At 70.1% G+C, this 54,838-nt stretch carries 57 protein-coding genes (1 of these 57 cut by a window edge); 32 read left to right on the top strand and 25 right to left on the bottom strand.

What is annotated here, in order from left to right; translation table 11 throughout:
- Together miaB and AWB92_RS10855 are read left to right on the top strand one after the other, a co-directional pair.
- Window positions 1-266, top strand: partial view of a tRNA (N6-isopentenyl adenosine(37)-C2)-methylthiotransferase MiaB gene (gene miaB, locus AWB92_RS10860; RefSeq protein ID WP_085185693.1) — the end only. It extends 1,240 nt beyond the left edge of the window; the window shows 266 of its 1,506 coding nt (coding positions 1,241-1,506); the start codon falls outside the window, past its left edge; it ends in the stop codon at window positions 264-266.
- The gene (locus AWB92_RS10855) at window positions 254-856 is read left to right on the top strand and encodes a hypothetical protein (RefSeq protein ID WP_085185451.1); all 603 of its coding nucleotides are present in this window, start codon (window positions 254-256) and stop codon (window positions 854-856) included. Before miaB ends, AWB92_RS10855 begins: the two co-directional genes overlap by 13 nt.
- On the opposite strand, the gene AWB92_RS10850 is transcribed toward AWB92_RS10855, so the two are convergent.
- The gene (locus AWB92_RS10850) at window positions 853-2,184 is read right to left on the bottom strand and encodes a DUF349 domain-containing protein (protein WP_085185449.1); all 1,332 of its coding nucleotides are present in this window, start codon (window positions 2,182-2,184) and stop codon (window positions 853-855) included. The two genes, AWB92_RS10855 and AWB92_RS10850, sit on opposite strands and share 4 nt — an antisense overlap.
- A gap of 521 nt (window positions 2,185-2,705) precedes the next feature.
- Between AWB92_RS10850 and AWB92_RS10845 the strand changes: the two genes are divergently transcribed.
- The 7 genes from AWB92_RS10845 (at window position 2,706) to AWB92_RS10815 (ending at window position 11,488) form a co-directional block, all read left to right on the top strand.
- On the top strand, window positions 2,706-3,668 hold the full coding sequence (locus AWB92_RS10845) for a DMT family transporter (protein ID WP_085185448.1): 963 nt from the start codon (window positions 2,706-2,708) through the stop codon (window positions 3,666-3,668).
- Window positions 3,669-3,688: 20 nt separating this feature from the next.
- Window positions 3,689-4,372, top strand: coding sequence for a hypothetical protein (locus AWB92_RS10840; RefSeq protein ID WP_085185446.1), 684 nt, complete (start codon window positions 3,689-3,691; stop codon window positions 4,370-4,372).
- A complete protein-coding gene (miaA, locus tag AWB92_RS10835) occupies window positions 4,369-5,286 on the top strand; it encodes a tRNA (adenosine(37)-N6)-dimethylallyltransferase MiaA (RefSeq protein WP_085185444.1) in 918 nt (305 codons plus the stop codon). The genes AWB92_RS10840 and miaA overlap by 4 nt, the downstream gene beginning before the upstream one ends.
- A 4-nt stretch (window positions 5,287-5,290) precedes the next feature.
- Window positions 5,291-6,163: a diaminopimelate epimerase gene (dapF, locus tag AWB92_RS10830; protein WP_085185442.1), complete on the top strand. Its 873-nt coding sequence runs from the start codon at window positions 5,291-5,293 to the stop codon at window positions 6,161-6,163.
- A gap of 46 nt (window positions 6,164-6,209) precedes the next feature.
- Window positions 6,210-7,646, top strand: coding sequence for a GTPase HflX (gene hflX, locus AWB92_RS10825; RefSeq protein WP_085185440.1), 1,437 nt, complete (start codon window positions 6,210-6,212; stop codon window positions 7,644-7,646).
- A 103-nt stretch (window positions 7,647-7,749) separates the two neighbouring features.
- A complete protein-coding gene (locus tag AWB92_RS10820) occupies window positions 7,750-8,910 on the top strand; it encodes an acyl-CoA dehydrogenase family protein (RefSeq protein WP_085185438.1) in 1,161 nt (386 codons plus the stop codon).
- A gap of 403 nt (window positions 8,911-9,313) precedes the next feature.
- Window positions 9,314-11,488: an LGFP repeat-containing protein gene (locus AWB92_RS10815; protein ID WP_085185436.1), complete on the top strand. Its 2,175-nt coding sequence runs from the start codon at window positions 9,314-9,316 to the stop codon at window positions 11,486-11,488.
- Window positions 11,489-11,496: 8 nt separating this feature from the next.
- On the opposite strand, the gene lexA is transcribed toward AWB92_RS10815, so the two are convergent.
- Window positions 11,497-12,183: a transcriptional repressor LexA gene (gene lexA / locus AWB92_RS10810; protein WP_085185434.1), complete on the bottom strand. Its 687-nt coding sequence runs from the start codon at window positions 12,181-12,183 to the stop codon at window positions 11,497-11,499.
- A 301-nt stretch (window positions 12,184-12,484) separates the two neighbouring features.
- Here lexA and AWB92_RS10805 point away from each other — a divergent pair, with 301 nt between their 5' ends.
- The 3 genes from AWB92_RS10805 to AWB92_RS10795 all read left to right on the top strand — a co-directional run bounded on the left by AWB92_RS10805 (window position 12,485) and on the right by AWB92_RS10795 (window position 14,021).
- Window positions 12,485-12,979, top strand: coding sequence for a LysM peptidoglycan-binding domain-containing protein (locus AWB92_RS10805; protein WP_068187944.1), 495 nt, complete (start codon window positions 12,485-12,487; stop codon window positions 12,977-12,979).
- Window positions 12,980-13,045: 66 nt separating this feature from the next.
- Complete coding sequence (gene nrdR, locus AWB92_RS10800; protein ID WP_068107252.1) at window positions 13,046-13,525, top strand: transcriptional regulator NrdR; 480 nt, start codon at window positions 13,046-13,048, stop codon at window positions 13,523-13,525.
- Between the two features lie 10 nt (window positions 13,526-13,535).
- Complete coding sequence (locus AWB92_RS10795; RefSeq protein WP_085185432.1) at window positions 13,536-14,021, top strand: peroxynitrite isomerase; 486 nt, start codon at window positions 13,536-13,538, stop codon at window positions 14,019-14,021.
- A 2-nt stretch (window positions 14,022-14,023) separates the two neighbouring features.
- On the opposite strand, the gene AWB92_RS10790 is transcribed toward AWB92_RS10795, so the two are convergent.
- Genes AWB92_RS10790 through AWB92_RS10780 form a run of 3 tightly spaced genes read right to left on the bottom strand, consistent with a single transcriptional unit; the run spans window position 14,024 to window position 16,793 of the window.
- Entirely contained in the window at window positions 14,024-14,710 is a 687-nt protein-coding gene (locus AWB92_RS10790) for a PhzF family phenazine biosynthesis protein (RefSeq protein ID WP_085185430.1), read from the bottom strand.
- A gap of 33 nt (window positions 14,711-14,743) precedes the next feature.
- The gene (locus AWB92_RS10785) at window positions 14,744-15,775 is read right to left on the bottom strand and encodes an alpha/beta hydrolase (RefSeq protein WP_085185428.1); all 1,032 of its coding nucleotides are present in this window, start codon (window positions 15,773-15,775) and stop codon (window positions 14,744-14,746) included.
- Window positions 15,776-15,821: 46 nt separating this feature from the next.
- A complete protein-coding gene (locus AWB92_RS10780; protein WP_068129181.1) occupies window positions 15,822-16,793 on the bottom strand; it encodes a PAC2 family protein in 972 nt (323 codons plus the stop codon).
- A 217-nt stretch (window positions 16,794-17,010) separates the two neighbouring features.
- Here AWB92_RS10780 and AWB92_RS10775 point away from each other — a divergent pair, with 217 nt between their 5' ends.
- On the top strand, window positions 17,011-17,838 hold the full coding sequence (locus tag AWB92_RS10775; protein WP_085185426.1) for a trypsin-like peptidase domain-containing protein: 828 nt from the start codon (window positions 17,011-17,013) through the stop codon (window positions 17,836-17,838).
- Between the two features lies 1 nt (window position 17,839).
- Here the strand turns inward: AWB92_RS10775 and sthA are convergent, their stop codons facing one another.
- Window positions 17,840-19,246 carry a Si-specific NAD(P)(+) transhydrogenase gene (sthA, locus tag AWB92_RS10770; protein ID WP_142282052.1) on the bottom strand — a complete coding sequence of 469 codons (1,407 nt, stop codon included), beginning with the start codon at window positions 19,244-19,246 and terminating at the stop codon, window positions 17,840-17,842.
- A 113-nt stretch (window positions 19,247-19,359) separates the two neighbouring features.
- On the opposite strand from sthA, the gene AWB92_RS10765 reads away from it, so the two are divergent.
- Window positions 19,360-20,418: a DUF4192 domain-containing protein gene (locus AWB92_RS10765; RefSeq protein ID WP_085185424.1), complete on the top strand. Its 1,059-nt coding sequence runs from the start codon at window positions 19,360-19,362 to the stop codon at window positions 20,416-20,418.
- A 23-nt stretch (window positions 20,419-20,441) separates the two neighbouring features.
- Here the strand turns inward: AWB92_RS10765 and AWB92_RS10760 are convergent, their stop codons facing one another.
- The 3 genes from AWB92_RS10760 to AWB92_RS10750 form a co-directional block, all read right to left on the bottom strand.
- Window positions 20,442-21,137, bottom strand: a complete 696-nt coding sequence (locus tag AWB92_RS10760) for a metal-dependent transcriptional regulator (RefSeq protein ID WP_068107269.1) — start codon at window positions 21,135-21,137, stop codon at window positions 20,442-20,444.
- Window positions 21,138-21,275: 138 nt separating this feature from the next.
- Window positions 21,276-22,235 (bottom strand): sigma-70 family RNA polymerase sigma factor SigB, encoded by a 960-nt coding sequence (sigB, locus tag AWB92_RS10755; protein ID WP_067006623.1) that lies wholly within the window; start codon window positions 22,233-22,235, stop codon window positions 21,276-21,278.
- Between the two features lie 148 nt (window positions 22,236-22,383).
- Window positions 22,384-22,785 carry a DUF3099 domain-containing protein gene (locus AWB92_RS10750; protein WP_085185422.1) on the bottom strand — a complete coding sequence of 134 codons (402 nt, stop codon included), beginning with the start codon at window positions 22,783-22,785 and terminating at the stop codon, window positions 22,384-22,386.
- A gap of 45 nt (window positions 22,786-22,830) precedes the next feature.
- Here AWB92_RS10750 and AWB92_RS10745 point away from each other — a divergent pair, with 45 nt between their 5' ends.
- Complete coding sequence (locus tag AWB92_RS10745; RefSeq protein WP_068187956.1) at window positions 22,831-23,070, top strand: DUF3039 domain-containing protein; 240 nt, start codon at window positions 22,831-22,833, stop codon at window positions 23,068-23,070.
- Here the strand turns inward: AWB92_RS10745 and AWB92_RS10740 are convergent, their stop codons facing one another.
- Complete coding sequence (locus tag AWB92_RS10740; protein ID WP_085185420.1) at window positions 23,071-24,048, bottom strand: YihY/virulence factor BrkB family protein; 978 nt, start codon at window positions 24,046-24,048, stop codon at window positions 23,071-23,073.
- Between the two features lie 65 nt (window positions 24,049-24,113).
- On the bottom strand, window positions 24,114-24,299 hold the full coding sequence (locus tag AWB92_RS10735; protein WP_067156959.1) for a hypothetical protein: 186 nt from the start codon (window positions 24,297-24,299) through the stop codon (window positions 24,114-24,116).
- Between the two features lie 108 nt (window positions 24,300-24,407).
- Between AWB92_RS10735 and AWB92_RS10730 the strand changes: the two genes are divergently transcribed.
- Window positions 24,408-24,773 carry a DUF952 domain-containing protein gene (locus AWB92_RS10730; RefSeq protein WP_085185418.1) on the top strand — a complete coding sequence of 122 codons (366 nt, stop codon included), beginning with the start codon at window positions 24,408-24,410 and terminating at the stop codon, window positions 24,771-24,773.
- On the opposite strand, the gene AWB92_RS10725 is transcribed toward AWB92_RS10730, so the two are convergent.
- Entirely contained in the window at window positions 24,758-25,135 is a 378-nt protein-coding gene (locus AWB92_RS10725; protein WP_085185416.1) for a RidA family protein, read from the bottom strand. The two genes, AWB92_RS10730 and AWB92_RS10725, sit on opposite strands and share 16 nt — an antisense overlap.
- A 178-nt stretch (window positions 25,136-25,313) precedes the next feature.
- On the opposite strand from AWB92_RS10725, the gene AWB92_RS10720 reads away from it, so the two are divergent.
- Window positions 25,314-25,739, top strand: coding sequence for a nuclear transport factor 2 family protein (locus AWB92_RS10720; RefSeq protein WP_085185414.1), 426 nt, complete (start codon window positions 25,314-25,316; stop codon window positions 25,737-25,739).
- A gap of 28 nt (window positions 25,740-25,767) precedes the next feature.
- Window positions 25,768-28,413: an FAD/NAD(P)-binding protein gene (locus AWB92_RS10715; protein WP_085185412.1), complete on the top strand. Its 2,646-nt coding sequence runs from the start codon at window positions 25,768-25,770 to the stop codon at window positions 28,411-28,413.
- Here the strand turns inward: AWB92_RS10715 and AWB92_RS10710 are convergent.
- Together AWB92_RS10710 and ppgK are read right to left on the bottom strand one after the other, a co-directional pair.
- On the bottom strand, window positions 28,410-29,975 hold the full coding sequence (locus tag AWB92_RS10710) for an RNA polymerase sigma factor (RefSeq protein WP_085185410.1): 1,566 nt from the start codon (window positions 29,973-29,975) through the stop codon (window positions 28,410-28,412). The genes AWB92_RS10715 and AWB92_RS10710 overlap by 4 nt on opposite strands.
- Before the next feature lie 178 nt (window positions 29,976-30,153).
- Window positions 30,154-30,960, bottom strand: coding sequence for a polyphosphate--glucose phosphotransferase (gene ppgK / locus AWB92_RS10705; RefSeq protein WP_085185408.1), 807 nt, complete (start codon window positions 30,958-30,960; stop codon window positions 30,154-30,156).
- Window positions 30,961-31,061: 101 nt separating this feature from the next.
- Between ppgK and AWB92_RS10700 the strand changes: the two genes are divergently transcribed.
- Window positions 31,062-31,928 (top strand): inositol monophosphatase family protein, encoded by an 867-nt coding sequence (locus AWB92_RS10700; protein WP_085185405.1) that lies wholly within the window; start codon window positions 31,062-31,064, stop codon window positions 31,926-31,928.
- Between the two features lie 4 nt (window positions 31,929-31,932).
- On the opposite strand, the gene cei is transcribed toward AWB92_RS10700, so the two are convergent.
- Complete coding sequence (gene cei / locus AWB92_RS10695; RefSeq protein ID WP_085185403.1) at window positions 31,933-32,583, bottom strand: envelope integrity protein Cei; 651 nt, start codon at window positions 32,581-32,583, stop codon at window positions 31,933-31,935.
- 180 nt (window positions 32,584-32,763) lie between these two features.
- Here cei and AWB92_RS10690 point away from each other — a divergent pair, with 180 nt between their 5' ends.
- Window positions 32,764-33,066, top strand: a complete 303-nt coding sequence (locus tag AWB92_RS10690; RefSeq protein ID WP_036468275.1) for a DUF4193 domain-containing protein — start codon at window positions 32,764-32,766, stop codon at window positions 33,064-33,066.
- 4 nt (window positions 33,067-33,070) lie between these two features.
- Here AWB92_RS10690 and AWB92_RS10685 read toward each other — a convergent pair whose 3' ends face one another.
- Window positions 33,071-33,556 carry a DUF3093 domain-containing protein gene (locus AWB92_RS10685; RefSeq protein ID WP_068107288.1) on the bottom strand — a complete coding sequence of 162 codons (486 nt, stop codon included), beginning with the start codon at window positions 33,554-33,556 and terminating at the stop codon, window positions 33,071-33,073.
- A gap of 48 nt (window positions 33,557-33,604) precedes the next feature.
- Between AWB92_RS10685 and dut the strand changes: the two genes are divergently transcribed.
- Window positions 33,605-34,057 carry a dUTP diphosphatase gene (dut, locus tag AWB92_RS10680; protein WP_068107290.1) on the top strand — a complete coding sequence of 151 codons (453 nt, stop codon included), beginning with the start codon at window positions 33,605-33,607 and terminating at the stop codon, window positions 34,055-34,057.
- Entirely contained in the window at window positions 34,054-34,788 is a 735-nt protein-coding gene (locus AWB92_RS10675; RefSeq protein WP_068107293.1) for a DUF3710 domain-containing protein, read from the top strand. The genes dut and AWB92_RS10675 overlap by 4 nt, the downstream gene beginning before the upstream one ends.
- Before the next feature lie 55 nt (window positions 34,789-34,843).
- Here AWB92_RS10675 and AWB92_RS10670 read toward each other — a convergent pair whose 3' ends face one another.
- Complete coding sequence (locus AWB92_RS10670) at window positions 34,844-35,542, bottom strand: hypothetical protein (RefSeq protein ID WP_085185401.1); 699 nt, start codon at window positions 35,540-35,542, stop codon at window positions 34,844-34,846.
- Window positions 35,543-35,678: 136 nt separating this feature from the next.
- Between AWB92_RS10670 and AWB92_RS10665 the strand changes: the two genes are divergently transcribed.
- Together AWB92_RS10665 and AWB92_RS10660 are read left to right on the top strand one after the other, a co-directional pair.
- The gene (locus AWB92_RS10665) at window positions 35,679-36,047 is read left to right on the top strand and encodes an OB-fold nucleic acid binding domain-containing protein (RefSeq protein ID WP_068189609.1); all 369 of its coding nucleotides are present in this window, start codon (window positions 35,679-35,681) and stop codon (window positions 36,045-36,047) included.
- Window positions 36,044-36,715 (top strand): DUF3159 domain-containing protein, encoded by a 672-nt coding sequence (locus AWB92_RS10660; protein ID WP_085185399.1) that lies wholly within the window; start codon window positions 36,044-36,046, stop codon window positions 36,713-36,715. The genes AWB92_RS10665 and AWB92_RS10660 overlap by 4 nt, the downstream gene beginning before the upstream one ends.
- On the opposite strand, the gene AWB92_RS10655 is transcribed toward AWB92_RS10660, so the two are convergent.
- Together AWB92_RS10655 and AWB92_RS10650 are read right to left on the bottom strand one after the other, a co-directional pair.
- Window positions 36,712-37,386 (bottom strand): TrkA family potassium uptake protein, encoded by a 675-nt coding sequence (locus AWB92_RS10655; protein WP_085185397.1) that lies wholly within the window; start codon window positions 37,384-37,386, stop codon window positions 36,712-36,714. The genes AWB92_RS10660 and AWB92_RS10655 overlap by 4 nt on opposite strands.
- Window positions 37,383-38,066, bottom strand: coding sequence for a TrkA family potassium uptake protein (locus AWB92_RS10650; protein ID WP_142282042.1), 684 nt, complete (start codon window positions 38,064-38,066; stop codon window positions 37,383-37,385). The genes AWB92_RS10655 and AWB92_RS10650 overlap by 4 nt, the downstream gene beginning before the upstream one ends.
- A gap of 89 nt (window positions 38,067-38,155) precedes the next feature.
- Between AWB92_RS10650 and AWB92_RS10645 the strand changes: the two genes are divergently transcribed.
- Both AWB92_RS10645 and AWB92_RS10640 read left to right on the top strand, forming a co-directional pair.
- Entirely contained in the window at window positions 38,156-40,150 is a 1,995-nt protein-coding gene (locus AWB92_RS10645; RefSeq protein ID WP_068107296.1) for an APC family permease, read from the top strand.
- Between the two features lie 20 nt (window positions 40,151-40,170).
- Window positions 40,171-41,367: a TRAM domain-containing protein gene (locus AWB92_RS10640; RefSeq protein WP_085185395.1), complete on the top strand. Its 1,197-nt coding sequence runs from the start codon at window positions 40,171-40,173 to the stop codon at window positions 41,365-41,367.
- 70 nt (window positions 41,368-41,437) lie between these two features.
- Here the strand turns inward: AWB92_RS10640 and AWB92_RS10635 are convergent, their stop codons facing one another.
- Together AWB92_RS10635 and AWB92_RS10630 are read right to left on the bottom strand one after the other, a co-directional pair.
- The gene (locus AWB92_RS10635; RefSeq protein ID WP_085185393.1) at window positions 41,438-42,727 is read right to left on the bottom strand and encodes an ArsB/NhaD family transporter; all 1,290 of its coding nucleotides are present in this window, start codon (window positions 42,725-42,727) and stop codon (window positions 41,438-41,440) included.
- Window positions 42,728-42,752: 25 nt separating this feature from the next.
- Window positions 42,753-43,196 carry a CBS domain-containing protein gene (locus AWB92_RS10630; RefSeq protein ID WP_085185391.1) on the bottom strand — a complete coding sequence of 148 codons (444 nt, stop codon included), beginning with the start codon at window positions 43,194-43,196 and terminating at the stop codon, window positions 42,753-42,755.
- Window positions 43,197-43,249: 53 nt separating this feature from the next.
- Here AWB92_RS10630 and dxs point away from each other — a divergent pair, with 53 nt between their 5' ends.
- A complete protein-coding gene (gene dxs / locus AWB92_RS10625; RefSeq protein ID WP_085185389.1) occupies window positions 43,250-45,163 on the top strand; it encodes a 1-deoxy-D-xylulose-5-phosphate synthase in 1,914 nt (637 codons plus the stop codon).
- A 104-nt stretch (window positions 45,164-45,267) separates the two neighbouring features.
- On the opposite strand, the gene AWB92_RS10620 is transcribed toward dxs, so the two are convergent.
- From AWB92_RS10620 to AWB92_RS10610, 3 genes are all read right to left on the bottom strand, one after another.
- On the bottom strand, window positions 45,268-46,551 hold the full coding sequence (locus AWB92_RS10620; protein ID WP_085185387.1) for a ribonuclease D: 1,284 nt from the start codon (window positions 46,549-46,551) through the stop codon (window positions 45,268-45,270).
- 1 nt (window position 46,552) lies between these two features.
- The gene (locus AWB92_RS10615; RefSeq protein WP_142282041.1) at window positions 46,553-47,188 is read right to left on the bottom strand and encodes a DUF3000 domain-containing protein; all 636 of its coding nucleotides are present in this window, start codon (window positions 47,186-47,188) and stop codon (window positions 46,553-46,555) included.
- Between the two features lie 119 nt (window positions 47,189-47,307).
- Window positions 47,308-48,114 (bottom strand): enoyl-CoA hydratase/isomerase family protein, encoded by an 807-nt coding sequence (locus tag AWB92_RS10610; RefSeq protein WP_085185385.1) that lies wholly within the window; start codon window positions 48,112-48,114, stop codon window positions 47,308-47,310.
- 57 nt (window positions 48,115-48,171) lie between these two features.
- On the opposite strand from AWB92_RS10610, the gene hemE reads away from it, so the two are divergent.
- From hemE to AWB92_RS10590, 4 genes are all read left to right on the top strand, one after another.
- The gene (hemE, locus tag AWB92_RS10605; RefSeq protein ID WP_085185383.1) at window positions 48,172-49,257 is read left to right on the top strand and encodes a uroporphyrinogen decarboxylase; all 1,086 of its coding nucleotides are present in this window, start codon (window positions 48,172-48,174) and stop codon (window positions 49,255-49,257) included.
- Window positions 49,254-50,609 (top strand): protoporphyrinogen oxidase, encoded by a 1,356-nt coding sequence (locus AWB92_RS10600; protein ID WP_085185381.1) that lies wholly within the window; start codon window positions 49,254-49,256, stop codon window positions 50,607-50,609. The genes hemE and AWB92_RS10600 overlap by 4 nt, the downstream gene beginning before the upstream one ends.
- A 5-nt stretch (window positions 50,610-50,614) precedes the next feature.
- Entirely contained in the window at window positions 50,615-51,322 is a 708-nt protein-coding gene (gene hemQ / locus AWB92_RS10595) for a hydrogen peroxide-dependent heme synthase (RefSeq protein ID WP_085185379.1), read from the top strand.
- A gap of 73 nt (window positions 51,323-51,395) precedes the next feature.
- Entirely contained in the window at window positions 51,396-52,145 is a 750-nt protein-coding gene (locus AWB92_RS10590; protein WP_085185377.1) for a class I SAM-dependent methyltransferase, read from the top strand.
- On the opposite strand, the gene AWB92_RS10585 is transcribed toward AWB92_RS10590, so the two are convergent.
- The gene (locus AWB92_RS10585; RefSeq protein WP_085185689.1) at window positions 52,142-53,422 is read right to left on the bottom strand and encodes an amidohydrolase family protein; all 1,281 of its coding nucleotides are present in this window, start codon (window positions 53,420-53,422) and stop codon (window positions 52,142-52,144) included. The two genes, AWB92_RS10590 and AWB92_RS10585, sit on opposite strands and share 4 nt — an antisense overlap.
- A gap of 190 nt (window positions 53,423-53,612) precedes the next feature.
- Here AWB92_RS10585 and AWB92_RS10580 point away from each other — a divergent pair.
- A partial coding sequence (locus AWB92_RS10580) for a PE family protein (RefSeq protein WP_142282040.1) occupies window positions 53,613-54,838 on the top strand: 1,226 nt, incomplete at its 3' end.

Raw genomic sequence — 54,838 nt, 5'->3', positions numbered from 1 at the left:
CCGGACGCGCGCGCGACGGCCGGCTGGTGCACTTCTCCTGTTTCGAAGCCGCGAACGACCAGGTCCGGCCCGGCGACATCGTCACCGCGAAGGTCACTGGGGCCGCGCCGCACCACCTCATCGCCGACGCCGGCATCCTGCGCCACCGCCGCACCCGGGCCGGCGACGCCCACGCCCCCGGGCGCCGCCCGCGCGCGATCGGCCTGGGCATGCCGGCCGTCGGGCCGGCCACGGAACCGCTCGAAACCCTGGGATGTGCCCAATGAAGAAAGAACACACCGACATCGACGCGCTGCGGACCGAAATCGACGCCGCCGAACGCCGGGTGGCCGGCGAGATCGAGCCCGGCCCAAGGGCTTTGGTGGTCGCGATCCTGGTGTTCGTGCTGCTGGCCTCGTTCATCCTGCCGCACACCGGACACGTGCGCGGCTGGGACGTGCTGTTCTCCAGCCACGGCGCCGGCGCCGCCGCGGTGTCCCTCCCGTCGCGCGTGTTCGCCTGGCTGGCACTGGTGTTCGGCGTGGGCTTTTCGATGCTGGCACTGATGACACGGCGCTGGGCGCTGGCCTGGGTAGCGCTGGCGGGCTCGGCGATCGCGTGCGGCGCGGGGCTGTTGGCGATCTGGTCGCGCCAGACCGTGGCCGCCGGGCATCCCGGGCCGGGCGTGGGGCTGATCGTCGCCTGGATCACCGTGATGGTGCTGACGTTTCACTGGGCCCGCCTGGTCTGGGCGCGCACCGTCGTGCACTTGGCCGCCGAAGAGGAGCGGCGCCGGATCGCCGCAGCGCGGCAGTCGATGACCCTGCTGGACACCCTCGACAAACCGGACGACCCCGAGGCCCCGCCGAAAGGCTAGGACCGGCGCGTCAGCGCCGCAGCGGCCGCGTCGGCCCATTGCCGCCACTGTTCGGCGTTGGCCCTGGCCTCGTCGGCCTCCTTGGTCCGGCCGGCCGCCGCGGCCTTCTGCGCCTGCTGTTCGTACTGCTCGGCGCGCGTGCGGAACTGCTCGGCGCGGGCCTGCGCCTGCGGGTCGGACCAATCCGCGTCGCCGGCGTCGCGCACCTTCTTCTCGACCGCGCGCAGCCGGCGCTCCAGCTCGGCGGAGCGTTCCCGCGGCACCTTCCCAATGGCATCCCACCTGTCGGCGATGGACCGCAACGCCGCCCGCGCCGCGTCGAGGTTGCTGGTGTCGATCTTTTCCGCCTCGGCCAGCAGCGCCTCCTTGGCGGTGGCGTTGGCGCGAAACTCGGCGTCCTTTTCCGCCGCCGCCGCGTTGCGGGCGGTGAAGAAGCAATCCTGAGCCGCCTTGAAGCGCCGCCACAGGGCGTCGTCGACCTCCCTGGTCGCCCGCCCGGCCGCCTTCCACTCCGTCAGCAGCTTGCGGAACTCGGCGCTGGTAGCGGTCCAGTCCGTCGAATCGGACAGTTCCTCGGCGCGCTCGCAGAGCCGTTCCTTGGACTGCCGGACCCCCGACCGCTCCCGATCCAGCTCGGCGAAATGGGAACCCCGCCGCCGGTTGAAGGTGTCCCGCGCGGCCGAATAGCGCTTCCACAGCGCGTCGTCGACCTTGCGGTCCAGGCCGCTGATCGTCTTCCACTCGTCGAGGATCGCGCGCAACCGGTCGCCGGCGGCCTTCCACTGTGTCGCGTTGGCGGCCAGGTCTTCGGCCTCGGCGGCCAGGGCCTCCTTGCGGGCGGTCTGGGCGGCCCGATGCTCCTCGCGCTTCGAGCGGCCCTCGGCGATGGCCGCATCGGCGCGCTCGACCAGGCCGGCCAGCCGGGCCGCGAGCCCGTCGACGTCCCCCAGCACGCTCGCGGTCGGCAACGTCTCGGACAGCGCCGACGCGTGCGCCCTGATCTTGCGGGCGTCCCCGGTGCCCGACGCCAGCCGCTCCTCCATGAGCGTGACCTCGGTGCTCAGGTCGTCGAAGCGCCGGCCGAAGTGGGCGAAGGCGGCCTCGCGGTCGCCGGCCTGCCAGTAACCGACGATGCGTTCGCCGGCCGAGCTGATCAGCCAGACGGTGCCGTCGTCGTCGACGCGGCCGAACCGGTGCGGATCGCTGGACGGGTGGGCGGCCACCGAAGCGGGTCGCGGCCCCGGGCTCACGGGCCGGGGTCCGGGGCGCGGGCCCGGGCGCGGCACCGGCTTGGGTGAGGCGTTGCTAGTGGGCTCGTTGGACGTCATGCGCTCGTCACCAACCCTTCTGCAACTTTCGCGCGGTGGTGTTCCGCGCGCCTGCCGCGCGTGGCGGCTCCCTTAACGCTCTTTGACCGTTTCCAACAGTATTCAAGCAGCTTGGCGGGCGAAGCGCGCCTACTGTTTTGGCGCGCCCGGCCTTCGCCCGCGTCGGCTAGCTTCGCAAACGCCGGGCCGGGCCCACCCAGCGCCCCGGGCGGGAACCCGGCGCACCGGGGGTAACGGTTCGATTCCACAGTCGCTCCGACCATTTGGCGGCGGCGCCCGGCCCGGTACGGTGGCACAGGCCGATGGTCGTTTTCTCGCCGTGGCTTCCGAGGGGGTGATCGCGATGCCCGAATCGCGAAATTTCCCCAGGGTTTTTCGCAGGTACGGCCCGGTTCGTCGACGGATCGCCGGGGTTCGCTGGGGTCGAGACCCCGGCGCGCCCCACTACAGTGGTCGTTGAATTGTTAGGAAACGGCACGTGTACATACAGCTTTCGGGCGGAACGCTGGTGAGGGGTCCCCATGTCGAAAGTTGACATCGCCGCGCTGATCGCCTTATGCGCGGCGCTGGCCTCCGCGGTCGGCGACGTGATCCGGCAGCGGTCCGCGCACGAGATCACCGACAAGGAAGTCGGCCACCTCGAGCTGTTCCGCATGTCGTTGCGTGACAAGCGGTGGTGGATTGGCGGGCTGGCCGCGATCACCAACTACAGCCTGCAGGCCGGTGCGCTGGCGTGGGGGTCGGTGGTCCTCGTGACGTCGCTGCAGGTGACCGCGCTGCTGTTCGCGTTGCCGATCTACGCGCGCCTGACCAGCCAACGGGTGACCCGCTGGGAGTGGGTCTGGGCGGTGGTGCTGGCCGCGGCCTTGGCCGTGGTGATCATCGTCGGCGACCCCACGGCCGGCAACCAGCGGGCGCCGCTAGAGACGTGGCTCATCGTGGTCGCGGTGATGGGCCCCACGCTGGTGCTGTGCGTGGTGGGCGCCGGGATCTGGAAGGGTCGTCCGGTCGCGGCGGTGCTGCTGGCGCTGGTGGCGGGTTCGTCACTGGCGCTGTTCGCGGTGCTGACCAAGGGCGTCGTCGAGGTGGCCGAGGAGGGCGCGGGTGCGGTGTTGACCGCGCCCGAGTTCTACCCCTGGCTGGCGGTTGCGCTGTGCGGAATGGTCTTTCAGCAGTCCGCCTTCCGCGCGGGCGCGCTGACCGCGTCGTTGCCGACGATGACGGTGGCCAAGCCGGTGGTGGCGGGCGTGCTCGGGGTCACGGTGCTCGGCGAGACGCTCTACACCAAGGGCCCCGCCTCGTTCGTCCTGGTTTCGGCGGTGGCCCTGGTGATCATCGCGACGGTTGCGCTGGCGCGCGGCGAGGCCGCCTCGATCGCGGCGGAGGCGGGCCGAGACGTGGTGGAGGCGCGCGAGGCGTTGACCGCGCACGATGCGCCCCCGGTCCCGCCGCCGGCGGCGGAGAGCAGCCCGACGATCACCTAGCGCCTGGTTAGTGTGGTTGCGTGCTGAGCGCCATCGCGATCGTTCCCGCCGCGCCGGTGCTCGTTCCCGAGCTGGCTGGAGCGGCCGCCGCCGAGGTGGCCGACCTGACCGCGGCCGTGCTGGCCGCGGCCGCCCTGCTGCCGCCGCGCTGGGTGGCGATCGGGACGGGCCCGGCCGACGAGATCGTCGGGCCCGACTGCAGCGGCACGTTCGCCGGTTTCGGCGTCGACGTGCCGGTGCGGCTGTCGCCGCACGCCAAACGGGCCGTCGAACTACCGGTGTGTGCGCTGCTGGCCGGCTGGGCGCGCGGCCAGGCCCGCCCCGACGCCGAGGTGCAGGTTCGCGTCTACCGCGGCGACCACGACGCCGACACGGCGCTGGCCCACGGCCGGCGTCTGCGCGCGGAGATCGACCGGGTGCCTGATCCCGTCGGCGTGCTGGTGATGGCCGACGGCGCGAACACCCTGACACCGGCGGCCCCCGGCGGCCATCACCCGGAAGACGTCGAGGCGCAGCTGGCGTTGGACGACGCGCTGGCCGACGGCGACGCCGCCGCCCTGGCCCAGTTGCCGCCGCAGATCCTGGGGCGGGTCGCGTTCGGGGTGTTGGCCGGCCTCACCGAGCCGGGGCCGCGGTCAGCCAAGGAGCTCTACCGGGGTGCGCCCTACGGCGTGGGCTACTTCGCCGGCTTCTGGCAGCCATGAACCGACCGCTCGCGATCATCGGGCCCACCGGCACCGGCAAGTCGCAGCTGGCGCTGGATGGGTCCGAGCGGCTCGGCGCGGAGATCGTGAATGCCGACGCCATGCAGCTCTACCGCGGCATGGACATCGGCACCGCCAAGCTGCCCGTCGAGCAGCGCCGCGGCATCCCGCATCATCAGCTCGACGTCCTGCATGTCACCGAGACCGCCACCGTCGCCCGCTATCAGGCGGCCGCCGCCGCCGACATCGAAGCGATCGCCGCCCGAGGCGCCGTGCCGGTGATCGTGGGCGGCTCGATGCTCTACGTCCAGTCCTTGCTCGACGACTGGTCGTTCCCGGCGACCGACCCCGCGGTGCGGGCCCGCTGGGAACGGCGGCTCGCCGAGGTGGGGGTGGGGGAGCTGCACGCCGAGCTGGGCCGCCGGGACCCGGCGGCGGCCGCGGCGATCCTGCCCACTGACGGCCGGCGCACGGTGCGCGCTTTGGAGGTTGTCGAGCTCACCGGGCAGCCCTTCGCCGCCTCCGCGCCGCGCATCGGCGCCCCGCGCTGGGACACCGTCATCATCGGATTGGATTGCGACACAACGCTTCTCGACGAGAGATTGGCCCGCCGCACCGACGCCATGTTCCAGCAGGGCCTGGTCGACGAGGTCCGCGGCCTGCTGGACGACGGCCTGCGCGACGGGGTCACCGCGTCGCGCGCCCTGGGCTACGCGCAGGTGCTGGCGGCCCTCGACGCCGGCGGCTCGGAAGACCAGCTGCGCGACGCGCGCGAGCAGACCTACGTAGGCACCCGGCGCTACGTGCGACGGCAGCGGTCGTGGTTTCGCCGGGACCACCGGGTGCACTGGCTGGACGCCAATGCCACCGGGCTCGTCGACGCCGCGTTGCGGGCGTGGCGCGAAGTAGTCTGAACTGGTGATCTTCGCCAAGGGCCACGGCACGCAGAACGACTTCGTGCTGCTGCCCGACCTCGACGCCGCGCTGGCGCTGACCGCCGAGCGGGTGGCCGCGCTCTGCGACCGGCGCCGGGGGCTGGGTGCCGACGGGGTGCTGCGGATCACCACCGCCGGCGCCGCGGCGGCGGCCGGCGTGCTCGAGCGCCTGCCGGACGGCGTCGACGCCGGCGACTGGTACATGGACTACCGCAACGCCGACGGGTCGACCGCGCAGATGTGCGGCAACGGCGTGCGGGTGTTCGCGCACTACCTGCGGGCCGCCGGCCTGGAATCCCGCGACGAGTTCGTCGTCGGGTCGCTGGCCGGCGCGCGCGCGGTCACCCTGCACCACGCCGGCGACACCGACGCCGACGTCACCGTCGACATGGGCAAGGCGAACCGGCTCGGGGCGGGGGAGGCGATAGTGGGCGGCAGGCGGTTTGCCGGGCTGGCGGTGGACGTCGGCAACCCGCACCTGGCCTGCGTGGACCCGCGGCTCGACGCCGAAGGGCTGGCGGCCCTCGACGTCGGCGCGCCGGTGCAGTTCGACCATGACCAGTTCCCCGAGGGGGTCAACGTCGAGGTGCTCACGTCGCCGGTCGACGGGATGGTGCGGATGCGCGTGCACGAGCGCGGGGTGGGCGAGACCCGCTCGTGCGGCACCGGGACGGTCGCGGCCGCCGTCGCCGCGCTGGCCGACGGGGGCGCGGACACCGGGACGCTCACCGTGCGGGTGCCCGGCGGCGACGTCGTCGTCACCGTCACCGACGCCACCAGCTACTTGCGCGGACCGTCGGTGCTGGTGGCCCGCGGCGAGATCAGCGAGGAATGGTGGCGCGCCCAGGAGCGTTAAATCAGGTGCGCTGCACCGATTTAGCGTGCACTATTGCTAATTGCCTATGACGAATCCCGAAACTCCCTTTCCCGACCAACCGGATCTAGAGCCCAGTGCGGGCGAACTCGCCCTCGAGGATCGATCGGCGCTGCGCCGGGTCGCGGGGCTGTCCACCGAGCTCGCCGACGTCTCCGAGGTCGAGTACCGGCAGCTGCGCCTCGAGCGCGTGGTGTTGGTGGGCGTGTGGACCGACGGCAGCGCCGCCGACAACCAGGCCAGCATGGCCGAGCTGGCGGCCCTGGCCGAAACCGCCGGTTCGCAGGTGCTCGAGGGCCTCATCCAGCGCCGCGACCGGCCCGACCCGTCGACCTACATCGGCTCCGGCAAGGCCGCCGAGCTGCGCGAGGTGGTCCTGGCCACCGGCGCCGACACCGTGATCTGCGACGGCGAGCTGTCCCCGGCGCAGCTGACCGCGCTGGAAAAGGCCGTCAAGGTCAAGGTCATCGACCGCACCGCGCTGATCCTGGACATCTTCGCCCAGCACGCCACCAGCCGGGAGGGCAAGGCCCAGGTGTCGCTGGCCCAGATGGAGTACATGCTGCCGCGGCTGCGCGGCTGGGGCGAGTCGATGTCCCGGCAGGCCGGCGGCCGCGCCGGCGGCAGCGGCGGCGGCGTTGGTCTGCGCGGTCCCGGTGAGACCAAGATCGAGACCGACCGGCGCCGCATCCGCGAACGGATGAGCAAGCTGCGCCGCGAGATCAAGGACATGAAGCAGGCCCGCGACACGCAGCGCAGCCGCCGGCTGGCGAGCGACGTCCCGTCCATCGCGATCGTCGGCTACACCAACGCCGGCAAATCCAGCCTGCTCAACGCGCTGACCGGGGCCGGGGTGCTGGTGCAGGACGCGCTGTTCGCCACCCTGGAGCCCACCACCCGGCGCGCGGAGTTGACCGACGGGCGCCCGGCCGTGCTCACCGACACCGTCGGCTTCGTGCGCCACCTGCCCACCCAGCTGGTCGAGGCGTTCCGCTCCACCCTGGAGGAGGTCGTCGACGCCGACCTGCTGGTGCACGTGGTCGACGGCTCCGACGTCAACCCGATCGCCCAGATAAACGCGGTCCGCCAAGTGATCTCGGAAGTTGTCGCCGACCACCACGGCGACGCGCCGCCCGAGCTGCTGGTGGTCAACAAGGTGGACGCCGCGAGCGACCTCGCGCTGGCCAAGCTTCGGCACGGGCTGCCCGGGGCGGTGTTCGTGTCCGCGCACACCGGCGAGGGCATCGACGCGTTGCGGCGGCGGATGACCGAACTCGCGGAGCTGTCCAAACCCACCGACGCCCTTGTCGACGTCGTGATCCCCTACGACCGGGGCGACCTGGTGGCCCGGCTGCACGCCGGCGGGCGAGTGCAGCAGGAGGAGCACAACGCCGACGGCACCCGCATCCGCGCCCGCGTTCCCGTCGCGCTGGCCGCCAGCCTGCGCGAGTTTGCCGCGCCCTAGCGGTTCTCGGCCACGCCGCGACCCGCCGGCCGCCGACCAACCGGCTGGTTGGTATATCTTGGCGGCAGAGTCCCATTCGCCCGGAGGTCAGCGGAGGTCATCCATGGGCAGTGCCATCAAGTACGAGCGCACCCTTTTCGAGCCCGAGCACGATTTGTTCCGCGAGTCCTACCGCGGCTTCCTCGGTCGCCACGTGGCGCCCTACCACGAGGAATGGGAGAAGGCGAAGATCGTCGACCGCGGCGTGTGGCTGGAGGCCGGCAAGCAGGGCTTCCTGGGCATGGCGGTGCCCGAGGAGTACGGCGGGGGAGGCAACCCCGACTTCCGCTACAACACGATCGTCACCGAGGAGACCACCCTCGGGCGCTACAGCGGCATCGGCTTCGGGTTGCACAACGACATCATCGCGCCGTACTTGTTGAAGCTGGCCAACGAGGAACAGAAGCAGCGCTGGCTGCCCAAGTTCTGCACCGGGGAGATGATCACCGCGATCGCGATGACCGAGCCCGGGACCGGCAGCGACCTGCAGGGCATCAAGACCCGCGCGGTCAAGCAGGGCGATCACTACGTGCTGAACGGGTCAAAGACGTTCATTACCAACGGAATCAACTCCGACCTGGTGATCGTGGTCGCCCAGACCGACCCCGAGAAGGGCGCGCAGGGCTTCAGTCTGCTGGTCGTCGAGCGCGGCATGGAGGGCTTCGAACGGGGCCGCCACCTGGACAAGATCGGCCTGGACGCCCAGGACACCGCCGAGCTGTCGTTCACCGACGTCAAGGTGCCGGCCGAAAACCTGCTCGGCGAGGAGGGCATGGGGTTCATCTACCTCATGCAGAACCTGCCGCAGGAGCGGATCAACATCGCAGTCATGGCGGCCGCGGCGATGGAAGGCGTGCTGGAGCAGACGCTGCAATACACCAAGGAGCGCAAGGCCTTTGGCAAGCCCATCGGCAGCTTCCAGAACAGCCGATTCCTGCTCGCCGAGCTGGCGACCGAGGCCACCGTGGTGCGCATCATGGTCGACGAGTTCGTCCGCTTGCACCTGGACGGGAAGCTGACGGCTGAGCAGGCCGCGATGGCCAAGTGGTATGCCACCGAGAAGCAGGTGCACCTGATCGACCGCTGCCTGCAGCTGCACGGCGGCTACGGCTACATGCGCGAATACCCCGTCGCCCGAGCCTATCTGGACGCGCGGGTGCAGACGATCTACGGCGGCACGACCGAGATCATGAAGGAGATCATCGGCCGCAGCCTGGGCGTCTGAGCAATGTGGCTGCCGCGCAAGGACACCAGGCGCGGCCGTTCGACGGGCCCCAATGATGAAAGGCCCAATTGGCCTATTGGCCCCTAGATTGACGGCCAGCTAATGGCTTCACGTACCGTCGGCACATGCGTTTCTCGTATACCGAGTGCCTAGTGGCACATCGGCAAACGGGCGATCGGGGCGCCGGAAGCCGTGGTTGGTCGCGGTTCGGGCATGCTCCGGCATCATTTCGACATCGGCGCGGTCTCCGTTTTCGCAATTTTCGTGATTTGACTTCGCATTTCTCCCCGGCAAGGGCAAAGTTATGCGAGCCCGGCGATATCACGGTTCGTAACGGGTCTGCAGGTGCGGCATGGCCAGGCATACGGGCCTGGGAGGCTTGGTGAACGGGCAGAGGGGTCGAATGCGCAGGCTGATCGGGCGCGCGCTGGTCGGCATGGCGACCGCGGTGATGGCGGCCGCGCTGCTGGCCCCCGCCGCTTCGGCGTCCCCGATCGGCGATGCGGAGGCCGCCATGATGGCCGCCTGGGAGAAGGCCGGCGGCGACACCTCACCGCTCGGCGCCCGCAAGGGCGACGTGTACCCCGCCGGCGACGGGTTCGCGCTGGACTTCGACGGCGGCAAGATGTTCTACACCACCGACACCGGCGCAAAGTTCGTCTACGGGCCGATCCTGGACAAATACGAGTCGCTCGGCGGCCCGGCCGGCAGCGACCTCGGGTTCCCCACCATCAACGAGGTGCCCGGCCTGGCCGGACCCGACAGCCGCGTGGCCACCTTCTCGGCCAGCGACAAGCCGGTGATCTTCTGGACCTCCGACCACGGCGCATTCGTGGTGCGCGGCGCGCTGAATGCCGCCTGGGACAAGCTCGGCAGCTCGGGTGGCGTGCTCGGCGCGCCGGTCGGCGACGAGACCTACGCCGGTGAGGTCACTTCTCAGAAGTTCAGCGGCGGCGAGATCTCCTGGAACAGGAAAACCAAGGAGTTCACCACCAACCCGGCGACGCTGGCCGACCAGCTAAAAGGCCTGCAAGTAGCCATCGATCCGAACGCGGCCATCAACATGGCCTGGCGCGCGGCCGGCGGCGCCGGCGGCCCGCTGGGCGCCAAGCAGGGCGGGTCGTATCCCATCGGCGGCGACGGGGTCGCGCAGAACTTCGCAAACGGGAAGGTGTTCTTCAGCCCGGCCACCGGGGCCAACGCCCTCGAGACCGACATCCTCGCCAAGTACGAGTCGCTGGGCGGCGCGGCCGGCAGCGACCTGGGTTTCCCCACCGCCAACGAGGCCGACGGGGGCATCGGCCCGGCCAGCCGGATCGCCACGTTCGCCGCGGCCGACAAGCCGGTCATCTTCTGGACCTCCGACCACGGCGCGTTCGTCGTGCGCGGCGCGATGAAGGCCGCGTGGGACAAGCTGCGCGGTCCGAGCGGCAAGCTGGGCGCCCCGGTCGGTGACCAGGCCGTGGACGGCGACGTGGTGTCGCAGCAGTTCACCGGCGGCAAGATCTCCTGGAACCGGGCGAAGAACTCGTTCAGCACCGACCCGTCCAACCTGGCTCCGTTGCTGTCCGGCCTGCAGGTGTCCGGGCAGAACCAGCCGAGCACCGCGGCGATGCCCTCGCACGCCAAGAAGTTCACCTGGCAATGGTGGTGGCTGCTGGCCGCGATCCCGGTTCTGTTGCTGATCTTGCTTGCGGTGCTGCTGGCGTTCACCTGGCGTCGCCGCCGGCGTCGGCGTGGCGCCGGCGACACCGGAGCCTACGAGCCCGAGCGCGACCTGGCCGCCGCCGGCTACGACGCCCCGGGCAACGGCCACTGGGGCCACGACGACGCGGAGGCGGCCACCGACTACGCCCCGTTCGGCCTGGAGCAGCCGGAGCATCAGCTGCCGGACGATGCCGGGCCGACGCAGCGAGTCAGTTGGACCCGCGGCGCCGACGCCGGGGCCGCCGACGATGACGAAGACCCCGACACGGTGGACACCGATTCCATCCCCCTCGCCTCGGGGGCGACGCTGGCGGAGGCCGGCTATGACGACGTCCCCGAGGCGGAGGCCGGATACCCCGAGGTCGCCGCCGAGGACGTTGACTACACGGGCACCGAGTACCTGCCCGGCTACGAGGACGACGAGTACGCCGATCCCGGCTACCCGGACGTCGCGGTTCCGCGCACCCCGCCGGAGGCCGCCTACGTCGGTGAGGTGCCGGTTGCCGAGGAACCGGACGCGGAGTATCCCGAGCCGGAACCCCCGGAGGGCGCCGCCGAGGCCGCGGCCGCCGCGGCGGCGCTAGGGGCGACGGAGCCCCGAACCGGGCGCCACGCGGCCACGGACGAGGAAGACGTGCCGGAATCGGCCGCCGATGTGACCAACGCCGCCCCGGTCGCCGGTGGGCGCCCGACGATCCACCTGCCGCTGGAGGATCCCTACCAGGTGCCCGACGGCTACCCGATCAAGGCCAGCGCCCGCTTCGGCCTGTACTACACCCCGGGCAGCGAGCTCTACCACGACACGCTGGCCGAAATCTGGTTGGCCAGTGAGGAAGTCGCGCAGGCCAACGGCTTCATCAAGGCCGACTGAGCCGGCCGCTACACCTTGCGGATCACGGTGACGACCTTGCCGAGCACGGTCGCGCCGTTGCCCGGTATGGGGTCGAACGCCGGGTTGTGCGGCATCAGCCACACCTGACCGCCCGCGCGCTTGAACGTTTTGACGGTGGCCTCGCCGTCGATCATGGCGGCGACGATGTCGCCGTTGTCGGCGACGTGCTGCTGGCGCACCACCACCCAGTCGCCGTCGCAGATCGCCGCCTCGACCATCGAGTCGCCCACGACCTTGAGCAGGAACAGGGTGCCCTCGCCGACCAGCTCGCGGGGCAGCGGGAAGACGTCCTCGACGGCCTCCTCGGCGAGGATCGGTCCGCCGGCGGCGATGCGCCCGAGCACCGGCACGTAGCTGGGTTCCGGCAGCGCGTCCGATCCGGCGACGTCGGTGACGGGCGCCGCCTCGGCGGTGTCCTCGCTGCCGCGGACGTCCACGGCCCGCGGCCGGTTCGGGTCGCGGCGCAGGTAGCCCTTGCGCTCCAGCGTGCGCAGCTGGTGGGCCACCGATGACGTCGACGTCAGGCCGACGGCGTCGCCGATTTCCCGGATGCTCGGGGGATAGCCGCGGGTGGTGACCGACTCGCGGATGACGTTCAGGATGGTGCGCTGCCGTTCGGTCAGCGATGAATCGACGGATGAGCTGATCGAGGGAGTGTCGTTGCTGTCGCTCATGGGTTGAATGTAGCGGGAGGGCGGCCAAGAATCAAACATGTGTTCGACTGGCGTGTCGCCGGGGTCCAAAGACCCTTAGGCCGGGGCGTCAAGACCCTATAGCTGAAGAATCACATGTGTGTAACTTTTGCGGGGATCGGGTACCTGTGCTGCATGTCAGAGGTCGCGCTTCCGGATTTGTCGGTGGTGCGGTCTAGCGTTTTGCTTGCTCGACACGCTTCGCTCAAATGTTCGGACATCGAACATACGAGCGATATAGTCGAACACCCGAGCGAGAACAACCTGACCGGAGGAACGCAAGATGACTATCACCTACACCGTCTCGCCGCGTACCAGCAGCGTTCGTCGCCCGGTCAACGGGCCGGTGCCGGGGCTTTATCCCAGGCGGGACGGGCTGACCGGCTCGCGCCGGCCCGGCCCGTCCAGGCCGGCCGGCACGCCGCTGCGCTACCACGGCACCGGCGTCGCGATGTCCGTCGCCCCGCATCGCAGGCGTCCCGTCACGTTGGCCACGACGCTGGGGCTTGCGCTGGTCGCCGGGGTCATCACGCTGTGGCTGGGGTTGGTCGCCAATTTCGGGCAGGCGGTCAACGGCGACTCCGGGGGATCGGCCGCCGCGGTGCCCGATCGGCTGGCCGTCGTGCGGGTTGAGCCCGGCGAGTCCCTGCAGGACGTCGCCCACCGGGTGGCGCCGGACGCGCCGGCCCGCCAGGTTGCCGATCGGATCCGCGAGCTCAACGACCTGAACTCGCCAGCGCTGGCCGCCGGCCAGACGCTGATCGCGCCGGTCGGCTGACACCAGCGTCGCGGTACGCTCGGGGTGTTCTGCGGCCCCGCAGGTGAGCACGGCGAAGGAGCGGTCATGCACTGTCCGTTCTGCCGCCATCCGGATTCCCGGGTGATCGACTCGCGGGAAACCGATGAAGGCCAGGCGATCCGGCGCCGACGCTCCTGCCCCGAATGCGGTCGGCGCTTCACCACCGTCGAGACCGCCGTGCTGGCCGTGGTCAAACGCAGCGGCGTCACCGAACCCTTCAGCAGGGAGAAGGTCATCAGCGGCGTCCGGCGGGCCTGCCAGGGCCGCCAGGTCGACGACGACGCGCTGAATCTGCTCGCCCAGCAAGTCGAAGACACCGTTCGCGCCGCCGGGTCGCCCGAGGTGCCCAGCCACGAGGTCGGCCTGGCCATCCTCGGCCCGCTGCGCGATCTCGACGAGGTGGCTTACCTGCGGTTCGCCTCGGTGTACCGGTCGTTTTCGTCCGCCGAGGACTTCGAGCGCGAGATCGAGGCGCTGCGCGCGCACCGCAACGCGCCGACGGATCCGGAGCCGGCCACTCGCTAGGCTGGCGTCCATGCCGCCCGACCTGCATCCCGATCTGGAGGCGCTGGCACCCCTGCTGGGGACCTGGGCCGGGCGCGGCTCGGGCTTCTACCCGACGATCCAGCCGTTCGAGTATCTCGAGGAAGTCGTCTTCTCCCACGTCGGCAAGCCGTTCCTGGCCTACGGGCAAAAGACCAAGGCGGTGGCCGACGGCAGGCCCCTACACGGCGAGACGGGGTATTTTCGCGTGCCTCGCCCGGGCAGCGTCGAGCTGATCGTCGCCCACCCGAACGGCATCACTGAGATCGATACCGGGACCTACGCCGTGGCCGACGGTCTCATCGAGGTGGAGCTGTCGAGCACGGCGATCGGGCTGGCGCCGAGCGCCAAAGAGGTTACCGCCCTTGGCCGTTCGCTGCGGATCGAGGGCGACGAGCTGTCCTACACGCTGCGCATGGGCGGCGTGGGGCAACCCCTGCAGGACCACCTCGTGGCCGTCCTGCACCGGCAGGGCTGACCTCAGTCGACCCGTCGGACACCGTCGTTGACGACGCGCCCGGCCACCCCGACCCAGCCCTCGGCGTTCCACGCGGTTTCGATGAACGAGCCCTTGCCCTGGGTGATGCGCAGGTCGCGGCTGAGGTAGTCGGTGAGCCGCATCGCCGCCGAGCCGGTCGCCTCGTCCTCCGGCACCCCGAGGTTCGCGAAAAACCCGCGGGTGCGCAGAGTCCCGGCGTCCCGGTCGACCCAGGCCCACAGGTAGTGCGCGGTGTCGTCGGGGAAGTCGACCGGGTCGGCGGCGAGAACGTCGTCGGCCGAATCGAATTCGTGGATGGCCACTTCCGGCGCCCACTCCGAGCGCGCGCTGACGCCGGTCACCTCGCCCTGATGACTCACCTGCACGAGGCCGGCCGCCACGTGCAGCGTCTTGATCGGCGTTCCGTTGTCGCGCAGCCACCACGACGCGCCGACGGTCGGGTGCCCGGCGAACGGAAGTTCGACGCGCGGGGTGTAAATCCGCGCGTGCGCGGTGGCCGAGCCGGCGGCCGGAAGATCGATGAAAACCGTTTCGGCGTAGCCCAATTGGGCCGCCAGCCGCTGCCGGTCCGGGGGCGGTACCGCGGCGGCGTCAACCACACCGAGGCGATTACCGAAATTGCCGTCCGCGTCGGTGAAAACCCGCAACACCGTGACGTCGATGCCCATGACCCGACTGTACGGCGCGGGTCAACGTGTTTATCAGGTGGCGCTGCGCTCGTCGGAGCCCATGGCGTTCAGGACGGCGACGCGGGTGTCGGCCGGGCCGGTGACCGTCTTCTCGCCGCCCCCGGTGCGCAGCAGGGCCCGGAGGGCGGCCTGGTCGTATTCGGCGGGCGCGGTGCTGTCGATGAAGCGCTCGACGACGTCGATGAAGCGGGCCGGGTCGTCGTGGAAGGGGAAGTGGCCCGAGCCCTCGAAGATCTCGAGACGCGAGCCGGGCATCGCGGCGTGCGCCATCCAGGCGTGCCGCACCGGAACCACCACATCCTTGGTGCCCCAGACGATCTGCACCGGGATGGCCTCGGTCAAATAACATCGGTCCAGCATCGTCACGATCTGACCGCGCCAGTCCACCACCGCCCGCAGCGTGCGGCTGAACGCCGCCGAGGCCGTCGGCTCCGGCAGGTCGTCGAGGATGCGCAGGACGTTGGGCAGGTCGTGGCCCAGCGCGGTCGACCCGATCGCCAGCCCGGCCAGCTTGCCCGCCAGCTGAACCGCCGGCAGCACCAGGGGCAGCCGCAGCAGCGCCAGCGCCTCGCTGCCCATCGGCAACGAGGCCAGCCGGAAGACGACGTTGACGTCCTTGGTGACGCCGCCCGCCGCTACCAGGATGAGCCGGTCGACCAAATGCGGGAACTGGTAGGCGAATTGCATTGCCACGCCGCCGCCCAGTGAGTGGCCGATGATGGTCACCCGCTCGATGTCGAGGACGGACAGCAGGTCGCGCATGCCGTTCGCGTAGGCGGCCGCCGAGTAGTCGGCGCGCGGCTTGTCGGACTTCCCGTGGCCCAGCAGGTCGGGGGCGATGACGGTGAACCGCTGGGCGAGCTTGGCCTGCACGGCATTCCAGGTGGTGGAGTTGTCGCCGATGCCGTGGAGCAGCAGAATCGCCGGCCCGGAACCGGCGATGCGGTAGGCCCGCCGGTAGCCGTGAATGGTGCGGAACTCGAGCGTGGGCGCCGTGACTTCACGCACTGGGCGAAGGTTGCTCTTGCGCTTCCGCTCGGTCATCTCCGCCAACCTTGGTGTCGGCCCGGGCTATGGGCGTTTTGAGTCCTCACGCCTGGTCGTCGTCGTTCTTCTTCTCTGCCTGTTGGGCAAGGAATCGCTCGAACTCTGCGCCAAGCTCGTCGCCGCTGGGGAGATCCTCGTCGTGAGTTAGTAACGACCTGTTCTCCTGAGCGTCGATGAAGGCATCGTACTGGCGCTCGAGCGCGGCCACCACTTGAGCCACCTCCGCGCTCGCCTGCACCTGTTCGTCGATCTTGGCGCGAATCTCCGCTGCGGCTTCGGTCAGCGCCGACAGCGGCAGCTCCAGCGATCCGCTCTTGGCCACCTGCTCCAGCAGCGCTTGCGCGGCCGCCGGGTAGTCGGTCTGGGTCAGGTAGTGCGGGACGTGCACGGTGAACCCAACGACCTCGTGACCGTGCTGGGCCATCCGGTATTCCAGCAGGTTGGACGCGCTGCCGGGGACCTGGATCTCCGAGATCCAGGGCTGGAAGTCGGCGATCAGTTCCTTGTCGTTGGAATGGGCGGTCAGCGTGATCGGGCGGGTGTGCGGGACCGCCATCGGGACGGTGCCCAGGCCGATCGTGCGCCGTACACCCAGACGCTCGGCCAGCAGGCGCACCGCGGTGATGAAACGCTCCCACTTCAGGTCGGGTTCCATGCCGGCCAGCAGCAGAAACGGCGTGCCGACGCTGTCACGCAGGGCGTACAGGCTCAGCTCCGGATCGTCGTAGCTGGTGAAGTGGTCGGTCTTGAACGTCATCAGCGGCCGCCGCGAGCGGTAATCCAGTAGTTCGTCGATCGCGAAGGACGCGACCAGCTCGGTGTCCAGCGCGGCCTTCAGGTGGGTGGCGGCCAGCCGTATCGCGTGGCCGGCGTCGGAGAAGCCCTCCAAGGCGTGCACCAAAACCGGGCCGCGGCCGTCGGCCGTCGACAACTGGGGTGCCGGAAACTCCAGCTCGTACATGCCGGATTGTCCTGGCTGGTCGTACTCGTCGCCTTGGTTTTGCTCGCGGGCCATCGGGTCTCCTCCTTTCGGGGGGTTCTCCAGGGTGCCCTGACCAGTGTCCCCCGAATCAGCGGGCACCAACAATGGAACAGCTAACACCCTGCAGTCTTCACCTTCGAAACGCCCCAACCCGCGAACGTAATCCGCATGTCGGCCAGCAAACGCGGCGGCGCGCGGGGAGGGGATGTGGTCTGCCCGACACGCCGTGGTCAGGCATGATGGACACGAAATGCGCATACGGACGCTGCTGCTGTGCTCGGGGGTCGGCCTGCTGACGTTGTTGACGTCGTGCACCCGGCCGGCCGAGCCTGCGGCGCGCCCCGTGGTGTCCGTCCCGGTGGCGACCGGGCCGCTCGTCCAGCGGCTCAGCCAGCCCCAGCAGAAGGCGGTCGCGGGCCCGGTGGACCCGGACCGGCGCGTCGGCGCGATCTTCATCAACGACGGCCCGCTGCACGTCTGCACGGGCTCCGTAATCCATTCGGCGACCGGGAATCTCATGATCACCGCGGCGCACTGCCTGGCCGGTGCGGCCAAGATGACCTTCGTTCCCGGTCTGGCCGGTGACGCGGCGCCCGCGCCCGCCGACGTGTGGAAGGCCGACGCCGTCTACCTGGATCCGCGCTGGATCTCGGGCAAGGATCCGCACGCGGACTACGCGATCGCCCGGGTCAGCAACGACGCCGGCGGGTCGGTCGAGTCGTACGTCGGCCTGGCGCTGACGCTGGGCGTCGCGCCGCCCCCGGGCAGCCACGTCACCGTGCTGGGGTATGCGGCCGGGGTGGGCGGCTCGCCGATCGGCTGCCAGGCCAGCACCTCGGTCAACGACAGCGGGTTTCCCTCGCTGGCGTGCGAGGGCCTGGTGGACGGCACCAGCGGGGCGCCGTGGGTGAGCGGCACCACGCTCACCGGGCTGATCGGCGGTTTCGAGCGCGGCGGGTGCGCCGCGAACGTGTCCTACTCGGCGCCCTTCGACGCCCAAACCGCGCAGCTGCTGGCCCGCGCCGAGGCCGGCGGGCCCGGCGACCGGGTGCCCAACGACCTCGACGACAGCTGCTAGCTCAGCGGCGGAACTGCGACAGCGCCCGCATCTTGTTGGTCACGTCCAGCGCGGCCACCTTGTAGGCCTCCGAGAACGTCGGATAGTTGAAGACCGCGTCGACCAGGTAGTCGACCGTCCCGCCGCAGCCCATCACGGCCTGACCGATGTGCACCATCTCGGTGGCGCTGGTCCCGAAGATGTGCACCCCGAGCAGCTTGCGGTCGTCGGTCGACACCAGCAGCTTGAGCATGCCGTAGGAGTCGCCGGCGATCTGGCCACGGGCCAGCTCCTTGTACCGCGCCACCCCGACCTCGTAGGGGATCGCGTTCTTGGTCAGCTCCACCTCGGTGGACCCGACGTAGGAGATCTCGGGGATCGAATAGATGCCGATCGGCTGCAGGTCGGTGATGCCGTCGCACGCTTCCCCGAACGCGTGGTAGGCGGCCAGCCGGCCCTGTTCCATCGAGGTCGCGGCCAGGGCGGGGAACCCGATGACGTCGCCGACGGCGTAGATGTGCTCCACCTTGGTCCGGAACTTGTCGTCGACCCAGATCCGCCCGCGGCCCTCGACCTCGAGACCGGCGTTTTGCAGGTCGAGGTGATCGGTCTGGCCCTGGCGGCCGGCGGAGTACATGACGGTCTCGGCGGGAATCTGCTTGCCGCTGGCCAGCGTGGTGACGGTGCCGGCCGCCCCGACGTCGACGGCGGTGACCTCCTCGCCGAACCGGAACGTCACCGCCAGGTCGCGCAGGTGGAATTTGAGCGCCTCGACCACCTCGGGGTCGCAGAAGTCCAGCATGTCGTCGCGCTTCTCGACGACGGTGACCTTGGTGCCCAGCGCGGCGAACATCGATGCGTACTCGATGCCGATCACGCCGGCGCCGACGACGACCATCGAGCCCGGCAGCGTCTTGAGGTCGAGGATGCCGTCGGAGTCGAGCACGCGTTCCTCGTCGAACTCGACGCCGGAGGGCCGCGCCGGCCGGGTGCCGGTGGCGATGACGATGTATTCGCCGCTGACAGTGGTCATCTCGCGGCGGCCTGGGTCTTCCACGACGACGGTGTGCGGGTCGACGAAGCGGCCGTGACCGATCAGCAGGTCGATCCGGTTGCGCATCAGCTGGTTGCGCACCACGTCGACTTCCTTGCCGATCACGTGCTGGGTCCGCGCCAGCAGGTCGGCCGGGGTGATCCGGTCCTTGACGCGGTAGCTGGCCCCGTAGAGCTCGCGCTGGTTCATCCCGGTGAGGTAAAGCACCGCCTCGCGCAACGTTTTTGACGGGATCGTGCCCGTGTTGACGCAGACACCGCCAAGCATTCGGCCCCGTTCGATGATGGCGACGGATTTGCCTAGTTTGGCCGAGGCGATGGCGGCCTTCTGGCCGCCCGGTCCCGAACCGATCACGACGATGTCGTACTCCTGCATCGAACCCATGCATAGACGATAAGGCCCACAGTCCAGACTTTCTCCACAGACGAGCGGCCCGATCCCGTCGCGGGGGCACGGCCCGACGGTGCCGCCCGTCAGCGTTGGTGCCCATGACGACGCATCAACCTGATTTCAAGCTCAATCGCCCCGGCGCGCTGATCGCGGCGCTACCGGCCGTTCTCGGCTTCGTTCCGGAGAATTCATTGGTCCTGGTGTCCCTGGAAGGCGGGGAACTGGGGGCCGTGATGCGGGTCGATCTCTCAGAGGAACTCGTCGACCGCGTCGGGCATCTGGCCGAAGTCGCCGCCGCCGCGAGGCCTCAGGCGGCGATCGCGGTGATCGTCGACGCGAACTGCGCGCACTGCCCGGGGTGCAACGAGGAATACCGGCTGCTGTGCGACGAGCTGGCAGAGGCGTTGTCGCAGAGGGGAATTCAACTCTATGCCGCGCATGTGGTGGATCGGGTGGCCCGCGGCGGGCGCTGGCATTGCGTGGACGGCTGCGGCTCCGGCGGCTTCGTCGACGACCCGTCGGCGTCGCCGTTGGCCGCGGCGGCGGTGCTCGACGGCCGGCGGCTCTACCGCCGGCGCGCCGACCTGCAGGCCGTCATCGCGGTCGACGACCCGGCGGGCGCCGCCGAGTTGGCCGACGCGGTCCGGCGCCAGGCGGCACAGCGCGAGGTGGCCCATCGCGCCGATCCCACCGGGTGCGCGCGCCGCGACGTGCAAGACGCGATGGCCGCGGCCTCCCGCGTCGCCGGCGGCGAAACGCTGTCCGCGGCCGAGCTTGCCGCGTTGGGCTGCGCGCTGAGCGACGTCGAGGTGCGCGACACGCTGTACGCCCTGGCGGTCGGCGACCGGGCGGGGGAGGCCGAGTCGCTGTGGGCGCTGCTGGCGCGCCGCCTGCCGCCGCCCTGGCGGGTCGAGGCCCTGGTGCTGCTTGCGTTCAGCGCGTACGCCCGTGGCGACGGCCCGCTCGCGGGGGTGTCGCTGGACGCCGCGCTGCGTTGTGATCCCGAGCACCGGATGGCGGGGATGCTGGATCAGGCGCTGCAGTCCGGCATGAAGCCCGATGACATCCGGAAACTGGCGGCCACGGGCTACCGGCTGGCCAAGCGGCTGGGGGTGCGGCTGCCGCCGCGACGCGCGTTCGGGCGCCGGGCGGGATAGTGGCGGCGATCGGTGCTGGCCGCTCAGACCTTCTCGACCTTGACGGCGTGCGCCATCTCGTGCGGCAGCGTGACGTTCTCGTGGCCGGGAATGAGGATTGTGACCCCGCCGCCGGACGGGCTGGTCTCGACGGTGACCCGGGCATTGGGAACCACGCCGGCGTCCTTCAGGCGGGTGATCAGATCGATGTCGCCCTGGACGTGTTCGGTGAGCTGTCGCACGACCACCGCGACCGGAGATCCGGCGGGCAGCTCGGTCAACCGGACGAGATTGATGCCGTCGGCGCCGGAATCGGGGCCCACCCCGAGGTCCAACAGGCCCGGAATCGGGTTGCCGAACGGGGAGGTGGTCGGGTTGTTCAGCACCTTCACCAGCCGGCGTTCGACTTCCTCGCTCATCACGTGCTCCCACCGGCATGCCTCGGCGTGCACTTCCTCCCACGGGACCCCGATGACGTCGACGAGCAGTCGTTCCGCGAGGCGGTGCTTGCGCATCACGGAGATGGCCAGCGCGCGGCCCTTGTCGGTGAGCTCCAGGTGGCGGTCCCCGGCGACGTGGAGCAGGCCGTCCCGCTCCATGCGGGACACGGTCTGGCTGACGGTCGGCCCGCTTTGTTCGAGGCGTTCGGCGATCCGGGCACGCAGCGGCGTCACGCCCTCTTCTTCGAGGTCGTAGATGGTCCGCAGGTACATCTCGGTGGTATCAACCAGCTCGTTCATCCAGCACCCTCCATTGACGCTGAGTCTACTTGGCCAGCTGCAAGAATGGGCCCAACGCCTCTTGCGGATGTCCCCGGCAAGCAGTATGCCCGCCGCTCGCGCGACGGGCATACCGACTTGCTACTAGCTATGGACGTATCAGCTGGCGTACGAGCGCAACCGATCGGCGCGCTCGCCGTTGCGCAGCTTGGACATCACGTCGCGCTCTATCTGACGGACCCGCTCGCGGGACAGCCCGAACAGCTTGCCGATCTGATCCAGCGTGCGCGGCTGGCCGTCGTCCAGGCCGAAGCGCAACCGGATGACCTGGTGCTCGCGCTCGTCGAGAGTGGCCAGCACACTGCGGATGTCGGTGTGCAGCAGCTCGGCGATCACCGCGTTCTCGGCCGACATCGCCTCGGCGTCCTCGATGAAGTCACCGAGCGGCGCCTCCTCCTCCGAGCCGACGGGCATGTCCAGGCTCACCGGGTCGCGGCTGTGCTCCAACAGGTCGTTGATCTTCTCGACCGGGATGCCGGATTCGGCGGCGAGTTCCTCGTCGGTGGCTTCGCGCCCGAGGTTCTGGTGCATCTCCCGCTTGATCCGCGCCAGCTTGTTGACCTGCTCGACGAGGTGGACCGGCAGCCGGATGGTGCGGCTCTGGTCGGCCATGCCGCGGGTGATGGCCTGGCGGATCCACCAGGTGGCGTAGGTGGAGAACTTGAATCCCTTTGTGTAGTCGAACTTCTCCATCGCGCGGATCAGACCGAGGTTGCCCTCCTGGATGAGGTCCAGCAGCGGCATGCCCCGACCCGTGTAACGCTTCGCCAGCGAAACCACCAGCCGCAGGTTCGCTTCCAGCAGGTGGCGGCGCGCCGCCTGGCCATCGCGCGCGACGGCCTCCAGGTCGCGTTTGCGGTTCTCTCCGAGGCGCTTACGCGTTTCCAGCAGATGCTCGGCGTACAGGCCGGCTTCGATCCGCTTGGCCAGCTCTACCTCACCCGCCGCGTTGAGCAACGCCGTTTTGCCGATGCCGTTGAGATAAACGCGCACCAGGTCCGCGGCGGGGCTTTGAGCATCCAGATCGCCGTCGATCCTGCTTGTGCTGGCGTTCGCCATAGCGACCTCCCGTTCGGCTTTGCACTGTCAACACGTCTAACGATGGATCCGCCCTGGGAGTTCCCGCCCGCGCGTGATCTCACACGCCTTGACGTGCACAGATGTGCCGACGACCTGAGAATGTCCTGAGAAGTGCGCCCCTTGGCGGCTAGCCGGAACCGTCGTTGTGCGGTCGCCGCGGTTCGAGCGCCGGGCGCTCGGCCGTGGGGAACAGCGGAGTGCGCCGCCGCGTCTGGTCGAACCGCCTCGGCTCGTCGGAGCGGCGCGGTGGCCGGTCGTTGGCGATCAGCACGGCCATCCACGGCAACGGCACCGAGGCCGCCACGATGAGCAGTGAGATCAGGCCGTTGTGCCAGGCGCCGTAGGCGACGGCGGCCAGGATGAGCGCCGGGATCCGAAACGCCATCAGCGTCAGGTACTTCCGCACCCGGGCGCGATGCTCCTCCTCGTAGGAGGGCGCGGCGGAGGTGATCAGGACGGGACGGCTGGTGTCGTCGAAGCCGTCGAACCCTGGCTCTTCGCCGCGCTTCATATCTCCACTGTCCCACAACCAAACGATTCCGGTACCGGCGAGTCAGGGGGCACAATGTGAGGCATGCAGACCCAGACGATCGAACGCACCGAGACCGACGAACGCGTCGACGACGGGACCGGCAGCGATACCCCGAAGTACTTCCATTACGTCAAGAAGGACAAGATCGCCGAGAGCGCCGTCATGGGCAACCACGTCGTCGCGCTGTGCGGCGAGGTGTTTCCCGTCACCCGGGCGGCCAAGCCCGGCTCCCCGGTCTGCCCGGAGTGCAAGCGGATCTACGAGCGGCTCAAGAAGGGCTGATCAGGCCGGCGGCTCGGCCGTCGCGACGTCGGACGGCGCCGCGGGCAAGTCGACTACTCGCTTGGGGGCGGTCCGGCGCGTCAGCAGCCAGTTGCGCAGCCGGTGGGCATGCGTCCTCGGCGCGGGGAATTCCTCCTGGATGGAGGCGTTCAGCTCGGCGCCGAGCATGATCGCGAAGCCCCCAAAGAACGCGAACAACAGGAACGCGATAGGCGTGGACAGCGCGCCGTAGGTGTAACCGGTGCTGGTGATCCACCGCAGGTAGAAGCGCAGGCCCAGCGTGGCGATCAGGAACACCGCCGTGGCCAGGATGGCGCCCAGCACCAGCCGGTGGCTCGGCAGCGGCACCGGCAGCGCCACCCGGTACAGCAGCATGATCCCGATCATCAGCCCGAGGATCAGCGCCGGGTAGTAGCCGTAGCGCAGCACGTTGGCCAGTCCGACCGGGATGTGTTCGCTCACCTTGCGCGGTCCCACCACCATCACCGGCGCGGCGATCACCACGAAGACCAGCATCACCACGTACAGGAACAGCGAGAAGAACCGCTGTCGCACCGGGTGTCGCAGCGGGGTCTGGTCGTGGGCCTCGACCACGGCGTCGACGAACGACGAGATCGCCGACGATCCCGCCCACAGCGAGATCAAGAAACCGAGCGAGACCACTTCACCGCGCGCGTTGGCGGTGATGTCGCGGATGGTGGGCTCGATGATCTCGTTGACGACGCTCGGCGAGAAGAAGCTGTGCGCGGTCGAGATGATGCTCTTCTCGATCGAGGACAGCGTGTCCTTGCCGAACAGCGGCGCCACGTAGGCCAAGCTGCCCAGCATTCCCAACAGCAGGGGCGGGGTGGAGAGCGCCGACCAGAATCCCGCCTGGGCCGACTCGGAGAAAATGGAGTCGTCCCAGCTCTTGGCCAGGGTTCTGAGACTGATTCGCCGGACGTGGTGGCGGGACGGCCGCGCGGCTTGGACGCTCATACCCGTCCAGCATTACCGATGACCGCCCGCGCAGCCCACATTGGCCAGGGGTGAGTTCGGCGGAACTAGCTTTCGCTGACCTCCAGCACGGCGTCCTGCTCGGTCAGCTTCGACTGGTGCTGGTTCGCGTGGTGCTGGCAGAAGAGAAGCTCAAGTCCGGAAGGCAGCTTGGCGCGGACGCGAGCGGCGGCACCGCAGCGATCGCAGCGGTCCGCTCTGGTGAGCTCGGGACTGGTCAGAGTTGCGTACATGGCTTCTCCGTTCTCGTTCATTCACTGTCTCAGACGTGTGGCGTTTTCGCCTTGTTCCCCGATCGTTATCGGGTGTGTCGTTTCTCACGGGTTTTAAGCTGAGCGACCGTGACCGTTCTGGTGCACCTGTGCGGGCGTGAGGAGTGGTCCCGCGCCCGCGATCGGGGCGGGATTTCGCCCGACGCGCCGGGGCCCGACGGCTCCCGGTTCATTCACCTGTCGACGCCCGAGCAGGTGCATCTGCCCGCCAACCGGCTCTACCGCGGCCGCGACGACCTGGTCCTGCTGCACATCGACCCGGCACTGCTGGACTCGCCGGTGCGCTGGGAGCCCGGGGTGCCAACGGACCCGCAGTCCATGCGGTTCCCGCATCTGTACGGCCCGCTGCCGGTGCGTGCTGTGATCGGGGTCACCGCTTATCCGCCTGCCGCGGACGGCACCTTCCCGCCGGCCGCGCCTCAGGAGCCGACGTAGGCGTCGGCCTCGATCTCCACCAGCAGCTCGGGGGCGATCAGTGCCGACACCTCGACCATGGTCGCGACCGGACGGATCTCGCCGAAGAATTCGGCGTGCACCGCGGCGACCTCACGCCAGCGCGAAATGTCGGTCACGTAGATGCGGGTGCGCACCACGTCGGTGAGCTCGGCGCCCGCCTGCTTGAGCGCAATCGCGATGCGGCGCAACGCGTCTCGGGCCTGGGCGGCGATGTCGCCGGCGGGTCCGGCGCCGGTCGTCCCGGCCACCGCCACGTGCGGGCCGACCCGCACCGCCCGCGAATAGCCCACCGTCGACTCGAAGTCGGAGCCGGACGACACCAGTCTGCGGTTGGTTGACATGCGGTCACGGTACGCGCGATTGGCTTGGCCACCAAAGGCTTTACGTGCGCGGTCGTCGGTGGTAGGAGTGCTGTGTGGGTAAAGCAGCCGCGTTGGCCGTGACGCGTGTCAATATCGGCACGCCGAACCTCGGAATCCGCACGGCGCAAGGCGTTTTCGTGTTCGTCGGGGTGGCGCGATGACGCCCGGCATCTCGGCGGACGCGCTCGCCGCGCAGGAGGCGCGTTTCGCGGGGGCGTTCGCGGCCGGCGACGTGTCGGTCGTGCGGGACCTCTATCGGCCCGACGTTGTGTACGTGAGCCCGACGGTGCGCCTCTTCGACTGGCCGTCCCCGATCGAGGGCGTCGAGCGCACGCTCGAGTTCATCGCGCTGACCATCCGCGGCTGCGCGGACATCCGCTACGAGGCAGTGGATTACGCCATCACGCCCGGCGCCGACGCGGCGTTCGTGCGCGTCGAATTCGACTGGGACCAGGGCGGCCAACGCCTGCGCTCGACGTACGTGGTCCTCTACCGCTACCGCGACGGCCGGATCGCCCGCCAGGAGCTGTACTACGACCCCAGCGGCGCGCTGGAGCAACTCGATCCGTCGAACCGGAATTGACCGGCGACGGCCGATATAGCATTCCGCCATGATGCGCGTCGCGATCGTGGGCGGCGGTGCCGCGGGCCTGCTCGCCGCGGTCCAGCTGCGCCGGCGCCAACCGCAGGCGCAGATCACGCTGATCGACGCGTCCGGTCGTCCCGGCACCGGCGCGGCCTACGGAACCGACGACCCGACCCACCTGTTGAACGTTCCCGCCCAGCGCATGTCGGCGTGGCCCGACGACCCCGATCACTTTTGCCGCTGGCTCGACGAGCGGGCCGTCACCCCGGTCGAGAGCTTCGCGCCGCGCCTCGCATACGGCCGCTACCTGCGGGAACAGCTTGCGGCCGCCGACGTGCGGATCGAGTGCGCGGAGGTCGTCGGGTTGGTGCCGGGCGCGCCGGCGCGCCTGACCCTGGGCGACGGCCGTGCGTTGTCGGCGGACGCCGTCGTGCTCGCGACCGGGCGGCCCGCGGGCGGCATGCCCGAATCGCTGGAGCGCGCCTTCGCCCCGGTGTTGGCCGTGAACGCGGACTCGGCCACCGACGGCAAGGTCGTGGTGGACCCCTGGGCGCCGGGCGCGCTTGCCGCCCTGGCCGCGCGCCGGCCCGGCAGCGTCCTGGTGATCGGTTCGGGACTCACGGGCGTCGACGTCGCGCTGCATCTCATGGCGCGCGGCGCCGCGGTCACCCTGCTTTCGCGGCACGGCACGCTCCCGCGCCGGTTCCGCGCCACCGGTGCACCGGCCGAATTACCCAACGTCGACGCCCTCGCCGCCGACGTCTCGCTCGACGCATTACGCACCGCGCTCGCCGCGGACCTCGCGTACGCGCGCGAAAACGGTTGGGACTGGCGACAAGTCATCGACGCGCTCCGCCCGCGCACCCCCAAGCTGTGGCGGTCGATGGGGTGGGAAGACCAACGCCGGTTTCTGCGGGAAGACCTGCGGCAGTGGGAGGTGCTTCGGCACCGCATGCCGCCGACGATCGCCGATGCGGTCTATCACGCGATCAACGGTGGCCAGCTGAGCATCGAGGCGGGTGAGGTCGCCGACGTGTCGCTGCGCGGCGACGGCGTCGAACTGGTGGTCACGACGAGCTGGCGATCGATGCGCCGGCGCGGGGACGCCGTCGTCGTCGCCACCGGCGCCGTGTGGGATCGGCGGTCCCTGCAACGCTCCCCGCTCTGGGCGAACCTGCTCGACAAGGGTGTCGCGTCGCTGCACCCGTGCGGCGTGGGGGTGCGGCTCGATACGGACGGCTACCTCGTCGACGCGACCGGCAGTACGGTTCCCGGCGTCGTGTGTCTGGGCTCGATCCGCCAGGGCGAGGAGTGGGAGACCACCGCGATCCCGGAAATCCGCGCGCAGGCGGCCGCGATCGCCGAGCTGCTCGCCACCGACACACGCGAACGCCCGGTGCGGGTGCCCCGTCTCGTCGCCACTGGGCCGCGATCCACGGGTGCGTCCGCGGCGTACGCCGAGGGCGTGCGTCGGCTGCTCGCGGTTCAGGACGGCGCGTCGGTCGCCTTCGCCGAGGCGGTCGCAGACGATCCGCACCACGCGCGTGCGCACGTCGCGCTCGCCATGATCGCCACGGAACGGCCCGACCGCGCCGGCGGCCCCGACGCCGTCACCGGCCACCTCGCGCGGGCGCGCGCGGCGCTTGCCCGCGGCAGCGACGAAGACCGCAGCCACGTCGAGGCCATCGCGACGTGGTGCGAGAAGGGAAACGCGGCGGGTACCGACGCGCTCATCGACCACCTCGACCGCGTGCCGGACGACGCGGTCGCGTTGCTGGTGCTGGCGCCGTCGATCGCGTTCGCGGGGGCCGGTGACGCGTTACCGGACGCGTGGCAGTACGTCGAGCGATTCACCGGTGTGCACGGCGAGGCGCCGTGGTATCTCGGCTTGCGCGCCTACGGCCGCACCGAGCAGGGCCTCTGGTACGACGCGGCCGACCTGGCCGACGCCGCGCTCGAACTCGATCCGGGCAACGGCAATGCCGCGCACGCGCTGGCGCACGTGCACTACGAGACCGATGCGCACGGCGCTGGGCTGAAGTGGCTGACGGACTGGATCGCGGGCGACGGCAGCACCCAGCGCTACGTCCCGCACTTTCAGTGGCACGCCGCGCTGCACGAGCTTGCGATGGGCGACGCGGCCGCCGCGGCGCGCCGGTACGCCGCGTTTCTCGCGCCGCCGCACTCGAAGGATGTTCGTTGTCTCGTCGACGCCGGTTCCCTGGCATGGCGCGCGCGCCTACATCCCGACTGGGTCACCCCGCCCGACCCGATGGCGGTGCTCGCCGAGGCCGGCTCGCTCGCGTACACGCCCCAGACGCCCTTCATCGCGTTTCACGCGCTGTTGGTGCTGGCCGCCGCGAACGACCCGGCCGCGATCCGCGCGATCGATGTCCCCGGAGCCACCGACGCGCAGGCATCGACGCTGCGCCTCATCGGCGAGGGCCTCATCGCGTTGACCGAGGGCGAGCCGCGCGCCGCGCTCGACTATCTCATCGAATCGCTGCCCGGGCTCGGATCCATCGGCGGCAGCCGCGTGCAGCAAGAAGTCATCCTCGAAACGGCGTTGGCGGCGATGCTGCAGCTCGGCGCGCCGGGTCAAGCGGCGCGCCTGCTGTCGCGGCATCGCGCGGCCCCCGGACCGCCGGTGACCCGCGGTGCGGTGAACTAGTCGAGGTAGTCGCGCAGAACCTGAGAACGGCTGGGGTGGCGCAACTTTGACATGGTCTTGGATTCGATCTGGCGGATGCGCTCGCGGGTCACGCCGTAAACCTGCCCGATCTCGTCCAGGGTGCGCGGCTGGCCGTCGGTGAGCCCGAAGCGCAGCCGTACTACGCCGGCTTCGCGCTCGGACAGCGTCTCCAGCACCGACTGCAACTGGTCCTGCAGCAGCGTGAACGACACCGCGTCGACGGCCACCACGGCCTCGCTGTCCTCGATGAAGTCGCCGAGCTGGCTGTCGCCCTCGTCGCCGATGGTCTGGTCCAGCGAGATCGGCTCGCGCGCGTATTGCTGGATCTCGAGCACCTTCTCGGGCGTGATGTCCATCTCCTTGGCCAGCTCTTCGGGCGTGGGCTCGCGGCCCAGGTCCTGAAGCAGCTCGCGCTGGATGCGGCCCAGCTTGTTGATCACCTCGACCATGTGGACCGGGATGCGGATGGTGCGCGCCTGGTCGGCCATCGCCCGGGTGATGGCCTGGCGGATCCACCACGTGGCGTAGGTGGAGAACTTGTATCCCTTTGTGTAGTCGAACTTTTCGACCGCGCGGATGAGGCCCAGGTTGCCTTCCTGGATGAGGTCGAGGAAGGCCATCCCGCGGCCGGTGTAGCGCTTGGCCAGCGACACCACCAGGCGCAGGTTCGCTTCCAGCAGATGGTTTTTCGCGCGGTCGCCGTCGCGGCAGATCCACATCATGTCGCGGCGCTGGGCGGCGGGCAGTTTGTCGCCGCGCTCGGCGTGCTCGGCCATCAGCTGCGTGGCGTACAGGCCGGCCTCGATGCGCTTCGCGAGCTCGACCTCTTCCTCCGCGTTGAGCAGCGCCACCTTGCCGATCTGCTTGAGGTAGGCGCGAACCGAGTCCGCGGACGCGGTGAGCTCGGCGTCCTTGCGGGCTTGGCGCAGCGCCTCGGATTCGTCTTCGTCCCAGACGAAATCGCCGGAAGCCTTGTCCTTTTCGGAGGGCTCCGCGATTTCCTCTTCCTCGGCGGCGGCGGCGGTCTTGGTCTTCGCGGCGGGCGCGGCCGCGGCCTCCTCCTCGCCGTCCTCGGCGTCGTCCGCTTCGAGGTCGGCCTCTTCACCGTCGGCGGCCACGTCGACTTCGAGGTCGTCGAGGTTGAGGTCGTCGGCGTCGATGTCCAGGTCCTCGACGGGCTCGACCTCGAGGTCCGGCTCGGCGTCGAGATCCTCGACCTCGACCTGGGCGTCGGCGTCGAGCTCGAGGTCGGCGTCGCCGTCCTTCGTGCCTTCGGCCGCCGCCTTCGTGCCGCGGCCGGACGGCGCCTTGGCGCCCTTGGCCGCGGAGCGGGCTTTCTTCGGGGCCTCGTCGGGCGCTGCGGCCTCAGGTCCCCGGGCGGACTTGGCGGCCCGCGGCGCGGCCTTGGCGGCCCGTTTCGCCGGGGCGGCGGCGCCATTGGCGGCCTTCGCCGGCGAGCGCTTGGCGGGGGACGATGGAGACTTCGTGGCGGTGCGTTTCACCGGCTCATCGGTCGCCGGGCTTGCCTTGGTCGCTGCCACTTACACCCCTTCGGTCGGACGCACTTTCGGTGGGTTTGGGCATGGTTAACCGAAAGTGTCTGCTATGTCGAATGTCGGCGTTGGAGATCAGCGTGAGTGCTCGCACGCTTTCAGTCGGGCGGTCGCCGAGCACCATTGTAACGACAGCGCGCGCTCCTACCGGCCTACCGGGCAAAATTCAGTGCGTCACGTCCGAGGTGGCGGCCATCGCCGCGCCGACGATGCCGGCGGTGTTTTGCAGGGCGGCGGCCACCACCGGGGTGCGGTTTTCCAGGAGCGGCAGCCATTTGTCGGCCTTGCGGCTGATGCCGCCGCCGGCGATGAACAAATCCGGCCAGATCGCGTTTTCGATGGCCACCAGCACCCGTGTGACCTGCTGGGTCCACTTTTCGTAGCTCCAGCCGTTGCGTTCTTTGACTGACGACGCCGCGCGTTGCTCGGCCTCCTTGCCGCCGACCTCGAGGTGGCCGAATTCGGTGTTGGGAATCAGGGTCCCGTTGTGGATGACCGCGGACCCGATCCCGGTGCCGAACGTGAGCAGCACGACCAGGCCCGATTGTTCGCGGCCCGCGCCGTAGCGCTCCTCGGCGAGCCCGGCCGCGTCGGCGTCGTTGAGGATCGTGACGTCCTGGCCGTTGAGTTCGGCGCTGATCACGTCCCGCGCGTTGGTTCCGATCCACGCCTTGTCGACGTTGGCCGCCGTCTGCACGACGCCGTGGGTGACGACGCCGGGATAGGTCACCCCCAGGGGCCCGGTCCACCCGAACCCGTTGACGACCTCGGCGATGGCCTTGGCGACCGCCTGCGGCGTCGCCGGTTGCGGGGTCAGCACCTTGATGCGTTCGCCGATCAGCAGCCCGGTGTCCATGTCGACGATGCCGCCCTTGATGCCGCTGCCGCCGACGTCGACGCCGAACCCCCGGCGCTGCGGCTTGCCGGTGGCCGCGTCGGGTGGCGCGCCCGTGATCGAGTCGGTGCTGGTCATCGAAACTCCTCGGCGAGACTTGGCCTGTCCGATCACCTTAGCTCCACCGGTACCCCGGCTGGGGGTCTGCGCGGCCGTGGCGTCTGTGATGCGATGGACCGGTGACGCGACCTGATAACGAGCCCGCGCGACTGCGTTCGGTGGCCGAAAAGTTGGCCGCCGAGGCCGCCGAGTTTGTGGTTCGCCGGCGCGCCGAGGTGTTCGGCCCGACGGCGTCGGTCGCGGCCGATGGCGCGGTGCGGTCGAAGACCACCCCGACCGACCCGGTGACCGTCGTCGACACCGAGACCGAGCGGCTGTTGCGCGACCGGTTGGCCCAACTGCGGCCCGGCGACCCGATTCTCGGGGAGGAGGGTGGCGGGCCCGCTGACGCGCAGTCCGGCGCGGTCACCTGGGTGCTCGATCCCATCGACGGCACAGTGAATTTCGTCTACGGCATCCCTGCCTACGCGGTGTCGGTGGGCGCGCAGATCGACGGCGTCTCGGTGGCGGGGGCGGTCGCCGACGTCGTCGCCGGGCGCGTCTACTCGGCGGCGACGGGCCTCGGCGCGCACGTCACCGACGATCGCGGGACGCGGCCGCTGCGCTGCGCCGCCGTCGACGATTTGTCGATGGCGTTGCTGGGCACCGGGTTTGGTTATTCACGGCGGCGCCGGGCGAGCCAGGCGGCGTTGTTGGCGCACATCCTGCCTGCGGTGCGCGACGTGCGCCGCATCGGTTCCGCGGCGCTGGACCTGTGCATGGTCGCGGCGGGCCGGTTGGACGCCTTCTACGAGCACGGGCTGCAGGTGTGGGACCGCGCGGCCGGCGCGCTGATCGCGGCCGAGGCGGGCGCCCGCGTCCTGGTGCCCGAGCCGAACGGCCCGGTGGGCAGCGAAGGGTTGGTGGTGGCCGCCGCCCCCGGAATCGCCGACGAGCTGCTGGCCGCTCTGCAGCGGTTCGACGGCCTGGGGCCGCTGCCGGAATGACGGGTCAGCAGCTGCTGGCGTGAATCTTTTGCAGCAGTGCAGGATCCGACGGTTCGGTGGCGCCGGGTCGCAGGCTGGCCAGCACCGCGTCGATGTTGTCGTTGTGGGCCAAGGAACCGAACTCCGTGCCGAGGGACAGGTCGACGGAGTCGTCGGCGCGGTTGTCGTTGTACAACTCCGCGCACGGCGCCACGAGCCACACCGACGCCGCGGTCGCCTGGCCGGCCGTGCCGAAGCGGATTTGGCCCACGCAGTTGAGCCTGGTGCCGGCGTAGAGGGGGTCGTTGGCGGCGGTCGGCTGGGCGAAGCCCAGGTCCTTCATCGCGCCGGCGACGTCGCCGGCCTGCCCGCCGCGGCCGCTGGCGTTGAGGACGCGGACCTTGGTGTCGGTGAGTTTGGCCGGGTTGACGTCGGCCATGGCGCTGCGGGACACCTGCTCACCGAGTTGCGGCGCCGCCGATCCGGGCGGCTGCGGCGGCGGGTTGCACACCACGGCCTCGTGCACCTTCGCCGGACGCGTCAGCGCCACCGTCCACACCACGGCGGTCGCCACCACCAGCAGCGCCACGACGACGATGGCGGGCCGGGGGTTGCGGCGCCTAAAGGGGCGTCCATGCTTGTCAAACGCGGTACCCTCGGTGATTTGCGCGACCACATGGGAACTCTAACTGCACCGTTTGAGACTCAAGACAAGGGTCAATTCGGGGTTGTGACGTAAATCACACCTTAATGGTAGGGGATACGGGCACGAATCATTTGGTGGATGCGTTCGACGCTGGTACAAAGCGTTGCTTGAGGTTAACGAGGCCTGTTGAGGGGATAGGGCGGGATTGATATGCCTACCGACTATGACGCTCCGAGGCGCACCGAGACGGACGACGTCTCGGAAGACTCGCTGGAGGAGCTCAAAGCACGGCGGAACGAGGCGGCCTCGGCCGTGGTCGACGTGGACGAATCTGAATCCGCCGAGAATTTCGAACTGCCTGGCGCCGACCTGTCCGGCGAAGAGCTGTCCGTTCGCGTCATCCCGAAGCAGGCTGACGAGTTCACCTGCTCGAGCTGCTTTCTGGTTCAACACCGCAGCCGTCTCGCCAGCGAGAAGAACGGCGTGATGATCTGTACCGACTGCGCAGCCTGATCGGTCAGCTGCGTAATGCCGACAGCACCCGCTCCGGGTGGCGGCAGCTCACCAGCCAGTACGGCGTGGGGTCGTCTGGGTCATCGAGGACCACCAGAACCATCGGGCCGACCCATGCCCGGTGCAGGACGTAGGCCGCCGGGTCGAGCTGACGGCCGAGGGCTGCCGACTTCGCGGTGGGGGCTATCTCGGCGGAACGGGCGATGACAGTGACCGGCAGGTGTGCCTCGCCGGCCCACAGTTCGACTCCGCCCGGGGCGGCCGGGTCCGCGGTGACGCGGATCTCGACGCGGCCCAGCCACAGCAGCGTCCCGGCGGCCACCACGAACAGCGTTGCGTACGGCAACCAGTCGGGCAGGGAACGAACACCGAGGTTGACTTCGAAAGCGATTAGCGCCGCCAGCCCGAAAGCCAATGGCCACCACCACCATGGCACCCAAAGGCGTTCGCGATATCGCACGTTGTGCGGCGCGACGCGGGTAGCAGACACGGGGTCAAGGGTAGTCTGTGGCCCCGTGTCGACCAGTCTGGCTTTGAAATGAAAGTTGTGCGCCTCGACCCCGAGCTTCCGCTGCCCAGTCGCGCCCACCACGGCGACGCCGGGGTCGACCTGTACAGCGCGGAAGACGTCAAGCTAGACCCGGGGCAGCGGGCTTTGGTGCGAACGGGCGTTGCGGTCGCGATTCCGTTCGGGATGGTGGGGTTGGTCCATCCCCGCTCGGGATTGGCTGCGCGGGTGGGGCTTTCGATCGTCAACAGCCCGGGCACCATCGACGCCGGCTATCGCGGCGAGATCAAGGTCTCGCTGATCAACCTCGACCCGGCGGAGCCGATCGTGGTGCACCGCGGTGACCGGATCGCCCAATTGCTGGTGCAGCGGGTCGAATTGGTCGAGCTGGTCGAGGTGTCGTCGTTCGACGAGGCCGGGCTGGCCGAAACATCCCGTGGCGATGGTGGTCACGGTTCCTCCGGCGGACATGCGAGTTTGTGATGGCACTTGGTAGATCAGGCAAAGACGACAGCGACGACGCGGTCGAGACGGAAGCTCCCGCGGATCCGGTCGACGAAGAGTTCGAGGACGAGCTCGAGGGCCCGTTCGACATCGACGACTTCGACGACCCGGCGGTCGCCGAACTGGCCCGCCTCGACCTGGGTTCGGTGCTCATCCCCATGCCGGAGGCCGGCCAGCTGCAGGTCGAGCTGACCGAGACCGGCGTGCCCAGCGCGGTGTGGGTGGTCACGGCCAACGGCCGTTTCACCATCGCCGCCTACGCGGCCCCCAAGACGGGCGGCCTGTGGCGCGAGGTCGCCGGGGAGCTCGCCGAGTCGCTGCGCAAGGACTCGGCGAAGGTCAGCATCAAGGACGGCCCGTGGGGCCGGGAGGTGGTCGGCACCGCCCAGGGCGTGGTGCGCTTCATCGGGGTCGACGGCTACCGCTGGATGATCCGCTGCGTCGTCAACGGGTCGCACGAGACCATGGAAGCGCTGGAGCGCGAGGCGCGAACGGCGTTGGCGGACACCGTGGTTCGCCGCGGCGACACACCCCTGCCGGTGCGCACGCCGTTGCCCGTGCAGCTGCCCGAGCCGATGGCCGAACAATTGCGGGCGGCCGCGGCCGCCCAGCAGCAGCAGGCCCAGGAGCAGCCGCCCGACGAGCCGGCGGCCCGCCGCAGCGCCGAGGGATCGGCGATGCAGCAGCTGCGCACGACGACCGGCGGCTGACTACGTGGCGATCGCAAGCGCGGCGTAGCCGGGCGAAGCGGGTCGCCACCATCGACTACAGCTCGGCCAGCGCGGCGAGGCAGGCGGCGCCCAGCGCGGCGGTGTCGGTGCCCATCTGATCCAGTGTCACGGTCCGCAGCGCCGCCCGCGGCGCGGCGGCGACCCAGTCGACGGCCACCTGCAGCGGGTGGATGGGGTCGTCGACCGCCGCGGCCACCGCCAGCGGCGCGGCCAGCCGGGCCAGGTCGGCGCAACTGGGCGCGACGTAGGCCGCCGCCTCGTCCATCGCGTCGGGCAATAGCGGCCATTGGGCGCGCCAGGACCGGGTCAGCTCGTCGGCCAACCACGGCGGGCTGGACGCCCGCATCTGCGTCGTCGTGGCCGCCAAACCGTCGGCGCGCAGCTGCGCCGCCGAGTGTCGCGCCGCCAGTGCGGCCGGCGCGTCCTGCGGGGCGCCGGCCCACGCGGGCAGCGCGGCCAGGACGGCGACCGTGCGCTCGGGATGGGCCAGCGCCCACGCGGCCGCCACGGCCGCGCCGATCGACACACCGCCGACGCCGATCGGCCCGTCGCGCGCCGCGTCGTCCAACGCCGACAGGTACCCGTCGATCAACCGATCCGGACGCGGCGACGGGGCGACCAACGTGGCGCCGACATCGCGCAACGGGTGAGAAAACGCCCGGTAGACGTAGTCGTCGTCGGAGCCGGTTCCGGCCAACAACACCGTCGCGACACCGCGCAGATCGACAGTCACCCTTCGATATTGCCCGGCCCGCAGACAGCGTCCAACATCACGTTTCGTTCTGTTGGCACCGGGGAACCAAGAGGTCTACGGTGTCCGTTGGCATAGAGAAAGCGCCGAAGCTTTATCACCAGTGTCAGGAGGGGCCATGGGGGCCCAAGGGTATCTGCGCCGGCTCACCCGTCGATTGACGGAGGACCCGGAGCAACGCGATTCCGAAGAGCTGTCGGACGAAGTCGACAGCGCCGGCGCGCAGCGTGCGATCGATTGTGAGCGTGGCCAGGAGGTCACCATGATCGGCACCCTGCGCAGCGTGGAAACGAACGGCAAGGGTTGTTCCGGCGGGGTCCGCGCGGAACTGTTCGACGGCACCGACACGGTCGCGCTGGTGTGGCTGGGTCAGCGCCGCATCCCCGGCATCGACTCCGGCCGCACGCTTCGGGTGCGGGGGCGAGTCGGCAAGCTCGAGAACGGGACCAAGGCGATCTACAACCCGCACTACGAAATTCAACGGTGACCGTCCCCGGCGATCGGGGAACCGTAACTAATAATCGCGTTGCCCCGGAGCGGCTGCTGACCCAGGTGGGCGGGGTGAGCGGCCTGATCTACTCGTCGCTGCCGGTGGTCGTCTTCGTCGCGGTGTCCAGCCTGTCCGGTTTGGTCGCCGCCATTGCGTCCGCGCTCGGCGTGGCGGCACTGGTGTTGGTGTGGCGGCTCATTCGCCGCGAATCCACCCAGCCGGCGTTTTCGGGTTTCATCGGCGTCGCCGTCTGCGCGCTGATCGCCTACGTCGTGGGGCAGTCGAAGGGCTATTTCCTGCTTGGGATCTGGATGTCGCTGCTGTGGGCGGTGGTCTTCGCGGTCTCGGTGCTGATCCGTCGGCCGCTGGTCGGCTACGCATGGAGCTGGGCCACCGGCCGTGACCGCGGCTGGCGCGCCGTGTCGCGGGCCGTGTACGCGTTCGACATCGCCACGCTGTGCTGGACCGTGGTGTTCGCCGCGCGATTCGTGGTCCAGCGGCTGCTCTACGACGCCGATCAGACCGGGTGGCTCGGGGTGGCGCGGATCGCGATGGGCTGGCCGCTGACCGTGCTGGCCGCGGTGGCGACGTACGCGGCGATCAGGGCCGTGCAGCGCGCCCTGCCGGCCCCCGACGAAGCCGGCGCCGCGGAGACCGCGGACTAGCCTGCGGGCTCCGCTTCCGGCAGCAGGAGCTTCTGCAGCTCCTCCTCGGCCTCGGTGACCGCGACGAAGAGCAGTTCGTCGCCGCCCTCGAGCGGCTCGTCGGCCTCCGGCACGATCACCCGCGGGCCGCGCAGGATCGTCACCAGCGCGACGTCCCGCGGCAGCTGCAGCCGGCGCACCGGCTTGCCGCCCCAGGGCGTGTCGTCGGGAAGGGTGATCTCGACCAGGTTGGCCTGCCCGCGGCGGAATTCCATGAGCCGCACCAGATCACCGACGGCCACGGCCTCCTCGATCAGCGAGGCCAGCATCCGCGGCGTGGACACCGCCACGTCCACGCCCCACGCGTCGGTGAACAGCCATTCGTTGCGCGGATCGTTGACCCGGGCCACCACCCGCGGCACGGCGAACTCCGTCTTGGCCAACAGGCTGAGCACCACGTTGACCTTGTCGTCGCCGGTCGCGGCGACGACGACGTCGAAATCCTCCAGGTGTATCGACTGCAGCAGGCTCAGCTCGCAGGTGTCGCCCAGGCGCCAGTGCGCGGCCGGGATGGCGTCGACGTCGACGTGGTCGGGGTTGCGTTCGATCAGGGTGACGTCGTGGTCGTTCTCGACCAGCTCGCGACTGACCGAGCGGCCGACCGCGCCCGCCCCGGCGACGGCTACTTTCACTTGACGGCTCCCGCCTCGAGGTCCTCACTGGGCGGCAGCGCCGCAATGGCCACCGCCTCGGCGGCGCGGCCGGAGATGGCGGCGATGTAGACCTGGTCGCCGGCCTGGATGACCGTCTTCGGCTCCGGCAACACGCCCGTGCCGAACCGGATGACGAACGCAACCCGCGCGCCGGTGGCCTGCTCCAGCTCGGTGGCGCGGTGCCCCACCCATTCCTCGTGCAGGTCGACCTCGGCCACGGCGACGGTGCCGGTCGGGTCGCGCCACTTCGCGGTCTCGCCTTCCCGGGTGAGCAGGTTGAGCAGGCGGTCGGTGGTCCACGGCACCGTGGCGATGGTGGGGATCCCCAGGCGCTCGTAGACCTCGGCGCGCTTCGCGTCGTAGATCCGGGCGACAACGCGCCGGACACCGAAGGTTTCCCGGGCCAGCCGGGCCGAGATGATGTTGGAGTTGTCCCCGGACGACACCGCCGCGAAGGCATCGGCTGCCTCGACGCCGGCCCGCAGCAAGACGTCTCGGTCGAAGCCCTGGCCCAGCACCCGCTCGCCCGCAAACTCGGGGCTGAGCCGGTTGAACGCCGTGCTGTCGCGGTCGATGACCGCCACGTCGTGGCCGATTCGGGAGAGCCCGTCGGCCAATGACGAGCCCACCCGGCCGCAACCCATCACAACCACGCGCACATGAGGTCCTTCCGGCGGATTCGGCCCGTCGACGAACATTGTTGCCTACGAAACGCTAGCAAGCCCGGGTGGGCTTACTCTTGGCTCTCGTGTCCAAACTTTCGACCGCTGCGCGCCGGCTGCTCATCGGCCGGCCCCAACGCAGCGACCGGCTGAGTCACACACTGCTGCCCAAACGGATCGCCTTGCCGGTGTTCGCCTCCGATGCGCTGTCCTCGGTGGCGTATGCGCCCGAGGAAGTCTTCCTGATGCTCTCGGTCGCGGGGGTCACCGCCTACGCGATGACGCCCTGGATCGGTCTCGCCGTGGCCGCGGTGATGCTGGTCGTGGTCGCCAGCTACCGCCAGAACGTGCACGCCTACCCGTCGGGCGGCGGCGACTACGAGGTGGTCACCACCAACCTCGGCGACACCGCCGGTCTCGTCGTCGCCAGCGCCCTGATGGTGGATTACGTTCTCACCGTTGCGGTTTCGACGGCGTCGGCGATGTCGAACATCGGCTCGGCGATCCCGGTCGTGGCGCAGCACAAGGTGCTGTTCTGCGTGGCGGCCATCCTGCTGGTGATGGCTCTGAACCTGCGGGGGATCCGGGAGTCCGGGGTGGCCTTCGCCATCCCGACCTACGCGTTCATCGTCGGGGTCCTCGCCATGATCGGCTGGGGCCTGTTCCGCATTTTCGTGTTGGGCAACCCGCTGCGGGCCGAGTCCGCCGGTTTCCAGATGCATGCGGAGCACGGCCAGGTCGTCGGTTTGGCGTTGGCGTTCCTGGTGGCGCGGTCGTTCTCCTCCGGGTGTGCTGCGCTGACGGGTGTCGAGGCGATCAGCAACGGGGTGCCGGCTTTTCAAAAACCCAAGTCGCGCAACGCGGCGACGACGCTGATGATGCTGGGCGCCATCGCGGTGACCCTGCTGATGGGCATCATCGTGCTGGCCGAGAAGATCGGGGTCCAGCTCGTCGAGGACCCCGCAACCCAGCTGGGCGGTGCCCCGCCGAACTACTACCAGAAGACGCTGGTTACGCAGCTGGCCGAGACCGTGTTCGGCAGCTTTCATATCGGGTTCCTGCTGATCGCCACGGTCACCGCGCTGATCCTGGTGCTGGCGGCCAACACCGCGTTCAACGGGTTCCCGGTGCTGGGTTCGGTTCTGGCGCAGCACAGTTACCTTCCGCGCCAATTGCACACCCGCGGCGACCGGTTGGCGTTCTCCAACGGGATCCTGTTCCTGTCCGGGGCCGCGCTGCTGGCGATCATCGCGTTCCGCGCCGAGGTGACCGCGCTGATCCAGCTGTACATCGTCGGTGTGTTCATTTCGTTCACGCTGAGTCAGATCGGCATGGTCCGGCACTGGACCCGCCTGCTGCGCACCGAGACCGACCCGCGGGTGCGGCGCAAGATGATGCGCTCGCGGGTGGTCAACACGGTCGGGTTGATTTGCACCGGCGCGGTGTTGCTGGTTGTCCTCATCACCAAGTTCGTCGCGGGGGCGTGGATCGCCCTCTTCGCGATGGGCTTGCTGTTCTTGATGATGAAGCTGATCCGCAAGCACTACCACACTGTCAGCCGGGAGCTGGAGGAGCAGGAGGCCGCCCAGCACGACGTCGTGCTGCCGAGCCGCAATCATGCCCTGGTGCTGGTGTCCAAGCTGCACCTGCCGACGCTGCGTGCGCTGGCCTACGCGCGCGCGACCCGCCCGGACACGCTCGAGGCCCTGACCGTCAGCGTCGACGACGCCGAAACGCGAGACCTGGTGCACAAGTGGGAGGAAAGCGACATCAGTGTGCCGCTCAAGGTCATTGCCTCGCCCTACCGTGAAATCACCCGGCCGATACTCGATTACGTCAAGCGGGTCAGCAAGGATTCGCCGCGGACCGTGGTGACGGTGTTCATCCCGGAGTACGTGGTGGGCCATTGGTGGGAGCAGGTGCTGCACAACCAGAGCGCGCTGCGGCTCAAGGGCCGGTTGCTGTTCATGCCCAACGTGATGGTGACTTCCGTTCCGTGGCAATTGAATTCGTCGGAGCGCCTCAAGGCGCTGCAGCCGCACGCCGCACCCGGCGACGCCCGACGCGGAATCTTCGACTGAGCACGGCGTTGAAGCCCAACATGCTGACGCTGGTGACCGGCGCCCCGGCCAACGGGGGCAGCTGTGTGGCGCATCACGAGGGCCGGGTCGTGTTCGTCCGTTACGCCCTGCCCGGCGAGCGGGTGCGGGCGCGTGTCACCGCCGAGCGCGGATCCTATTGGCACGCAGAGGCTTTCGAGGTGATCGAGCCGTCCGCCGATCGGGTCGAGCCGATGTGCCCCATCGCCGGCGTCGGCGGCGCCGGCTGCTGCGACCTCGCGTTCGCCGCGCCGGAGGCGGCCCGCGCGCTCAAAGCGCACGTCGTGGCCAATCAGCTGCAACGGCTGGGCGGTCACCAGTGGAGCGGCGCCGAGGGCGCCGAACCGCTGTCGGACTCCGGCCCGACGGGTTGGCGCACCCGGGTGCGGCTGGACGTGGGCGCGGATTGCCGGCCCGGCTTTCACCGGTATCACAGCGACGAGCTGGTGACCGACCTGCGCTGCGCGCAGCTGCCGCCGGGGATGCTGGACGGCCTGGCTCATGATTCGTCCGGGGCCGCGTGGCCCGCCGGCGCGCAGCTGCACGTGGCCGTCGACGACGACGGCCAGCGCCACGTGGTGCGCACCCTGCGCCACGGTGGGCAAACCGCGACCGCGGTGGCGGAGGGCAGCTACGAGGCGGTGCAGCGGGTGGGCGGGCGCGCCTGGCGGGTGCCGGTGACCGCGTTCTGGCAGGCGCACCGGGACGCGGCCGCGGTCTACAGCGGCCTGGTCGCCGACTGGGCGCAACCCGCCACCGGCATGACCGTGTGGGACCTCTACGGCGGCGCCGGGGTTTTCGCCGCCACGCTCGCCGACGCGGTGGGGGAGTCTGGGCGGGTGGTGACCGTCGACACCTCGCGCTCGGCGACGCGGGCCGCGCGAACCGCGCTGGCCGACCTGCCGCAGGTCGACGTCGTCACCGACTCGGTCCGCCGGGCTTTAACGACCGCCCAACGCGGTTCGAAAGCGGACGTCGCAGTGCTGGATCCGCCGCGCGCCGGCGCCGGGCGCGACGTCATCGACCTGCTGGCCGCGGCCGGGGTCCCGCGGGTGGTCCACATCGGCTGCGAGGCAGCGTCTTTCGCGCGCGATATCGGCCTGTACCGCGGCCACGGCTACACCGTCGAGAAGATCAAGGTTTTCGACGCGTTCCCGCTGACCCACCACACCGAGTGCGTGGCGCTGCTGACGCTTTGACGTGAATTTCCGCGTCGAGACTGCGCTGAGAGCGCGACGGCGTTTCGCGCGATCTGTACGCAGTCTCGAGTTAGCCGAACACGAAATACCGCAGCCACAGGTAAAGCGCCGACAGCGCGGCGGAGATCGCCGTCACGACCGCGCCCTTGCGGGTGAACTCCCAAAACGACATGGGGTTGTCGGCGCGCGCGGCGAGCCCGAGCACGATGACGTTGGCGCTGGCGCCGACGGCGGTCAGATTGCCGCCGAAATCGGTCCCGATCGCGAGCGCCCACCACAACACCCCGGGGTTGACGTGGTCGCCGAGCGCCGGGACCAGGTCGGCGACGATGGGCGCCATCGTCGCGGCGTACGGAACGTTGTTGACGACCCCGCTGATCAACATCGACGCGGCCAGGATCACCATGGTGGCCAACAGGGTGTTGCCGCCGGTCGCGGTGATCGCCAGGTGCGCCAGCTGCTTGACGACGCCCGTCTTCACCAGGGCGCCGACCATGACGAACAACCCGGCGAAGAACAACAGCGTTTCCCACTCGACGCTGGACAGGTAGTCGGAATGTTCCAGCCGCGACACCACGATCAGGATCCCGGCGCCCAAGAGCGCGACGATGGAGGGCTCCATGTGCAGCGCCGAATGGGCGATGAACGCGGCGAACACCGCCGCCAACACGACGCCGCAGGCGATCAGCAGCCGGTGATCGCGAATGGCCTCCTTCTCTTCCAGCGACATGACGTCGGCGACCCGCTCGGGGTCGACGGCGAACGAGCCGCGAAACAGGCGGGGCAGCAACACGATCAGGACGGCCATCACGATGATCACCAGCGGTGTCAGGTGCAAGAGGAAGTCGTTGAAGGTCAGGCCGGCCTTGCTGGCGATGATGATGTTGGGCGGGTCGCCGATCAGGGTCGCGGTGCCGCCGATGTTGGAGGCGAACGCCTCTGCCATCAGGAACGGCGCCGCGTTGATCGCCAGCCGGTCACACACCAACAGGGTCACCGGGGCGATCAGCAACACCGTGGTGACGTTGTCGAGCAGCGCCGACGCGATCGCCGTGACCAGCACCAGCAGGATCATCACGCGCAGGGGAGAGCCGCGGGCCCGCTTGGCGGACCAGATCGCGACGTACTCGAACACGCCGGTCTGGCGCAGCACGCTGACGATGATCATCATGCCCAGCAGCAAAAAGATGACGTCCCAGTCGATTCCGGTCTCATGCGAGTAGAAGACGTCATCGGAGTTGATGATCGGCATGGCGACGACGATCGCTGCGCCGGTGAGCGCGACCAGGGTCTTATTGACGCGGTCGCTGGCGATCAGCGCGTAGGCGACGACGAACACGACGACCGCCACGACGCTCATCGACTGTCCCGGATGCTCAAGGCTTTTAGTGTTTGAGTGCCGCGGCCAACAGACGGGATGCCGTGATGACGCCGACCAACGCCTGGTCTTTGACCACGGCGATCAGGGGGCTGCGCAGCCGGGCCATCACCGCGGCGACCTCGATGATGGTGTCGTCCGCGTGGGCCCACGGCACGTTGGTGAGGTGGTCGGGCAGCATGTCCCCGACGGTCTTCCCGCCCAGCTTGTCCGCGGCGCGGTCGGCCATGGACTCATTGAGCACCCCGGCCAGCGAGGGGTCGTCCTGCACGTACTTCGGGACGATGAACCGGACCACCTGGGAGGCCGGTAGCACCGCGGAGGGCTTGCCGGACCCGTCGGTGACGACGATCCCGGGCAGCCGGTGCTCGGCGAGCAGGCGGGCGGCGTCCAGGGCGTCGGAGTCGACCGTCACGACCGGGAAGTCCTCGGCGAGTTCCTCCGCGCGCATGGGGGGAACAATAGTCGGGTAGTGATCCGGCCGCGGCTGCGTAGACTAACGGGATGCTGGAACAGATCCGCGGGCCCGCTGATCTGCAGTACCTCTCCCAACAGCAGCTCCGCGATCTGGCAGCCGAGATTCGGCAGTTCCTGATCCACAAGGTCGCTGCGACCGGGGGGCATCTCGGGCCCAACCTCGGCGTCGTCGAGCTGACGCTCGCGCTGCACCGGGTGTTCGACTCGCCGCACGACCCGATCATCTTCGACACCGGCCACCAGGCCTACGTCCACAAGGCGCTGACCGGGCGCGCCCAGGACTTCGAGAGCCTGCGCAAAAAGGGCGGCCTGTCGGGGTACCCGTCGCGCGCCGAGAGCGAACACGACTGGGTCGAGTCCAGCCACGCCAGCGCGGCGCTGTCCTACGCCGACGGCCTGGCCAAGGCGTTCGAGCTGAGCGGGCACCGCAACCGGCACGTGGTGGCCGTCGTCGGCGACGGCGCGCTCACCGGCGGCATGTGCTGGGAGGCGCTGAACAACATCGCCGCGTCGCGGCGCCCGGTGATCATCGTGGTCAACGACAACGGCCGCAGCTACGCGCCCACCATCGGCGGCGTCGCCGACCACCTGGCCACCCTGCGGCTGCAGCCCGCCTATGAGCACATGCTGGAAAAGGGCCGCGACGCGGTCCGCTCGCTGCCCCTGTTCGGCCAGATCGCCTATCGCTTCATGCACAGCGTCAAGGCCGGCATCAAGGACTCGCTGTCGCCGCAGCTGCTGTTCACCGACCTGGGCCTGAAGTACGTCGGGCCGGTCGACGGGCACGACGAGCGCGCGGTCGAGGTGGCGCTGCGCCACGCCCGCGGCTTCGGGCGCCCGGTGATCGTGCACGTCGTCACCCGCAAGGGCATGGGCTACGGGCCCGCCCTGGACGACGAGGCCGAGCAGATGCATTCCTGCGGCGTGATCGACCCCGCCACCGGCCAGGCCACCAAGATCGCCGGGCCGGGCTGGACCGCGACCTTCTCCGACGCGCTCATCGGCTACGCCCGCAAGCGCCGCGACATCGTGGCGATCACCGCGGCGATGCCTGGGCCCACCGGGCTGACCGCGTTCGGCCAACAGTTCCCCGACCGCCTGTTCGACGTCGGCATCGCCGAGCAGCACGCGATGACGTCGGCGGCCGGCCTGGCGATGGGCGGCATGCATCCGGTGGTGGCCATCTATTCGACGTTCCTCAACCGCGCCTTCGACCAGATCATGATGGACGTGGCGCTGCACAAGCTGCCCGTCACCATGGTGCTCGATCGGGCCGGGATCACCGGCAACGACGGCGCCAGCCACAACGGCATGTGGGACCTGTCGATGTTGAACATTGTGCCCGGCATCCGGGTGGCCGCGCCCCGCGACGCGACCCGGCTGCGCGAAGAGCTGGGCGAGGCCCTCGACATCAGTGATGGGCCGACGGCGATCCGCTTCCCCAAAGGCGATGTGGGAGAAGACATTCCGGCCGTCGAGCGGCGTTCGGGGGTGGACGTGCTGGCGCTGCCCGCCGAAGGGCTGAACCACGACGTGCTGCTCGTCGGCGTCGGCGCGTTCGTGCCGATGGCACTGCAGGTGGCCAAGCGGCTGCACAACCAGGGCATCGGCGTGACCGTGATCGACCCGCGCTGGGTGCTGCCGGTTTCCGACGGCGTCGTCGAGATGGCGGCCCAACACAAGCTCGTCGTCACCTGCGAGGACAACGGCGTGAACGGCGGCGTGGGGTCGGCCGTCTCGGCCGCCCTGCGGCGCGCCGAGATCGACACGCCCTGCCGCGACGTCGGGCTGCCGCAGCAGTTCTACGAGCACGCCTCGCGCGGTGAGGTGCTCGCCGATTTCGGGCTGACCGACCAGGACATCGCCCGCCGCATCACCGGTTGGGTGGCGGCGCTGGGTAGCAGCGTCGCCGAGGCCGAGATTCCGGAGCACCTCGACTAGTCGGGTGTGCATTCAGGGCTTTCATTGTGCGCTCACGGCGGGATCTCGCCGATTTTTGCGCCCAGGACTCACACGCAATGCCCACGATTCACACTCAACCTTCGTCATTCGGTGTGTTCCGGCGGCTGCAACGCCCGGGCCAACGGCGGGTCCACGAGTCGGCGCTGCCAGGCCCGCGCCCGCCCGGCGCGCAGAAACGCGTCGACGGCCTCGTCCGGGTCGGGAGCCGGTTCCCAGTCCCAGCACAGCCGTCGCACCAGATCGGGCGCGACCAGGTTCTCCGTCGGGACGTGCACCCGCTCCGACACTTCGCCCAGCGCGGCCCGCGCCGCCTCCAGCCGCGCCGCGGCCTCCGGTTTGCGCCTGGCCCAGCGTGACGGCGGTGGCGGCCCGTTGGGGGCCTCGGCCTCGTCGGGGGGATCCTGGGTCTGCCGGGCCGCCTCCAGTGCCGCCAGCCAGATCTCGGCGCTGCGGCGCTGGTTGCGCCCGCCGAACACCGGCAACGCAACCAGGTCCTCGACCGTCTTCGGGTTGGCCAGGGCGGCGTCGATGATGGCCGAATCCGGCAGCACCCGCCGGGGCGCGATGTCGCGGCGCTGGGCGATGCGGTCGCGCGCCGTCCACAGTTCACGGACCGCCGCCAGGCCTCGCCGGTCGCGCACCCGGTGGATTCCCGACGTGCGGCGCCAGCGGTCCCGCTTCACCACCGGGGCGGCGTCGCGGGCGCCCACCTCGCGCAAGTAGTCGAATTCCTCTGCGGCCCAACCGCTTTTGCCCTGCTCGTCGAGCACGTCGGAGATCGCCGCGCGCAGCTCGATGAGCAATTCCACGTCCAGCGCCGCGTAGTTGAGCCACTCGGCGGGCAGCGGGCGCTTGGACCAGTCGGCCGCGCCGTGGCCCTTGGCCAGCCCGAGCCCCAGCAGGCGGTCCACCATGGTCGCCAGGTTCACCCTCTCGAAGCCGGCCAGCCGCCCCGCGAGCTCGGTGTCGTAAAGCGCCGGCGGCCGCATGCCCACCTCGGCCAGGCACGGCAGGTCTTGATCGGCGGAGTGCAGGATCCATTCGTCGGTGCCCAGCACCTCGGCGACCGGCCGCAGCACGGTCAGCGGGTCGCCGCCGTGGCTGACCGGGTCGATGAGCACCGTGCCGGCCCCGGCCCGCCGGATCTGGATCAGGTAGGCCCGATTCGAGTAACGGAAGCCCGACGCCCGCTCGGCGTCCACCGCGAACGGGCCGCGCCCGCGGTCCAGGAGCCGCGCGGCGTCCTCGATCTCACGGACGCTCACCGCGAGATCGGGAACCCCCTCGGCCGGGTGCAGTAGCGGGGTGGCTTCAGGGGTCCTGCCGGGCGCGGTGCTATCGGGCCCGGGGGCCCCCGGTTCGCCCATGTCAGGCGCGTGAGCGAGAGCTCAGGTTGGTGACGCCGGACGGCGGCAGGCCCGCGGCGTGCTCGAGCACCTCGCAGAACGCCTCGACGTGCGCCCCGACGTCGGGGGTCGTCGCGGTCCACGACGCCCGCAGCTCGAGCTGGTGGGCGCGGGGCGGTCCGGAGATGTCGCCGTAGCGCACCGACGTGGTGGCGGTGACGGTGCCGCCCAGGGCCGTGGTGTGCTCGAGGCGCGACTCCAGCGCGTCGACCAGCCAGCTCCACGCCACCTCGGGGAGCAGCGGGTCGACCGCCTCGCTGGGATCCAGGTCGGCCTGGATGTAGGCGACCAGCCGGATCGTGCCGTCCCACGCGTCGGCGCCGTCCGGGTCGTACAGCAGGATCAGCCGGCCGAACGCGTCGCCCTCGGAGCGTTCCGGGACGATCTCGAGCTCGGGGTGTTTGACCTCGGCGCCCAGCGCGTAGCTGTAGGGCGCCAGGCGCTGCGGCGGACGGATCGGGCCCAGCTCGATCTCCGGCCGCACGGTGACGGCGTTCATCGCCGCCACCGCCTCGCGGAATGGGGCCGGTTCAGTCGAGGTCAACGGCGCCGCTCCTCTTCGTCGCTCCCGCTCCGCATCGTCACAGGCGCGGGTCACAGCGTTCGACGCTAGACCCATCACCCGACACGCCGAAACAGGCGCGCCGAGTTTCGCTGTCGTCGCGACCAAGCCGTTACCACGCGTTTTCGGGGCCCCGCAGCGGGCGTCGTGCCTGATCAGGGCGTCGTCTCCCCGTTGAATCGGGCCGGGCGCTTCTCGCGGTGCGCGGCGAGGCCCTCCCGGACGTCGGGACCGCTGAAACTGAGGAATTCCAGGCCGAGCGACGTTTCGAAGGCGGGCGCGAACATCCGGTACCAGTGGTTGAGGCTGTGCTTGGTCCAGCGGATCGCGTCCTGCGCGCCGCGCGCCAGGTCCTCGGCCACCCGCGTCGCGGTGGCCAGGACGTCCTCGTCGTCGACGCAGGTGGAGACCAGTCCGATGCGCTCGGCCTCCTCGCCGGAGAGCGTCTCGCAGGTGAGCAGGTAGTACTTGGCCTTGGCCATCCCGACCAGCAGCGGCCAGCAGATCGCGGCGTGGTCGCCGGCGGCCACGCCGAGCTTGGTGTGCCCATCGATCAGCTTGGCGGTCCGGCCGGCCACCGAGATATCGGCGAGCAGCGCCACCACCAGGCCGGCGCCGACTGCGGGCCCGCGGATCGCCGAGACCACCGGCTTGTCGAAGTTGACCATGTTGAGCACCATGTCGCGGGCCTCGCGCATAATGCGGATCCGGCCCTGGTAGTCGCTCATGGTCTCGTCGATCAGGTCGAAGCTGCCACCGGAGGAGAACGCCCCGCCCTCGCCGCGGACCAGCACGACGCGCACGGCGGGGTCGCGGTCGATCACCGGCCAGATGTCGGCCAGGTCGCGGTGCATCTGTGGCCCGACCGAGTTCAGCCCCGGCGCGTCGAGAACCAGGGTCAGCACGCCGCTCTCGCTGGGTTCGCAGCGCAGGCTGGGGAACTCGTCGTAACTGATCGGCATTGGCGTGATGTTACGCAGCGGCGATGTCGGCAAGCCGTCGTGGCAGCATTGAGGCCAATGACTAACCCTGCGCCTACGCGTCGCGACCTCCCCGAGTCGCCGTACCTGGCCGCCGTCTCCGGGCGCAAGCCCGGCCGGGTGCCGGTGTGGTTCATGCGGCAGGCCGGTCGCTCGCTGCCCGAGTACCGCGCGCTGCGTGAGCGGCACAGCATGCTGGCGGCCTGCTTCGAGCCCGAGGTGGCCGCCGAGATCACGCTGCAGCCGATCCGCCGCCACGGCGTCGACGCGGCGATCCTGTTCTCCGACATCGTGGTGCCGCTGCGCGCGGCCGGTGTCGACCTGGACATCGTCGCCGACGTCGGGCCGGTGATCGCGCACCCGGTGCGCACCGACGCCGACATCGACGCGTTCAAACCCCTTGAGCCCGAGGCGATCCGGCCGATCTGCGAGGCGGTTTCGCTGCTCGTCGGCGAGCTGGGCGACGTGCCGCTGATCGGTTTCGCCGGCGCGCCGTTCACGCTGGCGTCCTATCTCGTCGAGGGCGGCCCCAGCCGCAACCACGCGCGCACCAAGGCGATGATGCTGGCCGAGCCGGCCAGCTGGCACGAGCTGATGTCGAAGCTGACCGACCTCACCGTCGCGTTCCTGCGCGGGCAACTCGAGGCCGGCGTGGACGCCATCCAGGTGTTCGACTCGTGGGCGGGGACGCTGTCGCTGGCCGACTACCGCCGATACGTGTTGCCGCACAGCTCAAGGGTTTTCGCGACCCTGTCCGAATACGGCGTGCCGATGACGCACTTCGGGGTCGGGACCGCCGAACTGCTGGGTTCCATGTCCGCGGCGCTGAAGTGCGGCATGAAACCCGGCCAGTGCACCGCCGTCGGGGTGGACTGGCGGACCTCGCTGGTCGACGCCGCCGCCCGGGTCGAGCCGGGCACGGCGCTGCAGGGCAACCTCGACCCGGTAGTGCTGCTGGCGGGTTGGCCGGTGGCCGAACGCGCCGCGCGGGCCGTCATCGACGACGGGCGCCGCGCGGTGGACGCCGGCGCGGCCGGCCACGTGTTCAACCTTGGGCACGGCGTGCTGCCCGACACGGACCCCGGCGTGCTGACCGACCTGGTTGCGCTGGTCCACTCGCTATGACGGCCCCGTCGTATTGTGTTGTGGGCGGCGGTATCTCAGGGCTGACGGCGGCATACCGGCTGCGCGCGGCCGCCGGGCCCGACGCGAGCATCACCCTGTTCGATCCCGCCGACCGGCTCGGCGGCATCCTGCGCACCGAGCACGTCGGCGGCCGGCCGATGGACTTGGGTGCCGAGGCGTTCGTGCTGCGCCGCCCCGAGATGCCGGCGCTGCTGGCCGAGCTGGGCCTGTCCGCACGCCAGATCGGCACCACCGGCGCCCGCCCGCTGATCTACAGCGACCACCGGCTGCACCCGTTGCCCGCCGGCACGGTCGTCGGGATCCCGTCGTCGGCGGCTTCGGTGGCGGGTCTGGTGGACGAGGCGACGCTCGCGCGCATCGACGCCGAACCGACCCGACCGCTGGGCTGGCAGCCCGGCAGCGATCCCGCGGTGGCCGAATTGGTCGGCGACCGGTTCGGCGCGCAGGTCGTGGCCCGGTCGGTGGACCCGCTGCTCGGCGGGGTGTACGCGGGCTCGGCCGCGACGATCGGCCTGCGCGCGGCCGCACCCGGCGTGGCGGCGGCCCTGGACCGCGGCGCTGCCAGCCTGACCGACGCCGTCCGGCAGGCGCTGCCGCCGGCGACCGGCGCGCCGGTGTTCGGGGCGATCGACGGCGGCTACCAGGTGCTGCTCGACGAGCTGGTCGGACGGGCCCGGCCGCGTTGGGTCCGCGCCGCGGTGCAACGGCTCGACCCCGCCGGGCCGGGCTGGGAGCTGCTGGACGACACCGGCGCCCGCTGGCCCGCCGACGCGGTGATCCTGGCCGTTGCGGCCCCGCGGGTGGCGGCCCTGCTCGGCGAGGTCGCCCCGCGCAGCGCCGCCGCGGCGCGCCGGATCGAGAGCGCGTCGTCGGCGGTGGTGGCTTTGGCCGTGCCCGCCGACACCCCGTTCCCGCAATGCTCCGGGGTCCTGGTCGCGAGCGGAGAACCGTTGCGCGCCAAGGCCATCACGCTGTCGTCACGCAAGTGGGGCACGCGCGGGGACACCCAGCAGCTGCGGCTGTCGTTCGGGCGGGCAGGCGACGACGTGGCGGTGGCCACCTCCGACGACGAATTGCTGGGCTGGGCGCTCAGCGACCTGGTCGACGTGTTCGGGCTGACCGTCGACCCCGTCGACGCCCGCGTCCAGCGCTGGCTCGACGCCATGCCGCAGTACGGCCCCGGCCACGCCGAGGTGGTCGCCGAGGTGCGCGCCGGCCTGCCGCCGACCCTCGCCGTGGCCGGCAGCTACCTCGACGGGATCGGCGTGCCGGCGTGCGTCGGGGCGGCCGGGCGCGCGGTCGAGGCCCTGCAAGCGGAAGTGGCACGATAGGTGCCATGGCCAAACTCGACTCCAAGCTTGATTTTGCGGCCCTGAACGCGCAGCTGCGCTACCTGATGTTCTCGGTGTTCTCGGTCCGGCCGGGCGAGCTCGGCGACCAGCGGGACGCCGTGATCGACGACGCGACGACGTTTTTCAAGCAGCAGGAGGAGCGCGGCGTCGTGGTGCGCGGGCTCTACGACGTGGCGGGCCTGCGCGCCGACGCCGACTTCATGATCTGGACCCACGCCGAACGCGTCGAGGCGCTGCAGGCGACCTACGCCGACTTCCGGCGCACCACCACGCTCGGCCGGGCCTGCTCGCCGGTGTGGAGCAGCGTCGCGTTGCACCGGCCCGCCGAGTTCAACAAGAGCCACATCCCGGCGTTTCTGGCCGGCGAGGAGCCCGGCGCCTACATCTGCGTGTATCCGTTCGTGCGCTCGTACGAGTGGTACCTGCTGCCCGACGAGGAGCGCCGCCGCATGCTCGCCGAACACGGCATGGCCGCCCGCGAGTACAAGGATGTCCGCGCCAACACCGTGCCCGCGTTCGCGCTGGGCGACTACGAGTGGATCCTGGCGTTCGAGGCCCCGGAGCTGGACCGCATCGTGGACCTGATGCGCGAGCTGCGCGCCACCGACGCCCGCCGGCACACCCGCGCCGAGACGCCGTTCTTCACCGGGCCTCGGGTGCCGGTCGAGCAACTAGTCACCGCATTGCCGTAATTCGAAATCGAGGGGGAGAGATGACCGCGTCGGCGACGATGCAGAGCGAAGCGATGAGGAGGAGCGGCGCCAAATGACCACGTTTGACCCGACCGATCCCACCCGCTTCGAGGAGATGTACCGCGACGACCGGATGTCGCACGGGCTGCCCGCCGCCACGCCCTGGGACATCGGCGGCCCGCAGCCGGTTGTCCAGCGGCTGGTCGCCCTCGGCGCGGTCAAGGGCGAGGTGCTCGACCCGGGCACCGGCCCCGGCCACCACGCGATCTACTACGCGTCCAAGGGCTACTCCGCCACCGGCATCGACGGGTCGGAGGCCGCGATCGAACGGGCCCGCGAAAATGCCCAAAAGGCCGGGGTGTCAGTCGATTTCGAGGTGGCTGACGCCACCAAGCTGGACGGGCTCGACGGCCGGTTCGACACCGTCGTCGACTGCGCCTTCTACCACACCTTCAGCACCGAGCCCGAGATGCAGCAGTCGTATGCGCACGCGCTGCACCGGGCGACCAAGCCGGGGGCGCGGCTGTACATGTTCGAGTTCGGCGAGCATGACGTCAACGGCTTCAAGATGATGCGGTCGTTGTCCGAGAGTGACTTTCGCGACGTGCTGCCGGCCAACGGCTGGGAAATCACCTACCTGGGCCCGACGACCTATCTGGTCAACATCAGCGCCGAGTCGATCGAGATGATGGCCGCGCGCAACCCGGACATGGCCGACCAGGTGCAGCCGATGCTGGAACGGTTCCGGGCGATGGAGCCGTGGCTGGTGAACGGCCGGGTGCACGCCCCGTTCTGGGAGGTGCACGCCACCCGGGTGGACTAACTGTTGCCGCGGGTCGCCTCGGCCAGGGCGTTGGACACCCGCTCGCCCTTCTTGTGATGGCTGAGGGCGCGGATCGACACGTCATGGCCTTCGGCCGCCCGGCGCAGCGCGCCCACGGTGGCCTGCTCGCGCGGGTGGGCCGGGAACGGGTCGAACGAGTACCACCGCATGGCGTTTTCGTGCGTCATCTTGTTGACGTCGGTTTCCGAAACGTCATGGGCGCGAAGGACATCCCAGAGTTCTTCGGGCGCACTGGGCCACATCGAGTCGCTGTGCGGGTAGTCCGCCTCCCATGCGATGTTGTCGATGCCGATCTGGTGGCGCAGCTGCACCCCGACGTGGTCGCTGATGAAGCACGTCAAGAAGTGCTCGCGGAACACCTCGCTGGGCAGCTTGCCGCCGAAGTCCTGGTGGGTCCACGCCGAGTGCATCTCGTAGGTGCGGTCGGCCCGCTCCAGGAAATACGGGATCCACCCGGTGCCGCCCTCGGAGAGGGCGATCTTGAGGCCGGGGTATTTCTTGATCGGCGCCGACCACAGCAGATCCGCGGCGGCTTGAACGATGTTCATCGGCTGCAGCGTGATCATCACGTCCATCGGCGCGTCCGGCGCGGTGACCGCCAGCTTCCCCGAGGAACCGATATGCACGTTCATCACCGTGTCGGTGTCGACCAACGCTTTCCACAGGGGCGTCCAGTAGTCGTCGTGAAAGCTGGGATAGCCCAGCACCGAAGGGTTTTCGCTGAATGTCAACGCGTGCACCCCGCGCTCGGCGTTGCGGCGCACCTCGGCCGCGCACGCCTCGGCGTCCCAGATCACCGGCAGGCACATCGGGATGAACCGCGCCGGATACGCCCCGCACCACTCCTCGACATGCCAGTCGTTGTAGGCCCGCAACAGGGCCAGACCGAAGTCGTGGTCCTCGGTGGCGAACAGCCGGCCGGCGAACCCCGGAAACGTCGGGAAACAGATCGAGGCGAAAATCCCGCCCGCGTTCATGTCCTTGACCCGTTCGTCGACCTGCCAGCACCCCGGCCGGATCTCGTCGAGACCCTGCGGTTCGAGCCCGTACTCCTCCTTCGGCCGGCCCGCGACCGAGTTGAGCGCCACGTTGGGAATCACCACATCGCGAAATTGCCAGCTATCGCTGCCATCTGGGTTGTGCACCAGCCGGGGCGCCTCGTCGGCGTACTTCTTGGGCAGGTGGTTCTTGAACATGTCCGGGGGTTCGACGATGTGGTCGTCGACGCTGATCAGGATCATGTCATCTTTGTTCACGTTCGCCCGCTTCCCGATTCCCTTACCGTTGGTGCGACGGTACCGCAGCCGCAACGGCGGCGAAAGCGTTCGTTGAGCGCCAAACCCCGCGTGTTGAGCCCCGAGCGCGTAGGCTGCGTTCTCTGGTGAACCGGCGGCGCCGGGGGAAATGACCTCGTGGTCATGGCGCATCGGATAGGGGAGGTATCCCATGTCGTTCGTGATCGCGGCTCCCGCGTCGGTGATGGCCGCGGCCAACGACCTGGCCGGCATCGGTTCGGCGATCAGCGCGGCGAACCTGGCCGCGGCGGCCGCGACGACGGGCGTGGTCGCGGCGGGCGCCGACGAGGTATCGGCCGCGGTCGCGGAGCTGTTCTCCGCGCAGGCGCAGGAGTACCAGGCGCTGAGCTCCCAGGTCGCAGCCTTTCACACGCAATTCGTGCAGAACATGACGTCGGGCATGGCCGCGTACGCCGGAGCCGAGGCCGCCAACGTGCAGGGCAGCCTGCTCGATGCCATCAACGCCCCCACGCTGGCCCTGCTGGGGCGCCCGCTGATCGGCAACGGCGCCAACGGCGGCACCGTCGGTGGGATAGGGCAACCCGGCGGGCCCGGCGGGCTGTTGGTCGGCAACGGCGGGGCGGGCGGCAACAGCACCACCCCGGGAGCGCCGGGAGGCAACGGCGGGGCGGCCGGGTTGTTCGGCGTCGGCGGCCCGGGTGGGTCCGGCGGCTCCAGCCCCGCCGGCGTCGGCGGTAACGGCGGCGCCGGCGGGTCTGGCCTGCTGTTCGGCGGCGGCGGCACCGGCGGCACCGGCGGGTACGGCCTCACCCAGGGCGGCAACGGCGGCCCCGGCGGGGCCGGCGGGCTGCTCGGCTTCGGCGGACCCGACCAGACTCACGGCAGCGCCGGTGGCGCCGGCGGGCCCGCGGGGCCCAACGGCATCGGCGGGACCGGCGGACCCGGCGGGATGGGCGGCCTGCTGGGCTCCGGCGGGTTCGGTGGCCCCGGCGGGGACGGCGGAACCGGTGGCAACGGCGGGGCCGGCGGCGGCAGCCTGCTCTGGGGCAACGGTGGCCCGGGCGGCCCCGGAGGCACCGGCAGCACGGGCGACGGCGGCAACGGCGGCAACGGCGGTACGGGCGGTCCGTTCGAAGGCGGCGGCGGCCTCGGCGGCGCGGGTGGGACCGGCGTCGGGGGGAACGGCGGTAACGGCGGCAACGGTGGCACCGCGGGCGGCATCTCCGGCAACGGCGGCGTTGGCGGCGCCGGCGGCACGGGGGTCACCGGCCACGGCGGTAACGGCGGCAACGGCGGCAACTCCAATCCTTACCAGGGCGCGGGCGGGGCCGGGGGCCGCGGCGGCGTCGGCGCCACCACGGGCGGTGACGGCGGGGCGGGCGGCAACGGCGCCGGGCTCAACGGTTCGGGCGGCGC

The organism is Mycobacterium sp. IEC1808 (assembly GCF_002101935.1).
GTDB lineage: Bacteria > Actinomycetota > Actinomycetes > Mycobacteriales > Mycobacteriaceae > Mycobacterium.
This window is presented reverse-complemented; position numbering and strand designations above follow the sequence as displayed.

Bases quoted from the DNA above. Each gene is read 5' to 3' on its own strand.
- AWB92_RS10855 (WP_085185451.1), top strand. From the start codon at position 254: ATGTGCCCAATGAAGAAAGAACACACCGACATCGACGCGCTGCGGACC.
- AWB92_RS10850 (WP_085185449.1), bottom strand. From the start codon at position 2,184: ATGACGTCCAACGAGCCCACTAGCAACGCCTCACCCAAGCCGGTGCCG.
- AWB92_RS10845 (WP_085185448.1), top strand. From the start codon at position 2,706: ATGTCGAAAGTTGACATCGCCGCGCTGATCGCCTTATGCGCGGCGCTG.
- miaA (WP_085185444.1), top strand. From the start codon at position 4,369: ATGAACCGACCGCTCGCGATCATCGGGCCCACCGGCACCGGCAAGTCG.
- hflX (WP_085185440.1), top strand. From the start codon at position 6,210: ATGACGAATCCCGAAACTCCCTTTCCCGACCAACCGGATCTAGAGCCC.
- AWB92_RS10820 (WP_085185438.1), top strand. From the start codon at position 7,750: ATGGGCAGTGCCATCAAGTACGAGCGCACCCTTTTCGAGCCCGAGCAC.
- AWB92_RS10815 (WP_085185436.1), top strand. From the start codon at position 9,314: ATGCGCAGGCTGATCGGGCGCGCGCTGGTCGGCATGGCGACCGCGGTG.
- lexA (WP_085185434.1), bottom strand. From the start codon at position 12,183: ATGAGCGACAGCAACGACACTCCCTCGATCAGCTCATCCGTCGATTCA.
- AWB92_RS10805 (WP_068187944.1), top strand. From the start codon at position 12,485: ATGACTATCACCTACACCGTCTCGCCGCGTACCAGCAGCGTTCGTCGC.
- nrdR (WP_068107252.1), top strand. From the start codon at position 13,046: ATGCACTGTCCGTTCTGCCGCCATCCGGATTCCCGGGTGATCGACTCG.
- AWB92_RS10795 (WP_085185432.1), top strand. From the start codon at position 13,536: ATGCCGCCCGACCTGCATCCCGATCTGGAGGCGCTGGCACCCCTGCTG.
- AWB92_RS10790 (WP_085185430.1), bottom strand. From the start codon at position 14,710: ATGGGCATCGACGTCACGGTGTTGCGGGTTTTCACCGACGCGGACGGC.
- AWB92_RS10785 (WP_085185428.1), bottom strand. From the start codon at position 15,775: ATGACCGAGCGGAAGCGCAAGAGCAACCTTCGCCCAGTGCGTGAAGTC.
- AWB92_RS10780 (WP_068129181.1), bottom strand. From the start codon at position 16,793: ATGGCCCGCGAGCAAAACCAAGGCGACGAGTACGACCAGCCAGGACAA.
- AWB92_RS10775 (WP_085185426.1), top strand. From the start codon at position 17,011: ATGCGCATACGGACGCTGCTGCTGTGCTCGGGGGTCGGCCTGCTGACG.
- sthA (WP_142282052.1), bottom strand. From the start codon at position 19,246: ATGCAGGAGTACGACATCGTCGTGATCGGTTCGGGACCGGGCGGCCAG.
- AWB92_RS10765 (WP_085185424.1), top strand. From the start codon at position 19,360: ATGACGACGCATCAACCTGATTTCAAGCTCAATCGCCCCGGCGCGCTG.
- AWB92_RS10760 (WP_068107269.1), bottom strand. From the start codon at position 21,137: ATGAACGAGCTGGTTGATACCACCGAGATGTACCTGCGGACCATCTAC.
- sigB (WP_067006623.1), bottom strand. From the start codon at position 22,235: ATGGCGAACGCCAGCACAAGCAGGATCGACGGCGATCTGGATGCTCAA.
- AWB92_RS10745 (WP_068187956.1), top strand. From the start codon at position 22,831: ATGCAGACCCAGACGATCGAACGCACCGAGACCGACGAACGCGTCGAC.
- AWB92_RS10740 (WP_085185420.1), bottom strand. From the start codon at position 24,048: ATGAGCGTCCAAGCCGCGCGGCCGTCCCGCCACCACGTCCGGCGAATC.
- AWB92_RS10735 (WP_067156959.1), bottom strand. From the start codon at position 24,299: ATGTACGCAACTCTGACCAGTCCCGAGCTCACCAGAGCGGACCGCTGC.
- AWB92_RS10725 (WP_085185416.1), bottom strand. From the start codon at position 25,135: ATGTCAACCAACCGCAGACTGGTGTCGTCCGGCTCCGACTTCGAGTCG.
- AWB92_RS10720 (WP_085185414.1), top strand. From the start codon at position 25,314: ATGACGCCCGGCATCTCGGCGGACGCGCTCGCCGCGCAGGAGGCGCGT.
- AWB92_RS10715 (WP_085185412.1), top strand. From the start codon at position 25,768: ATGATGCGCGTCGCGATCGTGGGCGGCGGTGCCGCGGGCCTGCTCGCC.
- ppgK (WP_085185408.1), bottom strand. From the start codon at position 30,960: ATGACCAGCACCGACTCGATCACGGGCGCGCCACCCGACGCGGCCACC.
- AWB92_RS10690 (WP_036468275.1), top strand. From the start codon at position 32,764: ATGCCTACCGACTATGACGCTCCGAGGCGCACCGAGACGGACGACGTC.
- dut (WP_068107290.1), top strand. From the start codon at position 33,605: ATGAAAGTTGTGCGCCTCGACCCCGAGCTTCCGCTGCCCAGTCGCGCC.
- AWB92_RS10665 (WP_068189609.1), top strand. From the start codon at position 35,679: ATGGGGGCCCAAGGGTATCTGCGCCGGCTCACCCGTCGATTGACGGAG.
- AWB92_RS10640 (WP_085185395.1), top strand. From the start codon at position 40,171: ATGCTGACGCTGGTGACCGGCGCCCCGGCCAACGGGGGCAGCTGTGTG.
- AWB92_RS10635 (WP_085185393.1), bottom strand. From the start codon at position 42,727: ATGAGCGTCGTGGCGGTCGTCGTGTTCGTCGTCGCCTACGCGCTGATC.
- AWB92_RS10630 (WP_085185391.1), bottom strand. From the start codon at position 43,196: ATGCGCGCGGAGGAACTCGCCGAGGACTTCCCGGTCGTGACGGTCGAC.
- dxs (WP_085185389.1), top strand. From the start codon at position 43,250: ATGCTGGAACAGATCCGCGGGCCCGCTGATCTGCAGTACCTCTCCCAA.
- AWB92_RS10620 (WP_085185387.1), bottom strand. From the start codon at position 46,551: ATGGGCGAACCGGGGGCCCCCGGGCCCGATAGCACCGCGCCCGGCAGG.
- AWB92_RS10610 (WP_085185385.1), bottom strand. From the start codon at position 48,114: ATGCCGATCAGTTACGACGAGTTCCCCAGCCTGCGCTGCGAACCCAGC.
- hemE (WP_085185383.1), top strand. From the start codon at position 48,172: ATGACTAACCCTGCGCCTACGCGTCGCGACCTCCCCGAGTCGCCGTAC.
- AWB92_RS10600 (WP_085185381.1), top strand. From the start codon at position 49,254: ATGACGGCCCCGTCGTATTGTGTTGTGGGCGGCGGTATCTCAGGGCTG.
- hemQ (WP_085185379.1), top strand. From the start codon at position 50,615: ATGGCCAAACTCGACTCCAAGCTTGATTTTGCGGCCCTGAACGCGCAG.
- AWB92_RS10590 (WP_085185377.1), top strand. From the start codon at position 51,396: ATGACCACGTTTGACCCGACCGATCCCACCCGCTTCGAGGAGATGTAC.